The sequence below is a fragment of the Pseudomonas putida genome, assembly GCF_009883635.2.
In the GTDB taxonomy this organism is placed as follows: domain Bacteria; phylum Pseudomonadota; class Gammaproteobacteria; order Pseudomonadales; family Pseudomonadaceae; genus Aquipseudomonas; species Aquipseudomonas putida_W.
Genome location: NZ_CP026115.2, coordinates 4,077,322 through 4,134,992, shown reverse-complemented (window position 1 = coordinate 4,134,992; position 57,671 = coordinate 4,077,322). Strand labels below are relative to the sequence as shown.

General features: G+C 58.1%; 43 protein-coding genes and 3 pseudogenes (2 of these 46 only partly in view). 21 read left to right on the top strand and 25 right to left on the bottom strand.

From position 1 onward, the window contains the following. The 7 genes from C2H86_RS18835 to C2H86_RS18805 form a co-directional block, all read left to right on the top strand. Window positions 1-1,341, top strand: partial view of a DUF4214 domain-containing protein gene (locus C2H86_RS18835; RefSeq protein ID WP_159409319.1) — the 3' portion only. The gene continues 60 nt to the left of window position 1, outside the view; only the last 1,341 of its 1,401 coding nucleotides appear in the window; the start codon falls outside the window, past its left edge; it ends in the stop codon at window positions 1,339-1,341. Window positions 1,342-1,484: 143 nt separating this feature from the next. Further along, on the top strand, window positions 1,485-3,959 hold the full coding sequence (locus tag C2H86_RS18830) for a glycosyltransferase family 2 protein (protein ID WP_159412955.1): 2,475 nt from the start codon (window positions 1,485-1,487) through the stop codon (window positions 3,957-3,959). Then, complete coding sequence (locus C2H86_RS18825) at window positions 3,956-6,409, top strand: glycosyltransferase family 2 protein (RefSeq protein WP_159409318.1); 2,454 nt, start codon at window positions 3,956-3,958, stop codon at window positions 6,407-6,409. Before C2H86_RS18830 ends, C2H86_RS18825 begins: the two co-directional genes overlap by 4 nt. A gap of 54 nt (window positions 6,410-6,463) precedes the next feature. After that, on the top strand, window positions 6,464-8,068 hold the full coding sequence (locus C2H86_RS18820; protein ID WP_159409317.1) for an aldolase catalytic domain-containing protein: 1,605 nt from the start codon (window positions 6,464-6,466) through the stop codon (window positions 8,066-8,068). Beyond that, on the top strand, window positions 8,065-8,760 hold the full coding sequence (locus C2H86_RS18815; RefSeq protein WP_159409316.1) for a cytidylyltransferase domain-containing protein: 696 nt from the start codon (window positions 8,065-8,067) through the stop codon (window positions 8,758-8,760). The genes C2H86_RS18820 and C2H86_RS18815 overlap by 4 nt, the downstream gene beginning before the upstream one ends. Next, window positions 8,757-9,434 (top strand): HAD family hydrolase, encoded by a 678-nt coding sequence (locus C2H86_RS18810; protein ID WP_159409315.1) that lies wholly within the window; start codon window positions 8,757-8,759, stop codon window positions 9,432-9,434. The genes C2H86_RS18815 and C2H86_RS18810 overlap by 4 nt, the downstream gene beginning before the upstream one ends. A gap of 55 nt (window positions 9,435-9,489) precedes the next feature. After that, the gene (locus C2H86_RS18805; protein ID WP_159409314.1) at window positions 9,490-10,584 is read left to right on the top strand and encodes a hypothetical protein; all 1,095 of its coding nucleotides are present in this window, start codon (window positions 9,490-9,492) and stop codon (window positions 10,582-10,584) included. Window positions 10,585-10,754: 170 nt separating this feature from the next. Here C2H86_RS18805 and C2H86_RS18800 read toward each other — a convergent pair whose 3' ends face one another. Beyond that, window positions 10,755-11,765 (bottom strand): hypothetical protein, encoded by a 1,011-nt coding sequence (locus C2H86_RS18800; RefSeq protein ID WP_159409313.1) that lies wholly within the window; start codon window positions 11,763-11,765, stop codon window positions 10,755-10,757. Between the two features lies 1 nt (window position 11,766). Further along, window positions 11,767-15,186, bottom strand: a complete 3,420-nt coding sequence (locus C2H86_RS18795; RefSeq protein ID WP_159409312.1) for a glycosyltransferase — start codon at window positions 15,184-15,186, stop codon at window positions 11,767-11,769. A gap of 433 nt (window positions 15,187-15,619) precedes the next feature. Between C2H86_RS18795 and rfbB the strand changes: the two genes are divergently transcribed. The 10 genes and pseudogenes from rfbB to C2H86_RS18745 all read left to right on the top strand — a co-directional run bounded on the left by rfbB (window position 15,620) and on the right by C2H86_RS18745 (window position 24,270). Continuing rightward, window positions 15,620-16,720, top strand: a complete 1,101-nt coding sequence (gene rfbB / locus C2H86_RS18790; protein WP_159409311.1) for a dTDP-glucose 4,6-dehydratase — start codon at window positions 15,620-15,622, stop codon at window positions 16,718-16,720. Further along, complete coding sequence (gene rfbD, locus C2H86_RS18785; RefSeq protein WP_159409310.1) at window positions 16,717-17,622, top strand: dTDP-4-dehydrorhamnose reductase; 906 nt, start codon at window positions 16,717-16,719, stop codon at window positions 17,620-17,622. The genes rfbB and rfbD overlap by 4 nt, the downstream gene beginning before the upstream one ends. 8 nt (window positions 17,623-17,630) lie before the next feature. Further along, on the top strand, window positions 17,631-18,512 hold the full coding sequence (rfbA, locus tag C2H86_RS18780) for a glucose-1-phosphate thymidylyltransferase RfbA (RefSeq protein WP_159409309.1): 882 nt from the start codon (window positions 17,631-17,633) through the stop codon (window positions 18,510-18,512). Further along, complete coding sequence (gene rfbC / locus C2H86_RS18775; protein ID WP_159409308.1) at window positions 18,512-19,060, top strand: dTDP-4-dehydrorhamnose 3,5-epimerase; 549 nt, start codon at window positions 18,512-18,514, stop codon at window positions 19,058-19,060. Before rfbA ends, rfbC begins: the two co-directional genes overlap by 1 nt. 105 nt (window positions 19,061-19,165) lie before the next feature. Further along, complete coding sequence (locus tag C2H86_RS18770) at window positions 19,166-19,423, top strand: hypothetical protein (protein ID WP_159409307.1); 258 nt, start codon at window positions 19,166-19,168, stop codon at window positions 19,421-19,423. Window positions 19,424-19,789: 366 nt separating this feature from the next. Beyond that, window positions 19,790-20,052, top strand: a pseudogene (locus C2H86_RS18765) (DUF3077 domain-containing protein). 432 nt (window positions 20,053-20,484) lie between these two features. Then, a complete protein-coding gene (locus C2H86_RS18760) occupies window positions 20,485-21,582 on the top strand; it encodes an FkbM family methyltransferase (protein WP_159409306.1) in 1,098 nt (365 codons plus the stop codon). A gap of 33 nt (window positions 21,583-21,615) precedes the next feature. Then, window positions 21,616-21,708, top strand: a pseudogene (locus tag C2H86_RS28755) (IS66 family transposase); the annotation flags it as partial. A gap of 132 nt (window positions 21,709-21,840) precedes the next feature. Beyond that, a complete protein-coding gene (locus tag C2H86_RS18750) occupies window positions 21,841-22,986 on the top strand; it encodes an acyltransferase family protein (protein ID WP_159409305.1) in 1,146 nt (381 codons plus the stop codon). A gap of 177 nt (window positions 22,987-23,163) precedes the next feature. Next, window positions 23,164-24,270, top strand: coding sequence for an acyltransferase family protein (locus C2H86_RS18745; RefSeq protein WP_159409304.1), 1,107 nt, complete (start codon window positions 23,164-23,166; stop codon window positions 24,268-24,270). 55 nt (window positions 24,271-24,325) lie between these two features. On the opposite strand, the gene C2H86_RS18740 is transcribed toward C2H86_RS18745, so the two are convergent. The 16 genes from C2H86_RS18740 to ihfB form a co-directional block, all read right to left on the bottom strand. Continuing rightward, a complete protein-coding gene (locus C2H86_RS18740) occupies window positions 24,326-26,140 on the bottom strand; it encodes a hypothetical protein (protein ID WP_159409303.1) in 1,815 nt (604 codons plus the stop codon). 243 nt (window positions 26,141-26,383) lie between these two features. Beyond that, window positions 26,384-27,688, bottom strand: coding sequence for an NAD(P)/FAD-dependent oxidoreductase (locus tag C2H86_RS18735; RefSeq protein WP_159409302.1), 1,305 nt, complete (start codon window positions 27,686-27,688; stop codon window positions 26,384-26,386). 31 nt (window positions 27,689-27,719) lie between these two features. After that, the gene (locus C2H86_RS18730) at window positions 27,720-28,727 is read right to left on the bottom strand and encodes a lysylphosphatidylglycerol synthase transmembrane domain-containing protein (protein ID WP_159412954.1); all 1,008 of its coding nucleotides are present in this window, start codon (window positions 28,725-28,727) and stop codon (window positions 27,720-27,722) included. An 8-nt stretch (window positions 28,728-28,735) separates the two neighbouring features. Further along, window positions 28,736-29,503 (bottom strand): glucose-1-phosphate cytidylyltransferase, encoded by a 768-nt coding sequence (rfbF, locus tag C2H86_RS18725; RefSeq protein ID WP_159409301.1) that lies wholly within the window; start codon window positions 29,501-29,503, stop codon window positions 28,736-28,738. Between the two features lie 10 nt (window positions 29,504-29,513). Then, window positions 29,514-30,476 (bottom strand): glycosyltransferase family 2 protein, encoded by a 963-nt coding sequence (locus C2H86_RS18720; protein WP_159409300.1) that lies wholly within the window; start codon window positions 30,474-30,476, stop codon window positions 29,514-29,516. Between the two features lie 32 nt (window positions 30,477-30,508). Continuing rightward, window positions 30,509-31,318, bottom strand: a complete 810-nt coding sequence (locus tag C2H86_RS18715; protein WP_159409299.1) for an NAD-dependent epimerase/dehydratase family protein — start codon at window positions 31,316-31,318, stop codon at window positions 30,509-30,511. After that, a complete protein-coding gene (gene rfbG / locus C2H86_RS18710; protein ID WP_159412953.1) occupies window positions 31,315-32,397 on the bottom strand; it encodes a CDP-glucose 4,6-dehydratase in 1,083 nt (360 codons plus the stop codon). The genes C2H86_RS18715 and rfbG overlap by 4 nt, the downstream gene beginning before the upstream one ends. A 163-nt stretch (window positions 32,398-32,560) precedes the next feature. Beyond that, the gene (locus tag C2H86_RS18705; protein ID WP_159409298.1) at window positions 32,561-35,080 is read right to left on the bottom strand and encodes a glycosyltransferase family 4 protein; all 2,520 of its coding nucleotides are present in this window, start codon (window positions 35,078-35,080) and stop codon (window positions 32,561-32,563) included. 5 nt (window positions 35,081-35,085) lie between these two features. Beyond that, window positions 35,086-36,492: a class I SAM-dependent methyltransferase gene (locus C2H86_RS18700; RefSeq protein ID WP_159409297.1), complete on the bottom strand. Its 1,407-nt coding sequence runs from the start codon at window positions 36,490-36,492 to the stop codon at window positions 35,086-35,088. Continuing rightward, window positions 36,492-37,706 carry an ABC transporter ATP-binding protein gene (locus C2H86_RS18695; protein ID WP_159409296.1) on the bottom strand — a complete coding sequence of 405 codons (1,215 nt, stop codon included), beginning with the start codon at window positions 37,704-37,706 and terminating at the stop codon, window positions 36,492-36,494. Before C2H86_RS18695 ends, C2H86_RS18700 begins: the two co-directional genes overlap by 1 nt. Further along, a complete protein-coding gene (locus C2H86_RS18690) occupies window positions 37,703-38,497 on the bottom strand; it encodes an ABC transporter permease (protein ID WP_159409295.1) in 795 nt (264 codons plus the stop codon). Before C2H86_RS18690 ends, C2H86_RS18695 begins: the two co-directional genes overlap by 4 nt. A 2-nt stretch (window positions 38,498-38,499) precedes the next feature. Beyond that, window positions 38,500-39,861 (bottom strand): phosphomannomutase, encoded by a 1,362-nt coding sequence (locus C2H86_RS18685; RefSeq protein ID WP_159409294.1) that lies wholly within the window; start codon window positions 39,859-39,861, stop codon window positions 38,500-38,502. A 130-nt stretch (window positions 39,862-39,991) separates the two neighbouring features. Further along, on the bottom strand, window positions 39,992-41,434 hold the full coding sequence (locus C2H86_RS18680; protein WP_159409293.1) for a mannose-1-phosphate guanylyltransferase/mannose-6-phosphate isomerase: 1,443 nt from the start codon (window positions 41,432-41,434) through the stop codon (window positions 39,992-39,994). 321 nt (window positions 41,435-41,755) lie between these two features. Further along, entirely contained in the window at window positions 41,756-43,201 is a 1,446-nt protein-coding gene (locus C2H86_RS18675; protein WP_159409292.1) for an MBL fold metallo-hydrolase RNA specificity domain-containing protein, read from the bottom strand. A gap of 102 nt (window positions 43,202-43,303) precedes the next feature. Beyond that, a complete protein-coding gene (locus tag C2H86_RS18670; protein WP_159409291.1) occupies window positions 43,304-43,567 on the bottom strand; it encodes a lipopolysaccharide assembly protein LapA domain-containing protein in 264 nt (87 codons plus the stop codon). 21 nt (window positions 43,568-43,588) lie between these two features. Further along, complete coding sequence (gene ihfB / locus C2H86_RS18665; protein WP_012313292.1) at window positions 43,589-43,885, bottom strand: integration host factor subunit beta; 297 nt, start codon at window positions 43,883-43,885, stop codon at window positions 43,589-43,591. 506 nt (window positions 43,886-44,391) lie between these two features. On the opposite strand from ihfB, the pseudogene C2H86_RS28750 reads away from it, so the two are divergent. Further along, window positions 44,392-44,571 (top strand): annotated as a pseudogene (locus tag C2H86_RS28750) (REP-associated tyrosine transposase); the annotation flags it as partial. A gap of 115 nt (window positions 44,572-44,686) precedes the next feature. On the opposite strand, the gene rpsA reads toward C2H86_RS28750, so the two are convergent. The 7 genes from rpsA to mtnA all read right to left on the bottom strand — a co-directional run bounded on the left by rpsA (window position 44,687) and on the right by mtnA (window position 56,019). Next, window positions 44,687-46,363 (bottom strand): 30S ribosomal protein S1, encoded by a 1,677-nt coding sequence (gene rpsA / locus C2H86_RS18660; RefSeq protein ID WP_027918186.1) that lies wholly within the window; start codon window positions 46,361-46,363, stop codon window positions 44,687-44,689. A gap of 124 nt (window positions 46,364-46,487) precedes the next feature. Continuing rightward, the gene (cmk, locus tag C2H86_RS18655) at window positions 46,488-47,174 is read right to left on the bottom strand and encodes a (d)CMP kinase (protein WP_159409290.1); all 687 of its coding nucleotides are present in this window, start codon (window positions 47,172-47,174) and stop codon (window positions 46,488-46,490) included. Next, entirely contained in the window at window positions 47,171-49,378 is a 2,208-nt protein-coding gene (locus C2H86_RS18650; RefSeq protein WP_240349725.1) for a bifunctional prephenate dehydrogenase/3-phosphoshikimate 1-carboxyvinyltransferase, read from the bottom strand. Before C2H86_RS18650 ends, cmk begins: the two co-directional genes overlap by 4 nt. Before the next feature lie 194 nt (window positions 49,379-49,572). Further along, the gene (gene pheA / locus C2H86_RS18645) at window positions 49,573-50,667 is read right to left on the bottom strand and encodes a prephenate dehydratase (protein WP_085675434.1); all 1,095 of its coding nucleotides are present in this window, start codon (window positions 50,665-50,667) and stop codon (window positions 49,573-49,575) included. Next, window positions 50,667-51,752 (bottom strand): 3-phosphoserine/phosphohydroxythreonine transaminase, encoded by a 1,086-nt coding sequence (gene serC / locus C2H86_RS18640; RefSeq protein WP_110639602.1) that lies wholly within the window; start codon window positions 51,750-51,752, stop codon window positions 50,667-50,669. Before serC ends, pheA begins: the two co-directional genes overlap by 1 nt. Window positions 51,753-51,900: 148 nt before the next feature. Continuing rightward, window positions 51,901-54,663, bottom strand: coding sequence for a DNA gyrase subunit A (gyrA, locus tag C2H86_RS18635; protein WP_159409288.1), 2,763 nt, complete (start codon window positions 54,661-54,663; stop codon window positions 51,901-51,903). Window positions 54,664-54,942: 279 nt separating this feature from the next. Beyond that, on the bottom strand, window positions 54,943-56,019 hold the full coding sequence (gene mtnA / locus C2H86_RS18630; RefSeq protein ID WP_159409287.1) for an S-methyl-5-thioribose-1-phosphate isomerase: 1,077 nt from the start codon (window positions 56,017-56,019) through the stop codon (window positions 54,943-54,945). A gap of 112 nt (window positions 56,020-56,131) precedes the next feature. Between mtnA and ubiG the strand changes: the two genes are divergently transcribed. The 3 genes in view from ubiG to C2H86_RS18615 are tightly spaced (at most 30 nt apart) and all read left to right on the top strand, a layout consistent with a single transcriptional unit that may run on beyond the window. Beyond that, window positions 56,132-56,830: a bifunctional 2-polyprenyl-6-hydroxyphenol methylase/3-demethylubiquinol 3-O-methyltransferase UbiG gene (gene ubiG, locus C2H86_RS18625; protein WP_152954193.1), complete on the top strand. Its 699-nt coding sequence runs from the start codon at window positions 56,132-56,134 to the stop codon at window positions 56,828-56,830. A gap of 2 nt (window positions 56,831-56,832) precedes the next feature. Beyond that, window positions 56,833-57,504 carry an N-acetylmuramic acid 6-phosphate phosphatase MupP gene (mupP, locus tag C2H86_RS18620; RefSeq protein ID WP_159409286.1) on the top strand — a complete coding sequence of 224 codons (672 nt, stop codon included), beginning with the start codon at window positions 56,833-56,835 and terminating at the stop codon, window positions 57,502-57,504. A gap of 30 nt (window positions 57,505-57,534) precedes the next feature. Further along, window positions 57,535-57,671: the 5' end (the start) of a YciK family oxidoreductase gene (locus C2H86_RS18615; RefSeq protein WP_110639597.1), read on the top strand. Its footprint extends 604 nt past the window's final position; 137 of the gene's 741 nt are visible here — the first part of the coding sequence; its start codon is at window positions 57,535-57,537; its stop codon lies off the right edge, out of view.

Below are 57,671 nucleotides of genomic sequence, written 5' to 3'. Positions count from 1 at the left end.
GCTGGCACCATCGACGCCATCACCTCGCTGCTGGGCCTGAACGATGAAGGCGCAACCGTCAACGTTGCCACCTTCGACGGCGTGAACCTGGTGCTGCCAGAGTCCGGTACTGCCAACGTGGTAACCGGCGTGGTTGCAGGTGAGAAGAACGACCAGGTTGCTGTCGACCTGTCGAAAGCCGTAGCTGCGGGTGCCAACACCTTCATCCTGGAAAGCGACGCCAACCTGGTTGTCAACGTTCCGACCCCGGCTGCTCAGGTAGCTACCCTGGCTGCTGACGACGCTGCCACCATCGACCAGCTGATCGCCACCGGCGGCGGCGACGACCTGATCACCGTTGCTGGCGACCAGAACGTCTACATCGATGCAGGCGCTGGTAACGACACCATCATCACCGGTAACGGTAACAACACCGTCGTCGCTGGCGAAGGCAACAACTACGTGAAGACCGGTTCGGGCACCGACACCGTGATCCTGAGCGGCAGCAACCACGCTGACGTGGTCGACACCGGTGCAGGCTTCGACGTTGTTCAGCTGGATGGCGCACGTGGCGACTACAACTTCGCAGTTGGCAGCAACTACAGCGTCAACCTGACCGGCAACCAAACCGCGCTGATCAGCAACGCTGAGTTCCTGACCTTCGCAAATGGTGACACTGTTGCCCTGGCACACAGCGAAGCCGAAGCAGTCGCTCTGCGCATGTACGAAGGCATCCTGGGCCGTGACGCCGATGCATTCGGCGCGAAGGGCTTTGTCGAAGCGGTCAACTCGGGCTCTACGCTGACCGACATCGCCGATACGTTCCTGAATTCGGCTGAGTTCAGCGATGCGGTCAAGGCTACCGACATCAATGAACTGTACCAGGCCATGCTGGGTCGCAATGCCGACGACGCAGGCTTGGCAGGCTGGCAAGCAGTGCTGGCCAGCGGTGGCTCTCTGACTGACGTAGCAGCCGCTATCGCGCTGTCTGCCGAAGCGCAGGAGTTTGACCAGTCGAACGCCAACTTCGTTTCGAGCCTGTACAGCAATGTACTGGGTCGCGATGCAGACGACGCCGGCCTGCAAGGCTGGGTAAACCTGCTGGTCAACGGCGCCAGCCGTGCAGACGTTGCCAACGGCATCGTCGGCTCGCTGGAAGCAGGCGACAAGTCTGACAGCGACTTTATCGACACGCTGTACCAGTCGGCCCTGGGCCGTAATGCGGACGAAGCTGGCAAAGCCGGCTGGATGCAAGTGCTGGCCAATGGCGGCACCCACGCTGAGGTCGCCTTGGGCATCGTTGGTTCCGCTGAAGCCGAAGGCCACATCGACAACGTCGTTGTGCTGCACGGCCAGGTGTAACTAGCCCTGCCGTAGCCCGCGTATGCCCGGTCGCAAGGCCGGGTATTCGCCAAAGGGGCGACTTTCGGGTCGCCCCTCTTTTTATTTTTTGTAGCCAAGCCAAGCTTATGTCCAGAATCCTTGACCATGGGCGCGAAACGCTCATGGACATCTTCCACCGCCATCGGCAGGCCAATGCCCATGATCTGGCGGCCGCCGCACTCGAGCGCGCCCTGCAAACCGCCGAGTACCGGTCGGAAGCCCTGGTGTGGAAAGGCATCGCGGCCCTGCCGCAGGCGCCTGAGCTGGCCTTTTTGTTTTTCAGCAATGCCGCCCGGGCCCTGCCCGAACGCGCCGACATCCATGCCCTGGTCGGCCGCAGCCTGCTGGCCCAGGGGCACAGCACCCTGGCCTGTAAATACCTGACCACGGCGTGGCGCAAACAGCCCAACGAAGCGGCCATCCGCATGACCCTGTGGGAGGCCCGTAGCCAGGTGAATACGCCCGCCGAACTGCGCCGGATGATCCTCGCCTACCTGCCAGAAATCGCCTCCGGCAAAGAGCTGGCCCTGGTGCTCAAACTGCTGGCTGCGCAAGCTGACGCCCCCGCTACCGTCGGGGTGATGCGCTACGTCGAGGAACGCCGCGAAATCCATGGCTGGGCCATCGACCTGCGCAACCTGCAAGCGCCAGTGACCCTGCAACTGGAAGCTAACGGCGCCAAAGTCGCAACCACCGCCAGCGCCCCTCACCCGCTGCTGAGCGCCGCCGGCCTGCCTGCCACCCATGGCGGCATCCGTATCAGCGTACCCAACCCGACAGCCGCCGTGCACGTTCGCTTCGCCGATGGCTCGCCACTGCAAGGTAGCCCGGTGTATGCCATGCCTGCCCTGGTGCCGCCGCCTGCCGTGGGCGGAGGCGGCCTGGAACAACCGGTTGATGTGCTGATCCCGGTTTACGACGGCCTTGAAGAAACCCTCGAGTGCATCAACAGCGCCCTTGAAGCCCGCAGGCTCAATCGCACGCCCCACCGCCTGGTAGTGGTCGACGACGCCTCACCGCAGCCCAAGCTGACCAAGGCGCTGAAGGTGCTGGCGGCCAAAGGCAAGATCACCCTGGTGCAGAACGCCGTGAACCTCGGCTTCATCCGCACCATGAACCGCGCCATGGCCATGAGCCCGAACAAGGACGTGGTGTGGCTGAACGCCGACACCCGCGTGCACGGTGCCTGGCTCGACCGCCTGCGACAGGTGGCCTATAGCGCCGACGACATCGCCTCGGTCACGCCCTTCACCAACAACGGCGAGCTGATGAGCTTCCCGCGCAGCCAGGTGTGCCATGACATGCCCAGCGCCAAGGCGCAGGCCGAACTGGATGAACTGGCCCGGCAAGTCGACAGCCCCCCGATGGAAATCGAAACCGGCTGCGGCTTCTGCCTGTACATCAAGCGCGCCGTGCTGGATGAGGTGGGCTACCTGGACGAAGTGCACTTGTCACGCGGCTATGGCGAAGAAACCGACTGGTGCCTGCGCGCCCGCGAGCATGGCTGGCGACACATGGGGGCACCCAATGTGTTCGTCGCGCACCAGGGCGGCATCTCGTTCGGTGCCGAAAAGATCATGCGCGTGGCGCACAACAATGCCATTTTGCGTAAACGCTACCCGGATGCCTCGGCGCGCTACAACGCGTTCACCCTGCGCGACCCGATCAAGCCGGCCCGGCAAGCACTGCAACAGGCGCGCCTCGAGCACTTGGCCGGCAAGTCGGCAAGCGAACAGAACGCTTGCTGGCCAGCTGGGGCCGACAAGGCCCTGTACATCCATGACGGTTCGAACAACGACGCCGACTTCAGCCTGAGCTACCACCGCGAAAGCCATCGCGAGTGGGCAGTGCTGCGTGCGTCCCTGAAGCCACTGACGCTGAACCTGGAGTTCGAGTTGCCGGGCGACCTTACCCCCCTGGTCGAGTGCCTACGCAAACTGCCGCTGCAACACCTGGTGTTTCAGCAGTTGGCGCGCTGCCCGGTGGCTTTGTGCGACCTCCCGTCCCTGCTGGACACCCCGTACCGCATCGTTTGCCACGACGACCGCCTGCTCAGCCAGCAAGGTGACTACGACTGGCAGCGCTTTGCCCGGGAGGCCGCCAGCGTACAGCTGCCTTGGCAGGCACTTCAGGAAAGCTATGCCAGTGCCTTGCCTGGCGCCCCGTTGCTCGCACAAACGAGCTCGATTCGCGGCATTGCACCTGCCGTTACACCAAAGGTACTGCTGATTGGCGACAACCTGCGTGACCCTGACACCGCCCAGCGCTGGCTAAAACTCGCCAGGCACATCAGGCGCGAGCAACTGCCAATTCGGTTGCTGGCTCAGGGCGACAGCCCTTGGCTAAAACAATTGCGAGCCATCGGTACCGTACATGAGCTTCCTGAAGTCCATGACTTCAGCCTGGCCGAATGCGCCCAGGCAGCTGGCTGCGAAGCCGTACTGAGCCTCGCCGAAAACCCCGGCAGCGACTGGCATGCACCGGCCCTCGCGAACGAACTGGCCCAGCCCCTATTCGCTCATCCCAGCCTGCTTGCAAGTGAAGCCAGCGCAACCACCCACACATCTCTGCCTTTTTCACCGAGCCCGGACCGATGACCCAACACCTCCTGGAGCAACCACAGGCGGCTCAGCAGCCCGTCATCCCTCCTGCCTTCAGTGGCGCCATCCTCGGCTTGCAGGGTGACGTGCTACATGGCTGGGCCATGGACAATGCACAGCCGGAACAACGCCTGGTCATCGAGGTGTTCGTCGATGGCGCCAGTGTCGCACTCGCCCGCGCCGACCAGTACGAGCCGCAAGCGCCGGCCGGCGACCAGTTCCATGGGTTTGTCGTGCAGCTGCGTCAGAGCTGGCTTGATGAAGCACGCGTCATCACCGTGCAGATCGCCAACCAGGCGGTGTCTCTCGACGGCCAAGTGCTGCTGCCCACCACACCAAGTCAGGACACAGCCTCCGTTGCCTCACAGGTATGGCACACCGGTGGCCTGCGGGTTGGTGGCTGGTGCTGGGACCCACAGGCACCGCGCCGTCATGTGCAAGTGACCGTGCGTGAAGGTAATCAGGTCATCAGCCAGGCCACGTGCAACGTGCATAACCAGGCCCTCGCGTACAGGGCTACCAGCGACCACGGATTTGCGATCGACCTGCCCTGGGAGCTGGCTGACGGCAAAATGCATGTGCTGGAGGTGGTCAATGACCTGGGGCAGCCACTCGCGGGCAGCCCCATCCGCCTGCGCTGCTGGCCAGAGGGTGTGGAGGGCCTGATCAAGCAGCTTGACTCGAAGCATGATGCCGCAACACTGGAGTTGCTCAGCGCAGTCGCCAGCGAGCAAAGTTTGCGCCTGCCGAAAAGTGCTGGCTGGGAGAGTTATCCTCAGTGGTTTGAGGCATTTCAGCGTCTGGATGAGAAGGACTCCCCTGCCCTGCAAGGCAAACTCGGCCTGCTGCTGATCAGCGAGGGTGAAGAGACCCTGGAGCAAATCAGCCTGACGAGCCTCGGCGGTAATCGTGCAGACGTTCATACATTGGCCATCGCACCGTCGGCAGACCTGACACCAGGAATTGCTCAACTGCTGGCGGCAGGCTGTGATCGCATCTTGCCGATGCACGCCGGTGATCGCCTGGCACCCCACGCCCTGCCTCACCTTAGCGCATTGCTCGATGATGGCAGTGCGTGGGCATTTGCAGATTGCGACCGGGACGGCCCTCAAGGCGAGCGCAGCTTGCCCTGGCTGAAACCAGTGTGGGACATCGACCTGTTCATAGGGGCCGATATCTTCACGCCGGGTGCGATCTTTGGCGCGGGTATTGTAGAAGCGGCCCTTGCACTGCTGAGCGGCCGAGGTGATCAAGCATCCGTTGGCTGGCACGAGCTGATCGCAGGCGTGGCCTTGGCCACTCAGAACAGCGACGCATCTGTAGCCCACTTGCCTCGCGTGTTTTACCACCGAGCCCACCATGCACCGGCCAGCCCGGAGCAGGCAGAGCCGTCGCTGCAACGGCTGCGCGCGGTGGAGTGGTTGTGCGAGGCGCTGGCATCAGGGGCTTCGGTGAGTCGGGTGGCGGGTTACCCGGCACTCCTCAGGGCCCATTGGCCGCTGCCTGAACAATTGCCACGCGTAAGCCTGATCGTGCCGACTCGGGATCAGTACAAGCTATTGCATGCCTGCATCGAAGGGCTACTGAACGACACCGACTATCCCAACTTGGAAATCATCGTTGTCGACAACCAGTCCAGCGATCCCGCGACCCTGGCCTATTTCGAGGACATCAAGGCGCGGGGCGTAACCCTTCTGTCCCACCCCTACCCGTTCAACTATTCGACCATCAACAATCGTGCTGCCAGCATTGCGACGGGCGAACTGATTGGCTTGGTGAACAACGATATCGAGATTATCGAGGGCGGGTGGCTCAAGGAAATGGTTGCTCAGTTGCTCCGGCCAAGGGTTGGCGCAGTGGGGGCGAAGCTGCTGTGGCCAAACCGCATGGTGCAGCATGGTGGCGTGGTTGTGGGGATCAATGGCCTCGCAGCACATACAGGTAACAACCTGGAACAGCATGATGCCGGATATCTGGGAATGAACCAGATCACCCGTAGGCAGAGCGCCGTGACTGCAGCTTGCTTGTTGCTGCGAAAATCGGTGTTTGATGAGGTCGGCGGCTTGGATGAACGGGCGTTTCCGGTGGCTTTCAATGATGTGGACCTGTGTTTGCGAATTCAGCAGCGAGGGATGCACTTGCTTTGGAGCGCTTTTGCGCAGCTGATACATGCTGAGTCAGCCAGCCGAGGGAAAGATCTCACTGCAGAAAAAAAAGCTCGCGCTCAACGCGAGCAAGAGAATTTCATCAAGCGCTGGGGCGCTACCCAGAATGACCTTAACTATCACCCTGCACTTAGCCTTGATTACTTGACTGGACCCTACGGTGGGATCGCATTACCACCGAAGCGGGCCGGCCAGCGGCTTAACAATCTCTCAGTCACGAAGCCAGATATAACGTCTATAGATCAACAATTAGCCGACCTCAGGGAACCTGTCAGTCAATAGCTGACAGCCATGAACCGGTCAGATATTAACCACCTCAAAATGGACGGATCATAAATGAAGCATTTGGATTGCACGCTACGAGACGGTGGCTATTACAACAACTGGAATTTCTCCGAAACGCTGGTAGCGCAGTACATCACTGCCATGCAAGCCGCAGGCATCCACACCATTGAGCTAGGGCTCCGCTCCCTGAAAAATAATAAATTCAGCGGCGCGTGCGCATACACTACTGATAATTTCCTTCGCACCCTGGCTATTCCACCATGCTTTACCGTAGGCGTGATGGTGAATGCTAGCGAACTGGTAGGTGAGCTTCCGCTTCAGCAAGCACTGAACCTTTTATTCCCTGTCAGAGCAGATGATTCGCCAGTTGATCTGGTACGTATTGCTTGCCACGTCCACGAATTTGCCGATGCACTGCCAGCCTCTAACTGGCTGAAAGAACGCGGTTATAAAGTCGGCTTTAACCTGATGCAGGTAGCCAACTGCTCAGAGCGCGAAATCAAGTCACTGGCGAAGCTTGCCACCGACTTCCCACTGGACGTCCTTTACTTTGCGGATAGCATGGGCAGCATGTCGCCTGACGACGTTGCTGAGATTATCAATTGGATCAAGAGTGAGTGGAATGGCCCGCTCGGAATCCATACCCATGATAACTTGGGCCTTGCATTGTCCAATTCGCTACGCGCTATGGATGAAGGCGTCACCTGGCTTGATTCGACAGTGACTGGCATGGGCAGAGGCCCAGGGAATGCTCGTACAGAAGAGCTTGCGATAGAAATTTCTGCCCGAGAGCAAAAAGCATCGAATTTCATCCCATTAATGCAACTGCTTCGCGAACACTTCAAACCCATGCAGGCAGAATATGGCTGGGGCACCAACCCATATTATTATCTCGCTGGTAAGTACGGGATTCACCCTACTTACATCCAGCAAATGCTCAGCGACTCTCGCTTCGGGGAAGAAGATATTCTTGCTGTCATTGAGCATCTTCGTAAAGAGGGTGGAAAAAAATACAGCGAAAACACATTAGACGCTGCCAGGCATTTCTACCAAGGCAACCCGACTGGAAATTGGCTACCTGAAAGCCTTTTCCTGGAGAAGGAAGTACTGCTGCTGGGCACGGGGCCGGGTGTTGCGGCTCACCGGCAAGCGCTAGAGCAGTTCATCAGCGAACATCAGCCATTGGTCGTGGCATTGAACACACAGAGCTCGATTGCTGCTGACCTTATCGATGTGAGGGTTGCCTGCCACCCCGTGCGGTTGCTTGCAGACTGCGAAGCGCATATCAACCTGCCGCAACCCCTGATCACACCGTTTTCAATGCTCCCAGCCGATGTACAGGATGCGCTGAGAAGTAAGAATATTTTTGACTATGGGCTGAATGTACACAGCGAGAAATTCTCTTTCGAGGAAACGCACTGCACCATTCCGACGTCACTAGTGGTTGCTTATGCGCTGGCCGTAGCTGCATCCGGTAAGGCAAAGCGTATTCTGATGGCAGGCTTTGATGGTTACACCGGCGAGGATCCGCGCAACGCCGACACCAACAACTTGCTCAAGAAGTACCAAGAAACCCCAGGCAGCACCCCTCTGATGTGCCTGACCCCAACGCGCTACGACATCAAATGCCAAAGCATCTACGGACCACTGAAATGAACAAGCAAAAGCTAACTTGCTTCCTCCCCTGCAGAAAGGGAAGCGAGCGCATCCCACAAAAAAACATCAAGCCATTTGCAGGCTTTGAATTTGGCTTGATCGAAATTAAACTTAAGCAACTGATCGAGTCGCGCAGCATCGACGAAATCATGCTAAGCACCAATGACGACTGCATTCTTGAATACGCATCTTCTCTGAAATGCGAAAAGATCAAACTTCACAAAAGATCCGACGCACTGTCTTCAAGCAGTACAAGTACAGATGAACTCGTAGCGCATGCGGCATCCCTAATCCACGAAGGGGACATTCTCTGGACGCACGTTACATCGCCTTTCTTAACAGCTGATCATTACAACGACATCATTTCACTTTACTACCATAAGATTAGCGAAGGGCATGACTCGCTAATGACAACAACCCTTCTACACAGCTTCCTCTGGAATCAGGAACAACCACTCAACTATGACAGGAATGTTGAAAAGTGGCCTAGAACCCAGACGCTCGAAGCGATCCACGAGATCAATAGCGGCGCCTTCATTGCCAGCACTAAAATTTACAAAAAGCTAGACGACCGTATCGGCAAGAACCCCTACCTTCACCCACTTGATAAGCTCGTAAGCCATGACATCGACTGGCCTGAGGATTTCACGGTTGCAGAATGCCTGATTGAGAAAGGACTGGTGAGGGTATGACAAGCTTTAAATTCGATCTGTCAAACTACTCAACATTGGTATTCGACTGCGACGGAGTTGTACTCAACTCTAACAAAGTAAAGACCCAAGCCTTTTACCAAGCTGCTTTACCCTATGGAAAGCAAGCCGCAGAGGCGTTAGCAAAATACCATGTTGAAAATGGCGGCATATCGCGCTACAAAAAGTTTTCATACTTCTTAGAACACATAATCCCACAGCAAACCAACGAAGGGCTTATTGACACTCTGCTATCCGTTTACGCCAACCATGTCCAAGAGGGACTACTGAGTTGCGAGATAGCACCAGGAATCTATGACCTGCGCCAAGAAACTGAACACGCCAAGTGGTTAATTGTGTCCGGCGGTGATGAAAATGAACTTCGCTCCATTTTCGAAATCCGCAATATTTCCAGTATGTTTGACGGCGGCATCTTTGGAAGCCCTGACACTAAAGAACATATCCTTTCTCGCGAACAAAGCAATGGCAACATCAGTCCAAGCTCGCTATTCTTAGGTGACAGCAAATATGACCACCAAGCCGCCACCGGCGCCAACATGGACTTTATATTCCTAAATAAGTGGTCAGAAGTTAACAACTGGCAGCAATGGTGCGAAGATAAAAAAATCCGGCACAGCTCTGACCTTTCCTCATTGACCTCCCCATCGTGTAGTTAATAGCACTACCCACACCAACCACTCGTCGATACAAAATCCAAAGAGAGTAAAGCAGATGATTATCGGGCCATCACATGTAGTGCGATGGAAGAGATTAAAAAACTTTTTCGCCATCGACGAAAACTTTTATGGCCTAGGTGGTTTACCGATCTGGCACCACAATATAAAGAAAACGATCAACACCGACCGTCAATTCATCATGGTTGGCGATTTCAGGTTCGGCAACTCATACCATCTAACCAACAATGAAAGCGATGCCTTTACGGTAAACAAAGACCTGATCAACCACGAAACAGATCGACTAATGTTCGAGAAGTCCAGCGAGAGCCTTCACCAGCTGACCACGAATAATATACGATTGGTATTTTGGTGCCTATTCATCAGGGAATACAAAAACATTCAAAGCTTCAAATACGTAACAAAAGGTGATTACAAGCATCCGATCTGGAACCTGAACTCTATCGAAAACACTTACCCAAACTGCATAAAACTCTCCGGCCTGCTTAAGCATAGTTTGGATTTTTTATTTATCGACAGCAGCAATCACCCCTCGATATTTGGATATATTTTCCTCAGCGCTCTGCATAAAGGCCAGAATGCACACCAAGCGCTGCTGGTAGCTCTCCATGCAAAGGCTGAACTCTTTAAAATTTACAATGTATTCAGCAACAAGAAATTTATTATATCTGGCACAAACAGCACTTTCCGCCTTGTAAAAGACTACCTTAGCAAAGGTATATTAGATTCAAGCAAACTGCATAACCTGCACGTACGAGAAGCAGACGAAGCATTGTTCTCTTCGCACAAATTCCACAAAAGTATCATCTATTTCGCAAAAGATGACGACGCGAAACCTGACAGCACTGAGCACTCGTTCTTTGACAAAGCCCCATACGAAAACAAAGTACTTATCATAAAAAGACTTGGAAAAACATATTTCTACTCTGCCAATAAACTGGAAAAACCCAAGCTTGTGTTCGTATTAATTACAAATGAGGACGACGAAGAAATCATTGGAGACATATACAACCTAATCGGACTATCACAAGTCCTTTATTACGCGATGGCCATTTGCTCAAGCTGCGGAACCATTATAAACAACCCCTACCTAACATTCAGAGAGCTAGCCAGGCGCCACGTCGCGGAATAATTCTTCGCCCAACAAGCCCCTCAGAATCAGAAGCGCACTTAAAAACAGCCACGAATGACACAGAATTAAATCACAAGTGCCCCAAGGGTACTTCACCATAGACAAACACATAGAATATGGCCCTAGTGGCATCTAGAGCCATACTTTCAATGCAATGCCTTATCAATCAGTTATGAGCTGAGCAACTTTTCGGCACCATCAAAGAACTTACTATTGAATTTTATCCTTGAATTTTGAAAGCGGCTAAATATAGCGGAAAACACAATTTTTCCGGAATACTTAAGATCAGCATACCTTGACTCCGGAGGAATTTTACCCAAACTTTTCGCTGCACACTTTATAGCCAGCTCCCCCAGATTCAATAGGGCATGGCAATCAGACAACTGACCTAGCACCCAGTCATTGCGGCCATGATAAATATCATTTATCGATTTTCTCGAAAACTCAAAAGCTGCCAGATATTTCCAGCCTGCCGCCTTAGCGTCCCCCCCGCACCGAAGCATAGTTGCCTTTAAAATCAAACAAAGGCAATAGTTCCAGTAGCTTAGCTGATTCAGATGGGGCTCATACGATTGTATGGTGACATCAACAATAGCATTGGCCGACTCTGTTCTATCATTCAATAGAAGAGCTAGGGAAAGCGCAGTCGTGGAGGAGATCCCCCAGCGCACAACATTTGGGAGCGTTCGATCAACTGCACTATCAAAGCCTTTCTTCGCCTCGACCAATACATCCAAAATCCAGCCCCTATACTCCGGAGCCTCCAAGTACTTATATGAAATCAGCGTAATTAAAGAACCATAAAAGTGATTAGCGGAAGGCATTATAGACAATGCGTTATAGGCAACAAAGAACAACTCATTGTTGGTAAGCCCACGCGTTGAAGCATTAACTATCGCACCGGTGACATAAAATTCATCAGAAAGCCGATCGCAGTCTAGTCGATATTTCAAAAAAACATCACTCAAACTAACTTCATCAGATTCCGAGCAAACCACAAGATCTTCATAAATACTAAAATCTTTAATATTTACTTCGACAGACAAACGCTCCCCGCCGTGGTTACTGAGCTGCTTGAACGGCACCTCCACCTGCCCTTGCTTTACAGATTGTACGCTTGTAATTTCACTCTCCGAAAGTGCCACAATAACAGAGGAAAGGCCAACATCAACAATCTTCATATCAACGATCCTTTTCTTCAGCAGCCCTTTCATAAACGCTAACCAGTGAAGCAACTTGATCAGCGGCCGTCTTCCTGATCACTTCACGAGAAAGTTGTTTATGCTCGATTACAGCGCTATCTACTCGCACCAAGACGTTAGCGATATCGCTTTCAGAAGGCTCAATTACGTAACCACTCACACCTGGGACAATATCTTCCCCTATGCCACCCAGATTGCTTGCAACTACCCAACAGCCACACGCGACCGCCTCGCGGGTGACCAGACCAAAACTCTCCGGCCAAGTTGAAGGCGCAAACAAAACATCAATTTTACGGTAAAGATCAACTACATCTTCCTGCCTAACCCGTCCAATAAATTTAACGGGGACGTCCCCCCAGTGCGAGTAATGCTCGTACCCCTCTTCCTTCGAGTGGTCAACTACAAGGAACTCTATATTCTTAGGCTGAGATGCAAGTACAGCTTCCTTCAGCAGGTAGTACCCTTTGTGCTCAGACATCCCTCCAATGTGGCCACAAACCACTTTACTGGAGTACGCAGTGTCTTTACTCTGCCACCGCACGTCATCAGATATCCCATTAGGTATCACTGTAACTTCAGCAATCCCATTCGCCCTATAAATCTCTGCAAATGCATTGGATACGGTCAGGACTTCAGTAGCTCCAAGCAACAACTCCTTGAGATCACGACGACGTTCGATAGAGTCTGCGAGCTTGATATTGGTCGGCAACTCAATCTTTTCATAGAGATCTGGGTGCCCTTGCGGATAGACTTTAGAGTTATGGTCCACCAAAAACTGAAAATCTGAAATCCACCAGGCATCGTGCGCTGTAACAACGTATGGCACGCCTCTGTCTTTTGCAGCAGCTACTATAGAAGCAGTTAAACGCTGGACACAGTGGAAATGTATGAGGTCCGGCTTTTCGCTATCCAAAAACTCGCTGAAGAGGCGATACATTTCAGGATCTTTCGGATGCCAATCCATATGTTCACGCCAAAGCGTGGTCGCGCGATACACACGACAGCCTTCGTGATTATAAACGGCTAGCTTGTGTGGTTCGCGACACTCAACATCAGCAGTAAATACACAAAGGTCAAATTGATCAGCATAATCCTTCACCAACGTTGAGAAATTATCTGCAACAACACGGGTCGCGCCACCAATTGATTGGGGAGGGAAGAACACGTTAACCAATGCAACTTTTTTCTTTACCGCAGCCTTAGAGACTGCATAACTGCCAAGGTTCTTGTTCAGGGATTTACCTAGCGCCTCCAAACCATAGTCGGAGGTTGCGCGGCGTTGAGCAGCATCTCCAACTGCTCGGCGTAAATCGCTATCACCTACCAACTGCTTCAGCGCCGAATACCACTCACTTTCACTGCTTGCCAGATATCCGTCCTCACCATCCTTGACGACATCTCTGTAGTTCTCCGTCGTGCTCAATACGGACGGAATCCCATAGCACGCGGCTTCAAACCATTTAAGCTCACTTTTGCATGAGTTGATACGATCATCATGCAGCACAGCAATATTGATATCGGCCTGCTCCAAAAGCGACCAATAACCTTGCACACTATCAATTGCAGGAAGATGAACGTACCTTCCCTCATAGGCTTGTTGAAACGCCTTCGGCAATCGAAGATAACCAACTACAATCAACCGAACATTAGCAAAATCATTAAATATCCGCTCGATTGCAGGCAGCGCCTGTTCAATGAAGTCAGTATTATGCGCCTGCGTCCCACTTCCATAGAAGATATCTATGTGCTTCTTGGCAGTTTTGTCAAAAGTGCGTATTTTATTGAGGCTATCCAAACCGTTACGGTGAAGCCAGCAACGCTGCTCTTGGACCAAGCTTTGCAACTCGCGTCTCAGGGGTTCTGTCGAGGCAATACCATGCCGGCAGAGTCGAGCAGCGGCGTTGAACAATGCCATCCCTCGAGTCAATTCTCGATAGGTCTCATTGGACACATAGCCGCCATAACTTTCCAAAGCAGGCGGATACTCTGGTACAAAAAGCAGATCATCAATTTCGTAGAGACTGAGCTTCCCGGTCGCGTTAACCTGCGCGATAGCCTTGATCACTTGCACCACGGCAGGCACACGATAAAATATTACTACATCATGCAGCGCCAGTTCATTTTGCTTGAATTGAAGCTCATTCCAGTTTATCGCGGTGGCTGTCTTCCCCTGCAGCTGCAATTGCTCCAGCTTTTGATCTATTCGATAGCGAACGCATTGCGGAACGTGGAAATCACCAACAATAAGAATACGATCGGTATTGATATCCCCTAGCGCCCCCAATTTCGGAATAGAGGACTCGCTATTCGATGCATCAACACCGCTGGCAGTCAGGTAAGCGCGATAGATAAAATTTACAACCTCACACGCTTCTTGAATTAAAAGACCACGATCTTGCATATCCACGCGAACCAGCATGGACGCATGTTGTTCTTGCCACTTCTCCTCGACCAATCGATCTAATTCATCATAGAGCGCTCGATGGTTAGGATTGCGTAGAATGCCTTGCGAGATAATTTCAATCGCTTCATCAGGGCGGTGCAGCCTCTTGAGGCAGAGCGCACAATTAAACTCTGTCCAGATTGATGCACCTGGGATAACCGATGCTGCCTGGAAGTATTGGAGCGCAATACTCACATGCCCTTCATCCAGATAACTGGAGCCCAGTTTATTTAACGCTTCAGCGGAAGGTGCAATGCCGAGCGCGGCTTGAAGGAGGTTACGCCCCTGCTGCTTCTTTTGGGACTCAAGGTAGTATGAACCCAGACCCAGCAGTACAATTTGGGTCTTGTGTGGCGTATCTTCAAGCGGCAAAGGGATGACATTGTTACCTAGCAATGTATCAAAAACCCGCTGAGGGCTTACTTCAAATCCATCACGAGCACTACGTTCAAGAACGGCAGAAATATTGAAGCCTGTTGGAATCAGACGCTCAGGCAGGTTATTCTTGGCTGCCCATTTTGCAATAGAAGGCGTACGCCCTTCAGATTTTCCAAACCGTTGATAATGTAGTTCAGCCTGCGACTGTGTTGTGATGCCATTGGCTTTCAAGTCTGGATACAGTGCAAGATAGAAATCCAGCTCCACTTTTTGGTTCTGTAGTGGGCGGGGCCTCGACCCTGCTGCGGTTTCGACTACTGACTTCTCACTGGCGAGCTCAGCATCGCCTGCTGCATGGGACGCTGACGCATAGCGCCCTTCTCGATAGCCAAATGCATGCCAGTGACGTATAAGATCTTCATCGCTCAACTCAGCCAAGTCAGCATAACTGAGGCGATAATAAGCGGCATCCAAAGCAATCCTATACGATCCGGCCTTTTGCTGAATCGCAATCGCCCCGGGCGCAGCCTCAATACCTGTTTGCCCTTCAAAACTTTGATCTTTTTCCCTGACTGACATCTATAACGTTCCTATTCATTCCCATCACCCATTAAAAGTGGATAATTGGATAATTCCCTTTCTTGCTAATCAAGCTTATCTAGCAAGCACTTTTAATGTCCATCTATACAATCTCAGAATCACTTGCTCCGGATCAGCGTCTTTGCCCCACCACAGCCATTCACGCCCCCTTAGTGCCAAGTGTCTGCTCATCTTCTCCAGGCTCGCATTGCTCGCCATCACCTTGAGCCCTCTGCTGCGGCCCTGCTTAAGAGCAGGACTGCCGACCTGGCAGGTTGTGGCGACAAACACGAGCTCACCATCAAGTGTGTATTTTTACAAATCAGGGTGGTCTAATTCAGACACGCGCTGATTTTCTGGCTAAGGTTGATGCGAAGTTTCTCAGCGTGGTCTGCTTAGGACAACATTTTTCGATCAAATAGAGCAGCTTTCTATGATATTTGTAACAGGCGGTGCCGGCTTCATCGGCTCAAATTTCGTACTGCAGTGGTGCGCGAACAACAGCGAACCCGTCGTCAACCTTGATGCGCTCACCTATGCAGGCAATCTGGGCAACCTGCAGTCGCTGGAGGGCAATACACAGCACCAATTTGTTCGCGGCAACATCTGTGATGCAGCGCTGCTGGCCCAACTATTCGCTGAGCATCGCCCCCGCGCGGTCGTACATTTCGCAGCCGAGTCCCACGTTGACCGCTCAATCACTGGCCCCGAAGCGTTCGTCGAAACCAACGTTGTAGGCACCTTCCGCCTCCTCGAAGCGGCACGCGGGCACTGGAACAGCCTCGAAGGCGACGAGAAAAAAGCCTTCCGTTTCCTGCACGTCTCCACCGACGAGGTGTACGGTACGCTCGGGCCAAACGACCCAGCGTTCACCGAAACCACTCCGTACGCCCCAAACAGCCCTTACTCGGCCAGCAAAGCTGCAAGCGACCACTTGGTGCGTTCGTACTTCCACACCTACGGCATGCCCGTACTGACCACCAACTGCTCGAACAACTACGGCCCCTTCCACTTCCCAGAAAAGCTGATCCCGTTGATGATCGTCAACGCCCTGGCCGGTAAAGCCCTGCCGGTCTACGGCGACGGTCAGCAAATCCGCGATTGGCTGTATGTTCAAGACCACTGCTCGGGCATCCGCCGCGTGCTGGAGGCAGGGACCTTCGGCGAAACGTACAACATCGGCGGCTGGAACGAAAAAGCCAACATCGACATCGTTCGCACCCTTTGCGGCCTGCTCGATGAGCTTGCCCCAGTCACCTCGCGCCAGGTGATCAATCAGCAGACTGGCAAACCGGTCGAGCAATACGCAGAGCTGATCACCTATGTCACCGACCGCCCGGGCCACGACCGTCGCTACGCCATCGATGCTCGCAAGATCGAGCGCGAATTGGGCTGGAAGCCTGCTGAGACCTTCGATACCGGCATACGCAAAACTGTAATGTGGTACCTGGCCAACCAGGAGTGGGTAAAAGGCGTCATGGATGGCAGCTACCGCGACTGGGTTGCTCAGCAGTACGGAGCAAACAAGGCGTGAAAATCCTGCTGCTGGGAAAAAACGGCCAGGTAGGCTGGGAGCTACAGCGCGCTTTGGCCCCGCTGGGTGAAGTCATTGCACTGGATCGCCAAGGTAGCGGCGAACTCTGTGGCGACCTGGCTGAGCTGGAAAGCCTTGCCGCCACCGTACGCCACGTGGCCCCTGACGTGATCGTCAATGCGGCCGCCTACACGGCGGTGGACAAGGCAGAAAGCGAACAGGCGCTGGCAGCACTGATCAATGCCGAGGCTCCTGGCGTGCTGGCTCGCGAAGCTGCGGCATTGGGTGCTTGGCTGATTCATTACTCCACGGACTATGTGTTCGATGGCAGCGGCCAGAGCCGCTGGCAGGAAGATGCCCCCACTGGTCCATTGTCGGTCTATGGCCGCAGCAAGCTCGAAGGTGAACGCGCCATCGAGGCCAGCGGCGCCCGCGCCGTGGTACTGCGCACCAGCTGGGTGTATGCTGCGCGGGGTCACAACTTTGCCAAGACCATGCTGCGCCTGGCTGCTGAGCGTGATGCGCTCAATGTGGTAGCCGACCAGTTTGGTGCCCCTACCGGGGCTGAACTGATTGCAGATGTAACCGCACACATCCTGCGACAGATCACCAATGCTGCAGACGCAAGCCAGTTGGCCGGTACCTATCACCTGGCCGCAGCGGGCGAAACCAGCTGGCACGGCTTTGCTCGGTTCGTGCTGGCTCACGCTGGCAGTAAAGGTGTTGCGCTGAAAGTTTCGGCCGAGCAGGTCGGCGCCATCAGCACCGAGGACTATCCAGTACCCGCACCACGGCCGCGCAACTCGCGCCTGGCGCTGGATAAGCTCGAAAGCACCTTCAAACTCAAGATGCCGCTTTGGAAGCAAGGCGTGCAACGGATGCTGGACGAAATTCAGCAATAGGGACTCTCATGGCTCGTAAAGGAATTATTCTGGCTGGCGGTTCGGGCACTCGCCTGCATCCAGCCACGCTGTCGGTATCGAAACAGCTGCTGCCGGTGTATGACAAACCGATGATCTACTACCCGCTCAGCACCCTGCTGCTAGCTGGTATTCGCGACATCCTGATCATTTCCACACCGCAGGACACACCGCGTTTCGAACAGCTGCTGGGTAACGGCAGCCAGTGGGGCCTCAACCTTTCTTATGCAGTGCAGCCAAGCCCGGACGGGTTGGCGCAGGCATTCACCATCGGTGCCGACTTCATTGGCAACGATACGTCGGCGCTGGTACTGGGCGACAACATTTTCTACGGTCACGATTTCCAGTCGCTGCTGCTCAATGCTGGTAATGTCGAAACAGGCGCTTCGGTGTTTGCCTACCACGTTCACGACCCCGAGCGTTATGGCGTAGCCGAGTTCGATGCATCGGGCCGAGTGCTGTCGTTGGAAGAAAAGCCTAAAGCACCGAAATCTAACTATGCGGTCACCGGCCTCTACTTTTATGACAATCAGGTAGTCGACCTGGCGCGCGGCCTGAAGCCATCCGCCCGCGGCGAACTGGAAATCACCGATCTCAACAACTTGTACCTTCAGCAAGAACAACTGCGAGTGGAGATCATGGGCCGAGGCTATGCATGGCTAGATACCGGTACTCACGACAGCTTGCTGGACGCCAGTCAGTACATTGCGACCATGGAGCGCCGACAAGGCCTCAAGGTCGCATGCCCTGAGGAGATCTGCTTCCGCGCCGGTTGGATTGATGCCGAACAGCTCGAGCGCCTGGCGCAACCGTTGCTCAAGAATGGTTACGGACAGTATTTGAAAAACTTGCTTAAAGAAAAGGCCTTTTGATGCATGCAATTCCTTTGGCAATCCCCGATGTCTTCCTATTCACACCCAAGGTTTTCGGGGATGAGCGCGGCTTTTTTTATGAGAGCTTTAATGCCAACGTTTTCAGCGAAGTCATCGGCCACCTGCCCAACTTCGTTCAGGACAACCACTCGCGATCGGTAAAAGGCGTACTGAGAGGCCTGCACTACCAACTGCCACCCCATGCACAGGGTAAGCTTGTGCGCGTGGTACAGGGCGAGGTGTTTGATGTGGCGGTTGATATCCGACGCTCCTCTCCAACCTTTGGCAAATGGGTCGGCGCAATGTTGTCAGCCGATAACAAGAACCAATTGTGGATTCCACCCGGCTTCGCACATGGCTTCATCACATTGAGTGAAACTGCCGAGTTTCTATACAAGACCACAGATTTTTACTCAACCAAGAGTGAGCGGTGCATTGCGTGGAACGATGCTGAAATTGGTGTCGAGTGGCCGTTGGACTTTACCCCTTCACTATCTGCGAAAGATATGCTGGGAGTGCCCTTCATCAACGCCGAAGTATTTGACTGATCATTTTTCAGAATGGGCGCATTTCTTATCTGCGCCCTTTAGAAAACTCAGTCAGACAATACCCTTCACATCAAACCACCCCCGCGACATTTCAGCGCATAAGATATGCATAAAGAAGAAGCCATGATGCAAGACTCGCACCTGTTGTCAGCCTTACAATCACTGAAAACAATTATTCCGGGAAAGCTTGTAGAAAACGAAAAATACTACACCGAACAAAAACACAAAAATCAACAGCATTTCAGGAGCTTCATTTCCGAAGAGGCATCAGGAAATATTCTTCACCCCTCAGTCTTCCCGGATGCGCTTATGGAGGGGTACCTGCAAAATGCCTTAGGGAAAATATCACATGGTCGCGCATGAACAGTGAGTCCATCAAAGAAATGGAAGAAAGTAAAAGGCATGAGATCTTCTTGAAAAATGTCGAAAACATCAAGCTAAGAATATAGTTCTCGCACCACAATTGAAACCCTATATGCATACAGGGGTGCCCCGCCCCCTTTAGCCAGCCAGAATAGACGTACACCATCCGCCATACAAAATCAATTTAAAGAGTACTGTTTTGACAACTCCCCAGCTCGCAGCTACGACTGCATAATAAGCAATCCTGGGCTGGCCTCTTCGCGGGTAAGCCGCTCCCGCAGGGATCACCGCAAACCTAGGTTTACGCTGCGGGTCAACGCGCAACGAGGCCAGTGAAGGCTGCGTAACTGTCAGGGAGATTGAACAATGACTACAGACACCACTCCAAGCACCGTCGGCAAGACCAAGTTCTTCTAGGGCGAAAACAGACCCAACCGCTGTTCTGCATATAACCCGGCATGCCCTGTCTGCACACTCGGGAGCAGGCATCCGAGCTGATGGGCTATGCGCAGGAACTCACCATCAGTGGCCTGATGGATGACAACCCCAAGTTGGTATGGGCCGCCTACTACCTGGGTGCCTTGGCCAAGGCGCTGATGGATGATGCCGAAGCCGGCATGGCCCATTGAGCGCACGGCTGGTTGAGACCTGTAAACGTTCACTCGGCGCTCAACCAGCTGCCGATCCACCTCGGCGTGGGTCCCACCGCGCAAACTCTGGCCAAACTGAATGACGATCGGTTGAGGGCGCATTACTCCGTTTCAGCTAAAAACAGCCTGGGCACACTTGGGTAGCTGGAGCCGTGGCAAGCCGTTACAGCAGGCGATTGATGCTCCAGTCCCGGCTTATAGCCAATAACTGGCAAATCCCCGTCTCCGTGCCAAACTTGCTGCCGGAACTTCAAGTGGCATCGAGGTGCTGTTCTTTTTAAACCTTGCTCCATTCCTCTCTGCGGGATCGACACCCGTGTGTAGTTGACTTGCACCACTGCGGTAACCACCCCCCAGCAGTCTCGCCTCGCGCGAGTGGATGACTCTGAAATCATCACAGGTAAGTTCGACATGGACACGATATTGCGCGAGGCGCTCACCGATAATCAGGTCTACCTGGGCATCCAGCTGGCCGACCTTCAACTGCTAGACAAGTATGCAGCCCCCGACGCGCGTCCTACCCAAGGCCTTTACACTGACTTTTCGGGGGTCAGAACCCGCTTGTCGTTCTTCGGCATCGACAGCCACCCCGGGGAGCAGCATGTAGGCAGAATCCCCTTCCCAGACGACGCCCTGCATGCCGAGGCAATCGAGTACATCGCAGCACTCGTGGCGCTGGAGCAGGCCAAGGACAGCTTCACGGTCGTCGAACTGGGCGCCGGCTATGGCCCTTGGCTGGTGTTTGCGGCAAAAGCAGCCCAGCAGCGCGGTATCGCCCGTATCAACCTGCTTGCCGTGGAAGCGGACCTGCAACGCCATGAGCTGTTTTTCACCAACCTGCGCGACAATGGCCTGCCGTTGCCTGCAGACCCGGTGCCCGCCGCCACCTCTCACGCAAGCAACGTCCAGGTACGCTGTATTCACGGTGCGATTGCCGATGTCGACGGCAAGCTGTCGTTCGGTTCGCAGAGCTTGCTGGACTGGGGCGCGGCGCCCATTACCGATGGCGGTACCGAGGATTACCGCGGCATCACGGTCAAGGCCGAAGAAATCGACGCCTATTCGATTGAAACGGTACTCGCCGACCTGACCGAAGTGGACTTCATGCACATGGACATCCAGGGTTTCGAGCTCAAAGCCATCCGCGCCGCCCTCGACGCCTTGCAGCGCAAGGTACGTGTCTTGCTGGTGGCAACACACAGCCGGGCGCTGGAGGGCGGCATCATCGACCTGCTGCACGACAATGGCTGGAAGCTGCTTTACGAGAAACCTTGCAAGTTCACCCCCGGCAGCGGCATTGATCTGACGGCCCTGACTTACCTGGATGGGACGCAGGTGTGGGTCAATACGCGCTTCGGCAGCCCGGCTCAGGCGCAGCCTGTCGTCGAGCGACCTACTGTGCACCCTGAGGAATGCGTGCACAAACAGCGTCTCGATGCGGTTTATCGCTCTACCAGTTGGCGAATTACCGGGCCGATGCGCTGGCTGAAAACGCAACTGACGGGTTGAAGCACCTGCGTAAGTGCAACGGTGGGTAGCGCTGACGATGGGACTGCGTCCATCGACAACAACCCAGTTGAAAACCAGATACGGCCATGGGCGCTTGGCTGCTCGAAGTGGTTGTTAGTTGATTCAGGTGCAGACGCCGTCTGCACCTCGGATTGTGCATTGAGGCTCGAGTGCTCGCCGAGGGCATGGCATGGCGGCCGGTTGCTTCTCCTGTGACGGCTGTCTGGCTACAATAGCGCCACTTTCAGGAGAACACACATGCAGCAAGCTTCAGACAGGGCCCTGTTCGCCAACCAACTCAGAGGCTTGGCGATCGTTGCCGTCATCATCGTACATTGGTGCGGCATCTATTGGTTTGCCCGTGACACAGTTGCGTCCTACATCCACGCGCCGGTGGTGGAAGGTCCTTCATCGAGCATGATTTATTTCCTGACCATCCCGACATTCAACTACGGGCCGTTTGGAGTTTCAGTGTTCTTTCTGATCAGCGGCTTTGTCATCCCGTTCTCTCTAAACCGCCTTGCACCCAAGCAGTTCCTCGTGGCGCGCTTCCTGCGAATTTACCCCACCTATATCGTCGGTTCGCTGGTGATGCTGGCACTGGTCTACCTCTCCAGCCGTTACTGGGGCCAGGCGTTTTCCATGCCGATGGACCGTTTGCTGGCCAACCTGATGCTGATTCAGGGTAACGTGGCGCAGCCGACCATCGATCTGGTCAACTGGACGCTGTCCGTCGAGATCAAGTTCTACATTATCGCAGCCCTGATGTACGGCGCGATCAAAACGGGTAATGCCTACCCTATCTTCCTGTTCGCTGCGGCCGTACTGGGTATCAGCGAGACCTCTGCGACCGTTGCCAGCATTACTCATTTGAGTCAGGGCCTGATCGAGTCGCTCAAAACCGAGCTCATGTGTGTAATCTTCATGTTTATCGGCACAGGCTTCTATCATCACTACACCGGTACCTACTCCACCCGTCAGCTGGCTAGCTATACCGCGATCCTGATGATCCTGTTCCTACTCTGCGGGCCGCACACCGGCTGGCGCGAGCAAATTCCTACCGTGCCGCAGAACTATCTCTACGGTTTCATCGTGTTTACCGTCAGCTACCTGCTGCGGGGCTATTTCAGGCCATTCGCACCGTTGGACTTCATTGCGAACATCAGCTACTCAATCTACGTGTTGCACTCAATCATCGGCTACGCCTCTATCCGATTCCTCATGGACCAGGGGCTATCATTCCCGGTGTCCGGGCTGCTGACGTTGATTTTCGTACTGGCGCTGTCGTACGCGCTGCACCGTCTAGTGGAGGTACCGACCATGCACTTGGGCAAGCGGCTGTTCCATAAGAAGCCGGCGCAGGCCACAAGCCAATCCGCTGCGGACGTTGAAATAGCCAAGTAAGTGAGCAGGCCCTCTGGCAGCGCCTCCAGGGCCTGTTACCTCGAATGGCGCGGTGATTGCCAGCCTTTGCCCCCCACAATCGAGCATGCCCCGCAGGCTACACCGCCTGCGCGGCCCGCATTGACAGCTTTGAGCCGGCAATGACAGCATTTCAATTTACCCGCCAGTGAAGCCTTCATGACCGCCCCCGCCGCCCCAGCCGAACGGCTGTACACCCTCGATACCTTACGAGGTATTGCCGCACTCAGTGTCGTGTTTTGGCATTGGCAGCACTTCTTCTATGTGGGCGACAGCCCCGCAGGCTTCGACCCTGCGCGCCAACCGTTCTACACGGCCCTGGCGCCGCTTTACCACCACGGCGGCCTGGCCGTGGAACTGTTCTTCTCGATTTCGGGCTTCGTCTTTTTCTGGCTGTTTTCATCGGGCATCGCCAATGGCAAAGTTTCACTTCGCCAGTTCGCTGTCGACCGTTTCAGCCGGCTATATCCACTTCACCTGGTGACCTTCGGGCTGGTTGGCGTATTGCAGGCAGTGTACCTGGCCAAGCACTCCAGCTACTTCGTCTACCCCTTCAACGATGGCTACCATGCCCTGCTCAACCTGCTGCTCGCGCCAGCCTGGGGCTTTGAAAAAGGCTGGTCATTCAATGCACCGGTCTGGTCGGTGTCGGTGGAAGTGCTGCTGTATGCATCGTTCTTCATCATCTGCCTTGCCGGGCGTTGGCGCTGGTTGCTGGCTGCTGCGGCCTTTGGCCTGGGATTGATGCTCTACCCGAATGGCTACAAGGTTGGCAGTGGCTTGCTGTGCTTCTACCTGGGCGGCATCGCCTACGCCCTGCTGGCAGTGTTGCGGGCCAAATTCGGCAGTGGCATCGCGCTGGGGATAAGCAGCGCAATCGCGCTGGCGGCCTGGTTCTGGCAGCTGCAGGTAGCCGAAGCCATCAACAGCTACTTGGTCATGTGCCTGTGCTTCCCGGCCACGCTGGCGATGCTGGCGGCCGCCGGGCTGCACTGGCCCGGCCTGCTGAGCTCTGCGGGGTGGGTAGGGGATATCAGCTACTCGTCCTACCTGCTGCACTTCCCCTTGCAGGCGGTGTTCGCCATGGCAATGGACGGCCTGGGCTTTGCCCGGGAAACCTTCTACCAGCCCTGGGTAATGCTGCTGTTCTTTGCCCTGCTCGTCCCCCTGAGCCTGGCGAGCCACCACCTACTGGAGCGCCCGGCGCAGCGTTACCTGCGCGCCAAGTTGGCACGGCGTAACTCGCCGGTGCAGGTACAGGTATGAGCGCAAGGCCTTGGGCAAGGTAGGCGAAGGGGCGGTACTCGCCCCTTCGCACGCTTCACGGCAGGATCGTGACTTTCGACAGGCCTACACCCAGCATCCGCGTGTCGCCCGGCTGGCCGAGTTCGGCAGGTGAAACGGGCTTGGCGATGTTGATATCGATACGCAGCACACCGCGAGTGCAACGCGAAACATCCACGTCAAGCGGGATCTCCTGGGCTGTACCTATCACGCCTTGATACAGCACGTCGCCTTTTCGCTGGGCAATCTCGATTGCTTGCTGGCCGAAGCCCTGCAAACCCAGCACAACCTTCAGTGAGGTTTTGTCCTCGTAGAACTGGTGCTCCTTGCACGGCAACGCCAACGAAGCCTTGTTCTTCTTCGACCATACGCCCCACTGCTCAACTGCGTACCAGCCCGAATACAAGGCGAAATTGCCAGTGCCACTCACCCCCACGCTGTAGGCGCCAGGTTTTACCTTGAGCAACATTGAGCCGTATTCGTCATCGGTCAGACGCACGAAGTGCTCTGCGCCAGAGGTGCCTGCCTTGGTCTTGGCAAATGCCTGCAGTTTTTCCGGTTCTACCGTGCAGTGCGCCGGGATGGTGACCATGTCGCCATCGCCGGGGTGCAGCAACAGTTTGCGGCAGTCCGGGCCCAGAACACCGAGCAACTTGTACTGGTAGATGGTTTCACCGTAGCCCGAGAACCGCTCGATGAACACTTCTGCGGGCGGGGTGTAGAGGCCTGGCAATTTGCTCTGAATCAAGTTGGAGAACGGCGTGGGGTTTGAATAGCTTTCTGGCTGCTTGGGGTTGTAGGTGATGATGCTGGCCACTGCCAGTACCACAGCGCCCCCTGCCACTAACCAGCTGAGCTTGCTGCGCAGCGACAGGTTGCGCAGCACATGCAGCACCACCGGGAACCACAGCGGCAGGTACCACAGCGAATAGCGGGCTAGGCCTGGGGTTGCGCCAGAGTTCAGATTGGTGGTGGAGGCATGGGCAAAGAAGTTGACTAGCAGGAACACAAACGAGAACAGCAGGTAGGCAACGTCCAGGCGCTTCTGCCCCGAACGGGCCACCTTCAGGTAAACCAGCGCCAACAACGAGAAGTAAACGCCCAGGGGCCAGTTCGGCAGCAGCCCCAGGTCTGGGTCGAAAATCCAGATGTAGAAGGTTGAAAGGTTAAGCCCGAGGGAAGCCCCGCCCGCGAGCAGTTGCGGTGTCAGTACGCCAAAACGCAGGAAATAGTAAACCGGGTGCGCCAGCACCGCGAACGCGGTAGCCACGGCCATACACACTTCCCACAGCGTGAATGCCTGGGCACGCAACATTACAAAACGGTAGGCGAACGGGAAGAAGGCGATCAGTGCGAAGCTTGGGTTCTGCGTAGACGCCAGGGCAATACACAAAGCTGCTGCCAAGTGCCGCCGAGAAAACATGAACATCACGCCGAGCATGGTGAAGCAATAGGTAAACAGCTCGGTGTGAACCTTGTCGAAGAACCACAGCATTGGCGAGCACAGCGTCATTAGCGTGAAAGCTATGAGCCCTGGCCGACCGTACAGGCGGTAGGCAACCATGGCCGAGAAGCTAACCAGCACATAGTGCAGCACCAGAAATGCAGTGTGCGGCTGCAGCGACAGCCCAAAAAGACCTGCAAGCTTGGCCGGCAGAAATGCCAGGAAACTGTAGAACCAGAAGTGGTTGAAGTCGGCGGTGGCGCCCAATCGCAAATCTGGAAACATGTTGGCCAGGAAGTCAGCTGGCATGAAACCGCTGATCGTATGCGACAGAAACAGTTGCTGGTAGGCATCGAAGGCGGGTGCCGTCATCCATGGCCGCAGGGTCTGCAACCAGGCCAAGAACATCCCGTAATACTCTGAGCCGTCACCCACTCTCTGCGCCTGCAGATGACTGAGTGCGGCAAAAACAATCAAAAACGCTATGGCAATTCCGAAGTAAGGCGTCGAACCTCCCCGCGCCGTACTGGAATCGACATCTTTATGCATCCGCATAACCGCCCCTAAGTTCTATTTATCACAGCCTGCGTACGCAAGCTGCTCGGCGAAGGCGGACACAGCCCCCGTGCCCGCTTTCGATGAAGCCGATGATTACAGAAGCTGCTCGGCTACCTTGCGCCCCTCACGGATCGCATAGTTAGTGCCGCGGTCTTCCGGGTAGATCTGCGCCATGGTCGAGATCAGGGCGTTGTCGAACGGCGTGGACGCATCAGGCACGTAGCTGGAGTAATTGCGCTCGGTTACCGGCTGCGCATACTCCGAACGCCATACCTTGTAATCGACGACCCAGTGCTTTTCGAAGTTCGGGAACATGCGCTTGAGGTGGCCCAGGGCAAAGTCCAGGTACTGCTCATCGTTGTAGGCCCACACCGGGTCTTCGGTGGCCAGGTAGCGGGACAGGTAGGCAATGTGGGTGCCTTTGTAGTTGTCCGGCGTATCGAAGTTGGTGTGCTCGATCACCCCCACGAACGGGAACCCGGGGTCATTGACGTTCAGCCAGTAGGTGTCCGACAGGCTTTGCTTCAGGCGCAGCACCAGGCACATGTTGCCCAGGTACTTCACGCGCCGCAGGCGCTCTTGCCACTGCGGTTCGGCAGCCCCTTCGAACATGTTGGCAATCAACGGGAACGACGGAGTGAACAGGAACTTCTTGCCAGCTACTTCGCCACCAGAGGTTTTCACCGCCAGCATCTTGCGGCCTTCGCCTACGACGCCGTCAACGCGGGTATTGAACTCCACTTCACCGCCATTGGCGCGAATGGCGGTTACCAAAGCGTCGGCAAGGCGGCCAAAGCCACCCTTGAAGTAAGCCAGCTCCTCACCGCCCTTGTCATTGCGGGTGCTGCCGCGCAGTACAAGCTTCTTCCACATCCACACCGCGTTCACGGCTTCTGCGTAGACGGAGAACTTGGAGGTGATCAGCGGCTCCCAGACCACCTTGTACACCGACTTGCCGCACATGCTTTCAAGCCATTCGCGGATGCTCAGGTGCTCGATGGTTTTCCAGTCCTTGATCTTGCGCACCTGGAACACCAGCAGGCCCAGGCGAATGCGGTCGATGAACGACAGGGCCTTGAAACGCAGCAGATCAAGGGGAGTGGACAACTTCCACATACGCCCGTTGAAATACATGCCAGTACGGGTCGGCAGCAGGATGACGTCACCGTCCAACCCCAGCTCCTTGACCAGCTCAGGCACGAACACGTCATTGTTGAACCAGTGGTGGTAGAACTTCTCTACCTTGACGCCGTCGTTGAACTCGAATACGCCCGCCAGCCCGCCAGCGGTGGAATCCGCTTCCAGAACCTTTACGCGTTTTCCCTGTTTCGACAATGCGTAAGCTGCCGTAAGGCCGGTGAAACCACCGCCCACGATAACTACATCGTAATCCGTCATATTTCTGTACCAAAATAGAAGTTGGTCGTAATCACTTTCGAGCCGCCTTGAATAACGCAGGCCTTGACCAGATGGCCAGCGCGCCCGCCAACGTGGTGGGTACCCAAAGCGCTAAATGAACGATCACGGCATAGCTGCCCGCCTGGGCGGAGCTGCCACCGATCAGGGTGACGGCGGTGAACGCCGCCAGGTGGAACGGCCCGACATAACCGGGCGAAGAGGGTGCCAGGGTGGAAAGCGTCGTGATCGCCATGACCAGCAGCGCCATGAACGGGCTGACATCCAGCCCCAGGCCTTTCAGGGCGAAGTAGAACAACCCCGACTCACCGGCCCATACCAGCATCGACAGCAGCAGCATGGCGATCAGGATGCGCGGCCGCGACATGACCTCGAAGCTTTCGAACAGGCTGGCCACCATTGCCAGAATCGGTTGCAGCTTCGACTGCTTGCCGCCCTCCCCCGCGCGCTCAGCCCAGGCGGCAAACAGCCGGGCAAAGGTGCCGGAAAAGAAAAACCCGATTGCCAGGGTCAAACCACCCAAACACGCCAGTACCTGCGCGGACCGGTATACCGGTGCGGGGATTTCGATGACCTGAATAGCCAGTACGCCGACAGCCAGGCAGATCAGCAATGTCACCAGGTCAATCAGGCGCTCGACCACCAAGCTCGTGGTGGCAGCGGTTTTGGTAACGCCCATCGCGCCGGGGAACACCAGCGCACGTACGACGTCACCAAGCCTGAGCGGCAGCACGTTGTTCAAGGCGATAGCGCCCAGAAAAGGCGCCGCGCAATTGCCAAACGAGGCGGTCTTGCTTGACGTCGACAGCATCAGCGACCAGCGCAGGATGCGGATCGCATAGCCGAAAGCCAACGAAAGCACGCCCAGCACCAGGTAGTGCCACTGGAAGCTTTCCAGGGCTTTCAATACTTCGGACACGTCGACAAGCCGCAGCACGGCCAGGATGCACAACACGGATACACTGGCGCCGATGGCGTGCTTGACCCAACGGCGTTCTTTGGTAGGCGTAGCTGTTGTCATAGGTAACGTCAGATCCGCCAAGGCGCCTTGTTGTTGGCCCACAGCGCTTCCAGTTCACGCTTGTCGCGCAGCGTATCGCACGGCTGCCAGAAGCCATGGTGATGGAAGGCCGACAACTGGCCATCGCGGGCCAGGTTCATCAGCGGTTCGCGCTCCCAGGAGGTGGCATCGCCATCGATGTAGTCGATCACCGAAGGCTCGAGCACGAAGAAACCGCCGTTGATCCAGCCAATTTCATCGCTTGGCTTTTCTTCGAAGCTGGACACGTTGTTGCGCTCATCGATGTTCAGCACGCCGAAACGGCCTGGCGGTTGAACAGCCGCTACCGTGGCGAGCTTGCCATGCTGGCGGTGGAATTCCACCTCCGCGCTGATATCGATATTCGACAACCCGTCGCCGTAGGTCAGGCAGAAGGTTTCGCCGTTCAGGTAGGGGGCGACACGCTTCAAACGGCCGCCGGTCATGGTTTCGGCACCGGTATCGACCAGGGTGATGCGCCAGTCTTCAGCCTGGCTGTTGATGACCTGGTGTTCCCCCGTGGAGAGATCGATCACCATGTCCGACATGTGGCGGTAGTAGTTGAAGAAGAATTCTTTGATCACATAGCCCTTGTAGCCCAGGCAAATGACGAAGTCCTTGATACCGTGATTGGCGTAGCTGCGCATGATGTGCCAGAGCAGCGGCTTGCCACCGATTTCAACCATCGGTTTCGGTTTGGTATCGGACTCTTCGGCAATCCGTGTACCCAAGCCACCCGCCAAGATTACAGCTTTCATAAATGCTCCCTTATAGTTTCAGATCTGCAGGATCAAAGTTCAAACTCTTCTGCACTACCGCGACCGGGTCAGCGCGCAGTACCAAATAGATCCTGAGTAGGTATTCACCGATAATTCCCAGCAGGAAGGAATTCAATCCAATACCAAACAGGACCAGTATGTGAATACTGGCGAGGCCCCGCGGAAGTTCAGGGTGAAAAATGCGCAACACCAGGTAGTAAAGCGCACCTAGCACGCTCGCAGCCAAGATCACCAGCCCCACGAACGACGCCGCGCGCAATGGCACGGTGGAGTGGTTCAAGACAGCGGTGAGGCCCAGCCTGACCAGGCGAGACACATTGAACTTGCTTTCCCCGGCGATGCGCGCATCGCGGTCATACGGCACGCCGACCTGGTTGAAGCCAATGCCGGCGATCATCCCGCGCAGATAGGGGTTGGCCGTCTTGGTCTGTAGCAGCACATCGATGACCTTGCGGTCGATCAGGCGGAAATCCCCCACATCCCGTGGAATGGGGTGCTCGCTGACTTTATCGATCGCCCAGTATCCCAAGCGCCGGAAGGTATGCAGCAGCCAGCTTTCCGGGCGTTTGCGGCGCACGCCGTACACCACTTCATGGCCCTGCTGCCAGAGCTCGAAGAATTGTTCGAGCAGTTCAGGCGGGTCCTGCAGGTCGGCGTCAATCTGCATCACCGCATCGCCTTGGGCGTGCATATAGTTGGCCAGAATCGAGCGCTGAAAGCCGTAGTTGCGCGAGAAACGAATGGCCCTGACGCGGCTGTCCTTACTAGCCAGCGCTGCCAGCATGTCCCAGGTCTTATCGTCCGAGTGGTTATCGGAGAACACGAATTCAAGGCGGCAACGATCCTGCATTTTGGTGCCCAGAGCATCCAGCCGCGCATACAGTGCTTCGATATTTCCGGCCTCATTCAGCACGGGAATTGAAATCGAAATTAATGGCAAATCATTTTGCATTGATCAGGCCCCGATAATAGTTGCCAACATGGTTACACGAGAGCCTTCATGTAATCATTGACGCCGGCTAAAGTGTCGCGGAATATACAATCCGCCAGCACCTGCGGCTGGGAGAAAATATGCTCGAAGTTTTCTTGCGGTGGGTCGGCAAGTTCTCCGAGCCCAAGCAGATCGGGTTTATCCGCCGCAGCGAACACCGACTGTGCCAAGGCGGCCAAGGTTACGGGCCGGCCATGACTCAGCGCCAACACGCCATGCACGCGTTTATCCACCAGTTGGTAAATAGCCGCGGCATCGTCATCCACATGATGATACTCGCGTAGCTGTCGACCTGAGGTCATTGCAAACCGAGCGTCGCTTCGCAGTGCCTTGGCAATCAAACCCAGGAACATGAACGGGCTTGGCTCGCCCCCGCCATACAGCGTGTGGATGCGCACGTGGGTCACCGGGGCACCCAGGCGGTGTTGTTCGGCAACGTAGTCGCCAAGCCTGCGCTTGCTGTCGACGTAGGGGTTGGCGGTCAAAATCTCCTCCATCACCGTACCGAAGGTCACCACCTGCACCCCCATAGGCACCAGGGCCTCGATGAGGTTGCGCGGCAAGTCGAGGTTCACCGCTTCAAGCGCTTCACGACCAAGGGCAGGGTCGAGCAAGCCGGAGCACACAAACACCACATCGCCTGGCTGCACGCGTGGCGCAAAATAGGCTTCGATGTGAGCTCGCGCATCTGCAGCGCACCACCCTGCGTAAGCACCTCGTTCAAGCTGAACGACGTCGGCCGGTGCGTAGCGGTTGCAGATAGCCTGCCCTAGTCTTCCACGGCTGCCGATGACATACATCATCCGGCGATACCTGCACGCCACTCATCAATCTGCGCTTGGGTAATTTCACGCACTTTTGCCGGGTTGGCGTAGTAATCACGGTACCAGGAGGCTGTCTTGAGCACGACAGCCTCGGTGTCCCATACCGGTTGCCAGCCCAATTGGTTGTGCGCCAGGGAACTGTCGAGGGCCAAGGCCCCAGCTTCGGGCAAGGGGTTGTTCATGTATTCGAGATCTGGCCGCTGCCACTGAGCGCTCATCATCTCAAGCACGGCGCGCACCGAATGCTGCTTGAGCTCCTGCGGGCCCAGGTTCCAAGCCTTGGCTACGCGCTCCGGTGTGTCGGAGAGCAGGCCCGCAAGAATTACCAGATAACCATGCACCAGCGCCAGAACATGCTGCCATGGGCGGGTCGCGTCCGGGTAACGGAGGGTCAAGCTTTGCTTATCGACAACGGCCCGCACGAAGTCTGGAATCAACCGGTCCTCGGACCAGTCACCGCCACCGATGATGTTGCCGCCACGCGCCGTTGCGATGGCCGGCCCCTGCCCGGAAGCGAATGGATAGGAGGCGGCGTAGCTTTGGATGATCATTTCCGCAGCGGCCTTGGAGGCGCTGTAAGGGTCTTTCCCGCCGAGGGGATCGTTTTCACGATAAGGCCAGGCCCATTCGTTGTTGCGGTAGACCTTGTCGGTAGTAATGCACAGCACGCCACGAACGCTCTTCACCTGACGCGCAGCCTCGAGCACATGTGCAGTGCCCTGGGCGTTCACCAGGAACGTTTCCAGCGGCTCGCGGTAGGAGCGCCGAACCAATGGCTGGGCTGCCAGGTGCAAAATGACATCTGGCTGAAAGCGTTCCACCGCTTCCTTCAACTTGGCAAAGTCGCAGATATCCCCAAGGGTGCTATCGACGCTGTCGGCCAGTTTCAGTTCGTCGAACAGCGCCGGTGTGGTTTCCGGCTGCAGCGAGTAGCCAGCCACCTTGGCGCCCAGTGCCTGAAGCCACAAGCAGGCCCAGCCTCCAGTAAACCCGGTGTGGCCTGTCACAAATACCTTTTTATTTGCGAGCGCTTTTTCAAAATCTAGCGAAGAGGTCATTTTTTCCATGCTCTTTGAATCCTGACAGGCACTCTCGATGCCACCAAAACCGTAAACGGAGGCCCAAAAACTACAGCGGGCAAGCATACCGTGCCCCAGTGGCTCAGGGATACCCGGCACCCTGGATGCCGGGTTACAGCAAGGTCGACTGAGTATCTGTCAATTAGTACCTGAACCGGTTGATTTCACCCATCAGCTGCTCTGCGCTGGCCTGCCATGTCAGCCATGGCATATCAGCAGATTGCGGATGCTGGCCCTGCTCGAACGCCATGAGCCATTCTTTGAGCCTGTCAGCGATTTCCTGGGTCTGTTGCCCCTCGAAGTACCAGGCATGCTCGCCTGCCACCTCACGAAACACCGGCAAGTTCCTGGCGATGATCGGCAGCTTGTGTTGCGCAGCCTCGATCAACGGCAAGCCGAACCCTTCGCCGTAAGACGCTGCGATGAGGCAATCACACGACTTGTAAAGATGCTCAAGGTATTCATCGCTCGCGCCGTTGAGCCACAGCAAGCGCTTGCCTCGCTCCGGGTGGTTGGCCAGCTTGGCCGCCAATTCATCCACCAGCCAGCCGTGCTTGCCAACGATGACCAGGTTGGCTTGCACGCCCTGCGCCCAAAGCAACTCGAAAGCCGCCAAGGTCTGCGCATGGCCTTTGCGCGGTTCGAGCGTTCCCACCATGAGGAAGTTGGTATTCGGCACCAACGCCTCCAAGCGCATCGCCGGGTCCTCGGGAATCCCCTTGGACGGCATCGATTGGTCGATATCCGCACCCAGATGGAAGGCACCGATACGGAAGTTTGGCAGACGCTCTGGATAGTGCTCACCCAGCCATTCGCGAAGTTCATCAGCCACAGCATGGGAGATGCACAACGCACCGTCGTACTGTGCAACGGCCTGGATCCATTTAAGGTAGTGGTCCTGCAGGCTTTCCACAAAGCAGTGAGGCAACTGCAGGATCAGCAGGTCGTAGACGACGAAGAATATGCTCACGCCATGCGCGCGAAGGGTGTCCAGGTAGCTGCGTTTGTGGGGCAGCACATCCATCAACAAGTCCAGGCACAGGTAGGCATCACCCGCCCGGTACGTAATAGCTTCATCCTCATGGCCCTCGAAGGGCTTGCCGAGGAACTTGGCAGTGAAGCGTGAGGCGTACCTGTAGAAAGCTTCGCCCGCCACCGTGTACACAGGCTGAACGTCATAACCGGCAGGCGGGTGGCTCAACCACTCCAGCAAGATGCTGCGCACCACTCGCTGGATGCCACTCTTGCCGTCATGTTTGCTCAGCTCGGAAATATCGACCAGAAGCTGAGGCTTGCTTGACAGCCCTTGTAGCGAGTAGTCAATAGCCTTGGCAAGACGATGGATATCCAGGCTGCTGTCATGCAACAGGTTGCTTTCAGCCAACTGCGCAATCAACGCTTCCATTGGGTCAGCCGTGGCGGCGGGTTTCGTTTTGCCATCCAGCTGCTTCAAGGCTTGCTCAAAAGCTGCGACCGCAGCCTTGCCGGTACGGTCCCACGAGAATGTTTCGGCGCGCTGTAGGCCGTGTGCAACCAGCGCGCTGCGAAATTCGTCGTTGCTCAGCGCCTGCAGCAACTTGCCAGCGATCGCCTGGACGTCCAACGGGTCGAACGTCGCATCGTCCCAACCGATTACCTCAGGCACGCTGGAGGTGTTGGCTCCGATTACCGCTGCGCCACACTTCATGGCCTCAAGCGGCGGCAAACCAAAGCCCTCATGCCAGGAGGCGAAGACATAAACCCGGCAGGCGTTATACAAGGCCACCAACTCTTCGTCGGTGATATAACCTGTGAACACCAGGTCAGTCTCGCTCAACCCTTGGCTCAGTGCAGCAGCACGGTACTGGTCGATGTGGAACTGTGGCATCTTGCCGGCAAACACCAATTGGACATTGGCAACGTCCCGTTTGACTTTGGCGAAGGCTTTGATCAGGCGGACAAGGTTCTTGCGCTCATCTGCCCCGCCCGAATAAAGCACGAACGGCTCTCGTAACTTGAACTTGGCAGCCAGGGCCTTGCACTGCGTCTCGTCCTGAATAACAGGCCGAAAAATAGCGTCCGCTGCTGTGGATACATTGACCACACTCGCTTGCTCGAGCGGCAACAGCGAAAGAGCTTCCTGGCGCGCGAATTCGGAAATCGACAGCAGCAGATCGTAATGCTTGTAGGCCTCGACCTTCTCCAGGTAATGCTTTTTGTAGGCCGGATTATTGTCCAGATATTTTTCGGGGCTGATCAGCGGAATCAGGTCGTAGAGCGTACAACTGACCAGTGCTTGGCTGTCGAGCTGCGGGGGACCGATCACCGCGTCATCGATGAAACCTTCCACTGAACTGGTGATATGCACCACATCAGGCATCAGTTCATCGATGCAGGCCTGGCGAATACGCTCTGCGACCAAACGGCGGCCATGGTTAGCGGGATCGCGGTCAGATACCGGCCCCTGGGCGTACCACACGCGAATCTGGCTTTGCGGCAGCAGATCCATGAACGCCGCACGGATCGGCTCGATACTTTCGTGCAGCATCCCATTGAGCAGCAGATAAACTTCATGGTTTGCACAGTTGCGCACAATGCCCTGTGCCAAGGACAAACTGTAGCGCCCAATACCTCTGAAGCGGCTTTCGGTTTGCGCGCCTTGCATATCAATTACAATACGCATTCGTTTCAGCCCTTCTTCATTGCAGATCGGAGAGCGCTTTCGATAGAACGCCCTCGCGGGGTCAAAGGTGCATGGTCGATGACGCCATGCTGGAGGTCATTTGCTACATCCACAGGTTCTGGCGCAAGCAGTGTACGCACCCTGTCGGCGAGCCCCGGGCAACGTCGCAGCACGGCCATGGCCAAACGACGAACTGCCGGGCGTCGGCCCACCCAGAGGCGGGCATGGGGAGCAACGCGGCGCAGAAACTTAAGCAGTGAGGCCTTGCCATGCTGAATCGGCTCCTGCAACAAGTGAGCAAGCCAACGCAGCGGCGCGGTCAGGCGCCACGAACTGCTCATGCGCATCAACTGCACCTGTTGCTCGGCTGCCGCCGCACGCAAGAATTGGTGATGGCAGTTTTCCAGCGCCAGATTGCGCTCTTTCGCTGCGCTTTCCGCACTGGCCAGCGCATGTGATGCACTGACCTGCGCCTGTTCCAGCCGCTCCTGCAGCGCACCGAACTGCCGATGCAATGCCGCCAACGTGGTTTCATGCATCTCCTGCACCGCCAACAGGTGTTCAAACTGCCCCTGCGACTGCGCCACTGGATGCGCTACACCGCTGTGATCAGTCTGATGAAGATGAACGACCTCGAGTTTTTCTTCCAGTTTGGCCAGGCGCGCTTCCAATGCCTGGTCAAAACGCTCGGCCAACTGGTCGAGCGAAACACCATAGTCAGCCTCAAATACCTTGAATGCATCCATCACTGAAGGCTCCCCATTTTTCTGTGCGACGACAGCATAGTCGGGACTTGCACCGCATAGAACCTGCCGCACACCGATTTTGCCCAACTCGTCACGCAGCTCGGGAGCCTCCTGCAGGCGCACGACCTTGGACCGTGCGAAGCCGGCATGCTCGGTGAGGAACGATAGCAGCTGATTCGGCAATGGCCGCTCATGGGTAGGGTCAAGGTAAAAGTTGTTTGTACCGACCATCACGTTTTCGGCGTTGGGCGTTTCCAGAATCAGCATCCCGGCCGGGCGCAGCACCCTCAGGGCCTCGGCGACCAGTTCTTCGAGCACGGCGAACGGCACATGCTCGGCGATGTGGAAGCCACTGACCACTACCTGGCTGTTGTCCGGTAACTTGCGCAAGGCGCTGAGGGCGTCGTCCTTGTAAGCGGGCAGCTGCAGCGCCCGGCAGGCTTCGAGCATGCCTTCGTCGAGGTCCACGCCGACCGGCGCGAAGCCTTCGCGCAGCAGCAGTTGCACCCACTCACCGCGGCCGCAACCGATATCGAGCACCGGGCAGTCGGGGTAAATCGACTTCAAGGGCTCAAGAAACGGCAGGTAGGCTTCAAGCCGCTGTGTGATCAGATCTCTCGAGCCGCGGTAGCGATCCTCGAAAGCCCTATAGAAACCAGCACTCATTACTTGCACTCCACGGTCGGCGGAATCCATGCAAGGCCGACGAATGTTTTTTCGGACATGTTGACTACGTTGAACAACAACGCCAGGTCGCGCCATTCAAAGTTATCGGCGATGTGGCTGTCGGTCGTGTGCAGGGCGATCGCCACCGAATACGATCCAACGCCCAGGTTGGCCGGGAAACGGAACCGATAATCCAGCACAGTGCCCGCACTCAGGTCGTGGCGCACGCACTCCAGGTGATGGGTGTTGGTACCGAACACGTCCTGGCCGAGGCGGTCCTTGATCACATAACCGACTACCAGCTCGGGCAGGGGCGCGTTGACCTTGACCCGAATACTCAGGCACACGTCCTCGCCCACCGCAATGTACTCGACGGGCAGCCCCTCAGCATTGTAGAGGGCCACGCTGTCGATATTGGCCTTGCCGTTGCCCGAGCGGGTCTGCACAGTGCCATCGGCCAAGGTCTGCACCTCGACGGTGGCGTTTTCCTTCTGGGCGATGATGGCGTTGTAGTAATCCATCACTTCCTCGGGCGGGCCGTCCTTGATCACGGTGCCGCCGTCGAGCAGGATCGCCCGGTTGCACAGGGCCTGGATGGCACCGCGGTCGTGGGAGACGATCAGCAACGTGGTACCAGCCTTCTGGAATTCCTTGATGCGGCCAAAACTCTTGTGCTGGAAGTAGCTGTCGCCGACCGACAAGGCTTCGTCGATGATAAGGATTTCTGGGCGGAAGGCAGTCGCCACGGCAAATGCCACACGCATCTGCATACCGCTGGAATAGGTGCGCACTGCCTGGTCGAAGTACTCGCCGATTTCGGCGAAGTCTTCGATGTCGTCGATCACGCTGTCGATCTGCTCGGTGGTGAAACCCATCAGCCCGGCCGCGTGGTAGGCGTTCTGGCGCCCGCTGAGCTCGGCATTGAAGCCCATGCCCAGTTCGAGAATGGCAGCGATGCGACCATGCACCAGGACCCTGCCCTCAGTCGGCTGCAGGGTGCCGGTAATCATCTTCAGCAGGGTCGATTTGCCGGCGCCGTTCTGGCCGACCAGGCCGATGGCCTCGCCGGCCTCGATGTTGAAGCTGATGTGCTTGAGCACCCAGTGCTCACTGCTGGCCTTGACCGGCAGGTAGAACCAGCGGGCGATGCGTTGCCACTCCGAGCGATAGCTGCGGTAGGCCTTGCCGACATTGTTGACGGACATGAGTGTCATAGGGAGTCCACCATTTCCGCGGAAGCGCGACGGAACAGGAACAAGCCCAGCACCATCAAGCCCAGGGCAATGCCGACCGGCGCAGCGAGTGCGGCCAAGTCAGGCGCAAGTTTGTAGACCAGCACATTATGGTAGGCGGTGACGATGGCAAACATCGGGTTGAGGTCAAGCGTCCCTTTGAGGTAATCCGGGACGATGTTCACCGAATAGACGATCGGTGTGAACCAGAACCAAACCTGCAGGATGATCGGGATCACCTGGCCGATGTCGCGCAGGAACACATTCATCACCCCCAGTACCAGCCCCAGCCCCACGGCGAAGGCCACGACTACCAGAGTCAGTGGCAGCAACCAGAACATCTGCAGGTTGGGCGCATGGCCGAGCACGGCGAAGATGATCATCACGGCGGCAAACAACAGCAAGTTGTTGAGCAGGCACGAGCCCACCACGATCACCGGCAGTGCAATGCGCGGAAAGCGCATTTTCTTCATCAGGTTGCCCTGCTCGATGAACACCGTCAGGCAACGCCCGACGATTTCGGCGAACAGGTTCCAGGCCAGGATGCCAGCGATCAGGTAGAGCGCGTAAGCATACTTGTTGTCGATGCCCGGTAGACGTGCGCCGAGGACATTGGACAGGATCAGGGCGTAGATGGCCACCTGTGACAGTGGATGGATGATCATCCACAGGCCACCCAGCTTGCTGCGCGCAAAGCGCGAGATGAACTCGTTCTTGATGGAGGTGAGAATGAAGCCTCTGTAGTCCCAGATGCCCCGGAGCATGCCGAACATAATTATCCTTGGATCAGACGGGCAATTTCATCGACACGACGCGCCACCAGTGCTTCATCGCCACGACTCTCGACATTCAGGCGCAGCAACGGTTCGGTGTTCGACCCACGCAGGCTGAAGCGCCAGTCGGCGAACTCGACGCTGATGCCGTCGGTGCGATCAACGCTCGGTTCCTGCGGCAGGTAGAAAGCGAGGATCTTCTCGATGGTGCCTTTCACATCGGCCACTTCGTAGTTGATCTCGCCACTGCACGGGAACGCCGCAATACGCTCGTCCACCAGCTGGGCCAGGCTCTTGCCGGTGACACTCATCAATGCCGCAACCAGCAGCCACGGGATGTTGCCGCTGTCGCAATAGGCGAAATCGCGGAAGTAGTGGTGGGCGCTCATTTCCCCGCCGTACACGGCATCTTCGGCGCGCATGCGCTCCTTGATGAAGGCGTGGCCGGTCTTGCTCTGGATGGCCTGGCCACCGGCAGCGCTGACTTGCTCGATGGTGTTCCAGATCAGGCGCGGGTCGTGGATGATCTTGCTGCCCGGGTGCTTGGCCAGCAGCATCTCCGCCAGCAGGCCGACCACATAGTAGCCCTCGATGAAGCGGCCCTGGTTGTCGAAGAAGAAGCAGCGGTCGAAGTCGCCGTCGAAGGCGATGCCCATGTCGGCGCCGGTTTCGAGCACGGCCTGGCGGGTCAGGTCGCGGTTCTCTGGCAACAGCGGGTTGGGAATACCGTTGGGGAAGTTGCCGTCGGGCTCGCCGTTGATGATGGTGATGTCCAATGGCAGGCGTGCCTTGAGCAGCTCCAGCACTGGACCGACCGCGCCGTTGCCGGGGTCGGCCAGCACTTTCAAGGGCTTGATCGCGGCCAGGTCGATGTAGGTCAGCAGGTGGTCAATGTAGGCGGTCTTGTCGAACGCTTCGCGAATGCTGCCTGGGGTAGCGGCCTGGGTGCCGAGGTCGCCAGCTTCGACGCGTTGACGAATATCGTTGAGGCCGGTGTCACCGCTGATCGGGCGCGACTGCTCGCGCACCAGCTTCATACCGTTATAACCCTTGGGGTTGTGGCTGGCGGTGACCATGATGCCGCCGTCGGCGTGGTAGTGGCTGGTGGCGAAGTAGACTTCTTCGGTACCGCACAGGCCGATGTCGATCACATCGGCGCCGCCTTCGGTCAAGCCTTTCATCAGGGCACGGGACAGGCCTGGGCTTTCCAGGCGCATATCGCGGCCAACCACGTAACTGCGGCCGCCAAGTTGGGCCACCAGAGCACGGCCGATGCGGTAAGCGATGTCGTCGTTGAGGTCGGTCGGCACTTGGCCGCGGATGTCATAGGCTTTGAAGCAGCGGGTCTGGATAGGAGCGTACATACATCTCTCTCGGTGCGGTGACGCCTGCGCGTGCACTGACTGGAAGGGGATGGCCGGCGAATGGATTGCCGAATGAGCATCGGCCCGGCACCTCGGCGAGGTACTCACGGGCCGACTGAAAAGGCCTGGATCAGGCGTCGCAACGACCGTAGTTGTCCTCAAAGCGGACGATGTCGTCTTCGCCGAGGTAGTCGCCGCTCTGCACTTCGATCAGGACCAGGTCTATGACACCTGGATTTTGCAATCGATGCTTGTGGCCGGCACGAATGAAGGTGGACTCGTTGGTGTTGAGCATCAGTTCCTGGTCATCGTTGACCACCACGGCCATGCCGCTCACCACGATCCAGTGCTCGCTGCGGTGATGGTGCATCTGCAGCGACAGCGAGGCCTTGGGCTTGACCACGATGCGCTTGATCTTGAAGCGCTCGCCGTCTTCCAGGGTGGTGTAGGTACCCCACGGGCGGTGCACGGTCTGGTGCAGCATGTGGGCGGCGTGGCCGTCGCTCTTCAGGCGCTTGACGATGTGCTTGACGTCTTGAGCGTGGTCCTTGTGGGCGATCAGCAGTGCGTCCGGGGTATCGACCACCAGCAGGTCCTGCACGCCGACCAGGGCCGCCAGGCGATCCTCGGTGCTGACATAGTTGTTGCTGGCGTCGTAGGCCATCACTTCGCCTTCGAAGCGGTTGCCGTGCTCGTCCGGTGCGGTCAGTTCGCTGACTGCATTCCACGAACCGATGTCGCTCCAGCCGATGTCGCATGGGATGGTCGCGACCTTGCGCGAGCGCTCCATCAGCGCGTAGTCGATGGAGATGTCCGGTACCTTGGCGAAGCTGTCGGCGTCGAGGGCCAGGCAGCTGTAGCCCTTGGAGCTGGAGCGGCGCGAGGTTTCGAGGGTTTGCGCGACGGCTTCGAGCACGTCTGGCGCATGGGCCTTGAATTCTTCGATGACCGCGCCGACCTGGAAGCAGAACATGCCGGCGTTCCAGAAGTAGTTACCGGCAGCCACATAGGACTCGGCAGTCTTCTGGTCGGGTTTTTCAACGAAACGCTCAACTTTCAACCCACCCTCGAGCGCAGCACCGGCGGCGGCCTCGATGTAGCCGAAGCCGGTTTCGGGGTACTGCGGCTTGATGCCGAAGGTTACCAGCCAGCCTTTTTCGGCAAGGTGCACGGCTTTGCCCACAGCTTCGGCAAACGCGGCTTCGTTCTGGATCAGGTGGTCCGCAGCCAGTACCAGCATGTAGGCCTGTGGGCCGTGAGTCTGGTGCAGTTGCAGCGCGGCGGCAGCCACTGCGGCGGCAGTGTTGCGGCCAAACGGCTCGAGGATGTAACCCTGGGCATGGCCTTGGGTATTGATGGAGCGGTATTCGTCTTCGGTCTTGAACAGAAGCTCACGGTTGGTGACGGTCAGCACCTCGACCACACCATCCAGGCGGGCGGCGCGCTGGAACGTCTTCTGGATCAGATTCTGCCCGTCAGGCAGGGTCATGAACGGCTTGGGGTGAGCCTCACGGGAAACTGGCCACAAACGGCTGCCAACGCCACCGGATAGAATTACCGGGATCAATTCCATAATCGAGTCCTTAACGGCCACTTGAAGTAATCAACCTCAGGGAACCTGCATGTGTCTTATCTGACCGCCGCCGCGACGACCGCGACAGCGCTTAAATGTACGCGCCCAGCGTATTTATTCCCTGGCCATCCATAGGCTCAAGACGCAAGCTTCGGCCTGTAGAATACCAGAGATTTTTACCTGTAGCTTGCCTCCCCCAGCGCAAGAAATGCGGCCTGCAGCGGGGACTTAGCGGCAAACCGCCACCACCTGTTAACGCCATGAGACAAACTGTGCGCGCATCAGACAGCATCACTCGTCAACGTTCAGTGAAAGCCAGGCTTATTGCGCAATAAAAATGCCCATCGGTCGGCTCAGTTGCGCAAGACGCTGTTCCAACTGCCGCTTCAGAGCCTGTTTAGCGCGCTGCTCGCCATGCACCAAAACAACCTTACTTGGCGCATACGGTATACCTTCGACAAACTTTACCAACCCATCTTGATCCGCATGCCCTGAATAGCCAGCCAACGTAATCACTTTTGCACGGACCTCATACATCCGCCCATCCAGGTCGATCTGTACGAAGCCTTCCGCACCTTCGCTGGCCTGGATCACCGCACCGGGCGTGCCCTTGGCCTGATAGCCGACGAACATCACTTCATGCCGAGGATCGCCAAGCATGGCCTTGAGGTAATTGACGATGCGCCCACCGGAGCACATGCCATTGCCGGCAATTACAATCGCCGGGCGCCCGGTGCTCTTGAGATAATTGACCACCTGCTGGTGCCTGGCATGGGTATCGATACACACCAGCTGGCCAAAGCCGAGCGGCGCCCTGCCCTCGCCCAACCGTTGGCGGGCCTCGGCATTCCAGTAGGCATGGAGCTCGCCGTATATCTGGGTAATCCGCTGCGCCAACGGAGAGTCGAGGATAATCGGCAATCGGGACCAGTCCAACGCCAGCGGGTCAGCCTCGGCTACCCTACCCTGCTCCGGTGCCAATTGCTTACGGTGCAGAATGTCCTCGATCTCATACAGCAGCTCCTGGGTGCGCCCCAGGCTGAACGCAGGAATGAGGATGGTGCCGCTGTCGGCCAAAGCCCTGTCGATCGCAGCCTCCAGCTGCATCTGTCGGTCAGAACGACCGCTGTGCAGCCGGTCACCGTAAGTGCTCTCGAGCACCAGGGTATCAGCGCGCTCCGGCGACTTCACCGCCTGCAGAAGCGGGTTGCATGGGGCACCCAGGTCTCCAGAGAACACCACCCGAGTACTGGGCTCGCGCCCCGGGTAACGTACATCGCACTCGACATAGGCCGAGCCGAGCAGATGGCCTGCACGCTGCAGACGCACGGAGCAGCTGACTTCCCCGCCTTCGATGACAGGGTGCCATTCACCGAAAGGAACCGCCACGATCAACCGCTGCAACAGCGCCAGGTAGCGGTCGACCTGAACGGGGTCAGCGCTGATGCCCAGCTTGTAGGCATCTTCCAGCACCAGCGGCAGTAGCCTGGCGGACGGCTCACTGCACAGGATAGGGCCGCGAAAACCTGCGGCGAGCAAGGCGGGAATGCGACCGACATGATCAAGATGGACATGGGTAACGACCAGCGCCTTGATGCCGGCGATATCGAAGCCTATGGGCGCAAGCTCAGCACCTGGCGCAGCATCAAGACCTTGCTCAAGACCGCAATCGACCAGCAGGCTGGTGCTCGCGTCGAGGTGCAGCTGGTGGCACGAGCCGGTTACGCCGCGGGTGCCGCCCTGATGGGAAACACTGGGGAATGTCATATGGGTGCACGCTCGCCTGGGCCGAAAATGAAGCGGCTATTACTCCACTTCGACCGAGAGCTGCACAGGTGAGACTTTCCTAAGAAGCCGTAGGAATTTTCGTCAATTGCCGCTGAGGACAGCCTGACGCGCGGATGCGCGAATCTTGCGCTTGCTGCGCTGTACGCCGTAGGCGCCGAGCAGCGGGCCAACCGCCAAGCCGACGACCAAAGCAGCCAGCACAGGTACTGCCACCGGCATCGCCGGGGCCGCCCATCCAAACAGCATAAGCGCCACCGGCTGCTGGTTCTCCAGCACGAAGAACAGCACCACAGCCGCCAACAGCAGCACAAACAACGCCGCCAGGGCGCGCTTGAGGTTACGCATCAGATTTCTCCTTTCTATAACTCAAGGATGCTCGTGCTCTTCTTCATTGACCCGGTCACGCAGCTCTTTACCGGGCTTGAAATGCGGCACGAACTTGCCTTCGAGCTCCACCGACTGGCCCGTCTTAGGGTTGCGGCCAACCCGCGGTGCGCGATAGTGCAAGGAAAAACTGCCAAAACCGCGGATCTCGATGCGATCGCCAGTGGCCAGGCATTGGGACATCTGTTCAAGCATGGTCTTGATGGCCAACTCCACGTCCTTGGACGAGAGCAGCCCCTGATGGGTGACAATACGTTCGATCAGCTCCGACTTCGTCATATTTTTCCCTTCGTTATCAAGCAGCTAGATCATTGCTTAATCAGTTTGTAGCACGCTCGGAGGGATTTGAACAGGGCGGTTCTTGACTTAATAAAAAAATTCAAGATTGAAAAGAAAAGAAATATGTCGCAGCGGGGCTGGGAAGCGCATGGCTTGAGGGGTGTGGTGATTATGAGATCGAGCGCCGCCCGCGCGACGCATCGCGAGCTGCGCTCGCTCCTACGTTTATTTCGGGCCATTAATGCCTATGACAGGCGCGCGCGACCGCTTTGTTGGTACGACACGATATCGTGCCATGCACCAAGGCGTTCGCGCGCAAATCCCACAGGAATAATTGGCCCGAAACAAACGTAGGAGCGAGCGCAGCTCGCGATGCGCCGCGCGGGCGGCGCTCAATCTCTTGGGCGCCACACCTCTCCCGCCATTCACATCCTGAAAAACCTGATTTCCGCTGCAACCAGACACCATGACTACGCTGTGCCAGGAAGCACTCAAGGATGAATGCAATGACCAAACCCCACGGCTGCAGGCTTCGCCATGCCCGATGCTCGGTGCCGGGCAGGCTTTATATGTTGACGACTGTTACCCATCAGCGTCGCTCGTTGTTTCTCGACTTCCGCCATGCACGACCAGTCATCCATAACCTTCGCCTCGCAGAACAGCAGCAATACTGCAACTCGCTGGCCCCATCTCGGAAGCGCAGATGCTCTCACGGCGAAAACCCGCACAACAAACACATTTCCAACACCCATAAAAAAAGGGTGGCCCGAAGGCCACCCCTTTTTACCGATCAAACAGAACTCAGTTCTGTTTGGCCATAGCTTCGCGCAGCAGCGCGGCCATGGTGGTGTCGGCAGCCGCTTCCGGAGCGTTTTTCAGGCTCTGGATGGCTTCACGCTCTTCAGCGTCGTCTTTCGACTTGATCGACAGGCTGATGACGCGCGATTTGCGGTCAACGCTGATGATCTTGGCTTCGATCTCTTCGCCTTCCTTCAGGACGTTACGCGCGTCTTCAACGCGGTCACGGCTGATTTCGGAAGCTTTCAGAGTGGCTTCGATGTCGTCGGCCAGGGTGATGATGGCGCCTTTGGCGTCAACTTCTTTCACGATGCCCTTGACGATAGCGCCCTTGTCGTTGACAGCAACGAAGTTGGAGAACGGATCGTCTTCCAGCTGCTTGATGCCCAGGGAGATGCGCTCGCGCTCTGGATCAACCGACAGGATGACGGTTTCCAGCTCGTCGCCCTTCTTGAAACGACGTACGGCTTCTTCGCCGGTTTCGTTCCAGGAGATGTCGGACAGGTGAACCAGGCCGTCGATGCCGCCGTCCAGACCGATGAAGATACCGAAGTCGGTGATCGACTTGATGGTACCGGTGATCTTGTCACCCTTGTTGAACTGGCCGGAGAAGTCTTCCCATGGGTTGGACTTGCACTGCTTGATGCCCAGGGAGATACGACGACGCTCTTCGTCGATGTCCAGAACCATGACTTCCACTTCGTCGCCAACCTGAACGACTTTCGACGGGTGGATGTTCTTGTTGGTCCAGTCCATTTCGGAAACGTGTACCAGACCTTCAACGCCTTCTTCCAGCTCAGCGAAGCAGCCGTAGTCGGTCAGGTTGGTAACGCGAGCCTGTACACGGGTACCTTCTGGGTAACGTGCAGTGATAGCTACCCACGGATCTTCGCCCATCTGCTTCAGACCCAGGGAAACGCGGTTGCGCTCACGGTCGAACTTCAGAACGCGTACGTCGACTTCGTCGCCAACGTTAACGATTTCCGATGGGTGCTTGATGCGCTTCCAAGCCATGTCGGTGATGTGCAGCAGGCCGTCGATACCGCCCAGGTCCACGAATGCGCCGTAGTCGGTGAGGTTCTTGACGATACCTTTGACTTGCTGGCCTTCCTGCAGGGTTTCCAGCAGGGCTTCGCGCTCGGCGGAGTTCTCGGCTTCCAGCACGCTGCGACGGGAAACGACAACGTTGTTGCGCTTCTGGTCCAGCTTGATGACCTTGAATTCCAGCTCTTTGCCTTCCAGGTGGGTGGTGTCGCGCACTGGGCGGACATCAACCAGGGAGCCCGGCAGGAACGCACGGATGCCGTTAACGTCGACAGTGAAGCCGCCCTTAACCTTACCGTTGATAACGCCCTTGACCACTTCTTCGGCGGCGAAAGCTGCTTCCAGAACAATCCAGCACTCGGCGCGCTTGGCTTTTTCACGGGACAGTTTGGTTTCGCCAAAGCCGTCTTCGACCGCGTCCAGCGCAACGTGAACTTCGTCACCGACCTTGATGGTCAGCTCGCCAGCTTCGTTGTAGAACTGCTCGAGCGGGATGACGCCCTCGGACTTCAGGCCAGCGTGTACGGTAACCCAGTCGCCGTCGATGTCGACAACGATACCGGAAATGATGGCACCCGGCTGAAGATTGAGGGTTTTCAGGCTTTCTTCAAAGAGTTCTGCAAAGCTTTCGCTCATTTTAATTCCTGTAGATTCGGGCGAAACAGACGCCCCTCGCCACATTCCAGACAATGTGGGTTTGTTTTAAGTAAAGGAAAGCCGGCAGGACGTTGACTGGTGCCCCTGCCTGCTCTCCTGGCTATCAGACCAAGTCGCGCTGGGCGAGCTCGCTCCTGATACGTTGCAGCACCTGCTCGATGGACAACTCGGTAGAGTCCAGCTGAATGGCATCGGCCGCTGGTTTAAGCGGGGCCACTGCACGCTGGGTGTCACGTTCATCACGCGCACGAATCTCATCTAGCAGACTCGACAGACTAACATCTTCACCCTTGCCCTTCAACTGCAGGTAGCGGCGACGGGCACGCTCCTCGGCGCTGGCGGTGAGGAAGACCTTCAACGGCGCATCCGGGAACACCACGGTGCCCATGTCGCGGCCGTCGGCAATCAGCCCTGGCGCTTCGCGAAAAGCGCGCTGACGCTGCAGCAGCGCTTCACGCACCGCAGGCAGCGAGGCGACCATCGAGGCGCCGGCGCCGACTGTTTCAGTACGGATGACGTTACTGACGTCTTCGCCTTCGAGGACAATTTGCTGAAGCTTACCCGGCTCGGCGGCGATGAACTGCACATCCAGATGGGCGGCCAGGGCCTTGAGCAGCTCTTCGTTGGTCAGGTCGACGCCGTGATTGCTGGCATTGAACGCCAGCAAGCGGTACAGCGCGCCGGAATCCAGCAGCTTCCAGCCCAGCTCGCGAGCGAGGATACCGGCAACCGTGCCCTTGCCCGAGCCGCTTGGACCGTCGATGGTGATGACCGGTGCTTGCGAGTTCACGACTTGCCCTCTTCGGCGACGCGGATACCCACATCGGCGCACAGCTTGAGGAAGTTCGGGAACGAGGTGGCGACGTTGGCGCAGTCATGGATGCGGATCGGCGCACTGGCACGCAGCGAGGCAACGCTGAAGGCCATGGCGATACGGTGGTCACCGTGACCGTGCACTTCGCCACCGCCGAGCAGGCCGCCATCGATGATGATGCCATCCGGGGTCGGCTCGCATTTGATACCCAAGGTGATCAGGCCGTCGGCCATGACCTGGATGCGGTCGGATTCTTTCACCCGCAGCTCTTCGGCGCCACGCAGCACGGTACGCCCTTCGGCGCAGGCAGCGGCAACGAACAGCACCGGGAATTCGTCGATGGCCAGCGGTACCAGCTCTTCAGGGATATCGATACCCTTGAGCTTGGCACCCCGTACGCGCAGGTCGGCTACAGGCTCGCCGCCGACTTCACGCTGGTTCTCCAGGGTGATGTCGCCGCCCATCAGGCGCAGGATGTCGATCACGCCGGTACGGGTCGGGTTGATGCCGACGTGCTCGAGCACCAACTCGGAACCTTCGGCGATCGATGCAGCGACCAGGAAGAACGCTGCCGAGGAGATGTCTGCCGGCACTTCGATACGGGTGGCGGTGAGCTTGCCGCCGGACTGCAGCGAGGCGACCGGGCCGTTGCTTTCGACCGAGTAGCCGAAGCCGCGCAGCATGCGCTCGGTGTGGTCACGGGTCGGTGCCGGCTCGGTGACGGTAGTCTTGCCTTCGGCATACAGGCCCGCCAGCAGCAGGCACGATTTGACCTGGGCACTGGCCATCGGCAGCGTGTAGGTCAGCCCTTTCAGCTTGCTACCGCCACGAATGGTCAGCGGCGGACGGCCGTCCGGGCCAGTCTCGACCACGGCGCCCATTTCACGCAGCGGGTTGGCCACGCGGTTCATCGGGCGCTTGGACAGCGAGGCGTCACCGGTCATGGTGACATCGAACGGCTGGCCGGCCAGCAGGCCGGAAAGCAGGCGCATCGAGGTGCCGGAGTTACCGACATACAGCGGACCCGGTGGCGGCTTGAGGCCATGCAGGCCGACGCCATGAATGGTCACGCGGCCATGGTTCGGGCCTTCGATGACCACACCCATGTCACGGAATGCCTGCAGGGTCGCCAGGGCGTCCTCGCCTTCGAGGAAACCTTCGACTTCGGTCGTGCCTTCGGCCAGCGAGCCGAGCATGATCGAACGGTGGGAAATCGACTTGTCGCCCGGTACGCGGATTCGCCCGGTCAGGCGGCCACCCGGTTGGGCCAGGAAAATCAGATCGTTGGCGTTCATAGCGTCCACATAGGCCCGGCGGGCCAGGATTTTACTGAAATGCTCGCGGGCAACGCGTGCACGGGTGAAAACACCCAGCAACTGATGCCCGTCCCCAGCATCAACCGCGTCGCGCAAGGCGTCGAGGTCGCTGCGAAATGTATCCAGGGTGCGCAGGACAGCCTCGCGATTGGCGAGGAAGATGTCGTGCCACATGGTCGGGTCGCTACCGGCGATTCGCGTGAAATCGCGGAAACCTCCCGCAGCGTACCGGAAGATATCGAGGTTTTCATTGCGCTTGGCAAGCGAATCGACCAAGCCAAAGGCCAGCAGGTGCGGCAGGTGACTCGTGGCGGCCAGCACTTCGTCGTGGCGCTCCACCGGCATGTGCTCGACATCGGCATCCAGCGCGCGCCACAGGCGATCGACCAAGGCCAGGGCGGCCGGGTCGGTTTCTTCCAGTGGCGTGAGGATGACTTTGTGCCGACGGAACAGAGTGGCGTTGGAGGCCTCCACCCCGCTCTGCTCGGAACCGGCGATCGGGTGACCGGGCACGAAGCGCGGCAGGCGTTCACCAAAGACGGCACGCGCCTCACGCACGACATTGCCCTTGGCACTGCCGACGTCGGTGATGATCGCACTGCCGAGATCAAGCTGGGCCAGGCGAGCCAGGACCTTTTCCATGGCCAGGATCGGCACGGCGAGCTGGATGACGTCGGCGCCGATGCAGGCGGCAGCGAGGTCTTCTTCGCAACGGTCGACCACGCCCAGCTCGACAGCCAGCTTGCGCGACGGCGCATCCAGATCGACGCCGACCACTTCGCGGCACAGGCCGCTTTCACGCAAGCCCTTGGCGAAGGAGCCACCGATCAGGCCGAGGCCGACCACGACCAGGCGATTGATGATTGGCGCGGGTTTGGTTTTTGCTGCATTTACCACTGGTGCGAACCCTGTTCAGAAATCTAGGCAGTCTGTGAGACCGACTGGGGCCGCTTCGCGCCCCTTCGCGGGGCAAGCCCGCTCCTACAGGTACAGCACCCTCCTGTAGGAGCGGGCTTGCCCCGCGAAGGGTGGCGCAGCCGCCCCAACGAGCTCAAATCTTAAAGCACCGCCTTTGGATAGGAGCCCAGCACCTTGAGCGCTACAGCTTCCTGGCTGATCTTCTCCAGCACCGCCTTGATCAGCGGGTCGCGGTGGTGGCCGACGAAGTCGATGAAGAACACGTAGGTCCACTTGCCGCTGCGCGACGGACGGGTTTCGATACGGGTCAGGTCGATGCCGTTCTCGTGGAACGGTACCAGCAGCTCGTGCAGCGCACCGGGCTTGTTGCTCATCGAGACGATGATCGAGGTCTTGTCGTCGCCGGTCGGCGGCACTTCCTGCTGACCGATCATCAGGAAGCGCGTGGAGTTGTCCGGGCGATCTTCGATCTTTTCAGCCAGGCGAGTCAGGCCATACAGGTTGGCCGCCATGTCGCCGGCAATCGCCGCCGAGTTCCACTCGCCCTTGACCCGCTTGGCCGCCTCGGCGTTGCTCGAAACGGCAACCCGCTCGACGTTCGGGTAGTGCGCGTCCAGCCACTTGCGGCACTGGGCCAGCGACTGGGCGTGGGAGTAGATGCGGGTGATGCTGTTGGTCTTGGTGTTCTCGCCCACCAGCAGGTGATGGTGAATGCGCAGCTCGACTTCACCGCAGATCACCATGTCGTGCTCGAGGAAGCTGTCCAGGGTGTGGCTGACCGCACCCTCGGTGGAGTTTTCCACCGGCACCACGCCGAAGTTGACGGCACCGGCCGCCACTTCGCGGAACACTTCGTCGATGGCCGCCATCGGGCGGCTGACCACTGCGTGGCCGAAGTGCTTCATGGCCGCAGCCTGGGTGAAGGTGCCTTCAGGGCCGAGGTAGGCGACCTTGAGCGGCTCTTCCAGGGCCAGGCAGGACGACATGATTTCGCGGAACAAGCGCGCCATCTCTTCGTTGCCCAGCGGGCCCTTGTTGCGCTCCATCACGCGCTTGAGCACGGCGGCTTCCCGTTCGGGGCGGTAGAACACCGGCTTTTCGCCTTCGGCCAGAGAGGCAGTCTTGACCCGCGCCACTTCTTCGGCGCAGCGGGCGCGATCGCTGATCAGCTCGAGGATCTTCTCGTCGAGGCTGTCGATGCGAACGCGCAGGGCTTTGAGTTCCTGTTCGGACATCAGCCGTGCTCCTTCTCGAATTCGGCCATGTAGGCCACCAGGCCTTCTACCGCTTCCAGGCCCAGGGCGTTGTAGATCGAGGCGCGCATGCCACCGACCGAACGGTGGCCCTTGAGGTTGAGCAGGCCACGGGCGTCGGCGCCGGCCAGGAAGGCCTTGTCCAGGCGTTCGTCAGCCAGGCGGAACGGCACGTTCATCCACGAACGGGCGTTGTGGGCGATCGGGTTGGTGTAGAACTCGCTGGCGTCGATGAAACCGTATAGACGGTCCTTCTTGGCGCGGTTGCGCTGCTCCATGGCCTCGACGCCACCCTGCTCCTTGAGCCACTCGAACACCAGGCCCGAGAGGTACCAGGAATAGGTGGCCGGGGTGTTGTACATCGAGCCGTTGTCGGCCGCGACCTTGTAGTCGAGCATGGTCGGGCAGCTGCTGCGGGCGCGGCCGATCAGGTCTTCACGGACGATCACCACCACCAGGCCACTCGGGCCGATGTTCTTCTGCGCGCCGGCGTAGATCATGCCGTACTGCGAGACGTCGATCGGGCGCGAGAGGATGTCGGAGGACATATCGACCACCAGCGGGACGTCGCCGGTTTCTGGAACCCAGTCGAACTGCAGGCCACCGATGGTCTCGTTGGACGCATAGTGGACGTAGGCGGCGTTCTTGGTCAGCTTCCACTCGTTCTGGCCAGGGATAGCCAGGTAATCGTAGGGCTTGGCGCTGGCGGCGACGTTGACAGTGCCGAAGCGGCGCGCTTCCTCGATGGCCTTTTTCGACCAGATGCCGGTTTCGACATAGTCGGCAGTGCCGTTTTCCGGCAGCAGGTTCAGCGGAATTTCGGCGAACTGCTGGCTGGCACCGCCCTGCAGGAACAGGACCTTGTAGTTGGAGGGGACGGACAGCAGGTCACGCAGGTCCTGCTCGGCCTTTTCGGCGATAGCCACGTAATCGTCGCTGCGATGGCTCATCTCCATCACCGACAAGCCCTTGCCGTTCCAGTCCAGCATCTCGGCCTGGGCGCGCTGCAACACAGCGTCAGGAAGCGCGGCAGGGCCTGCGCAGAAGTTAAAGGCTCGTTTGCTCACATCCACTCTCGCTCTGCCAAATAGAACAAAAACTTAATTCGCTTGCTACATACCCTGCAGGAACCATGGTGCCTGCATCGCGAGCTACGCTCGCTCCTACACAGTCAAACGGGGCGACCTTGGTCGCCCCGCTCGGGTTTACGCTTGCTTATTCCTGCGGTGCCTCTTCGGCGCCTGCAGCTTCATCATCCGGCGCATCGGCCTCGACGCCCTCCTCGTCCGTCTCGATCACATCATCGAGCTCGTCCTCGGATGGCTCCTGGATACGCTCCAGGCCCACCAGCGTTTCATCGGCAGCCAGCTTGATCAGGGTCACGCCCTGAGTATTCCTGCTCAGGCTGGACACCTCGCCAACCCGGGTACGCACCAGCGTGCCCTGGTCGGAAATCAACATGATCTCCTCGCCATCCTGCACCTGAATGGCGCCGATCAGCAGACCGTTGCGCCCCTTGGTGCCCATGGCGATCACGCCCTGGCCACCACGGCCGCGACGCGGGAACTTGGACAGCGGGGTGCGCTTGCCAAAACCACGCTCGGAAGCGGTGAGGATCTGTGCGCCGGACTCCGGGATCAGCATCGAGATGATCTGCTGACCTTTGCCCAGCTTCATACCGCGCACACCACGAGCGGTACGGCCCATTTCACGGACCACGCTCTCGGCGAAGCGGATCACCTTGCCGGCGTCGGAGAACATCATGACTTCCTTGGCGCCATCAGTGATGGCCGCGGCAATCAAGGTATCGCCTTCCTTCAGCTTCAGGGCGATCAGGCCGTTGGAGCGCGGACGGGCGAACTGCACCAGCGGGGTCTTCTTGACGGTACCCGAGGCGGTGGCCATGAAGATGTACGCGCCAGTCGGCTCTGCCACCCATTCAGGGGTGTCGCCGTCTTCTTCGTCAACTTCCTCGGCCTCCACCAGCTCACCTTCGAGCACGGTGTCGTCAGCCTCTTCCAGCTCTTCGTCGAGGTCGGCGTTCTGCTGCAGCGCTTCGAGGTCGATCTGCAGCATGGCGGTGATGCGCTCACCCTCCTCCAGCGGCAGCAGGTTGACCAGCGGGCGACCACGGGCAGCACGGGACGCTTCAGGGATCTCGTAGGTTTTCTTCCAGTACACCTTGCCCTTGCTGGAGAACAGCAGCAGCGTGGCATGGCTGTTGGCGACCAGCAGGTGCTCGATGTAGTCCTCGTCCTTCACGCCGGTAGCCGACTTGCCCTTGCCGCCACGGCGCTGGGCCTGGTAAGCGGACAATGGCTGGGTCTTGGCATAACCACCGTGGGAAATGGTCACCACGCGCTCTTCTTCCGGGATCATGTCGCCGTAGTTGAGGTCGTGGGTGGCATTGAGGATTTCGGTGCGACGCGCATCGCCGTACTCGGCACGGATCGCTTCGAGCTCTTCGCGGATCACTTCCATCAGGCGCTGGGCGCTGCTGAGGATGCGGATCAGCTCGCCGATCTGCTCCAGGATCTCCTGGTACTCGGCCAGCAGCTTCTCGTGCTCCAGGCCGGTCAGGCGGTGCAGGCGCAGGTCGAGGATGGCCTGGGCCTGCTCCGGCGAAAGGTAATACTTGCCTTCACGCAGGCCGTACTGCTCCGGCAGGTCTTCAGGGCGGCAGGAGTCGGCGCCAGCGCGCTCGACCATGACCTGCACGGCGCTGGATTCCCACGGTGTGGAAACCAGGGCTTCCTTAGCTTCGGACGGCGTCGGCGAGGCCTTGATCAGGGCGATGACCGGGTCGATGTTGGACAGCGCGACCGCCTGGCCTTCAAGGATGTGGCCACGCTCGCGGGCCTTGCGCAGCTCGAACACGGTACGGCGGGTCACCACTTCGCGGCGGTGACGGACGAACGCTTCGAGCAGGTCCTTGAGGTTGAGCAGGCGCGGGCGACCGTCGACCAGGGCAACCACGTTGATACCGAACACGCTCTGCAGCTGGGTCTGCTGGTAGAGGTTGTTGAGCACCACCTCCGGCACCTCGCCGCGGCGCAGCTCGATGACGATGCGCATGCCGTCCTTGTCGGACTCGTCGCGCAGCTCGGTGATGCCTTCGATCTTCTTCTCTTTGACCAGCTCGGCGATCTTCTCGATCAGACGGGCCTTGTTCAGCTGGTACGGCAGCTCGGTGACGACGATCTGCTGGCGGCCACCGACCTTGTCGATGTCTTCGATCTCGGAACGGGCGCGCATGTAGATGCGGCCACGGCCGGTGCGGTAGGCCTCGATGATGCCCTGGCGGCCGTTGATGATACCGGCAGTCGGGAAGTCCGGCCCCGGGATGAACTGCATCAGTTCATCGATGGTGACTTCAGGGTTGTCGATCAGCGCCAGACAACCGTCGATGACTTCACCGAGGTTGTGCGGCGGGATGTTGGTCGCCATGCCCACGGCGATACCGCTGGAACCGTTGACCAGCAGGTTGGGGATACGGGTCGGCATGACCGCCGGGATCTGCTCGGTGCCATCGTAGTTGGGCACCCAGTCGACCGTCTCTTTGTGCAGGTCGGCCAGCAGCTCGTGGGCCAGCTTGGTCATGCGCACTTCGGTGTATCGCATGGCCGCGGCGTTGTCGCCGTCGACCGAACCGAAGTTGCCCTGACCGTCGACCAGCAGGTAGCGCAGCGAGAATGGCTGGGCCATACGCACGATGGTGTCGTAGACCGCAGTGTCGCCGTGCGGGTGGTACTTACCGATCACGTCACCGACCACACGGGCGGATTTCTTGTACGGCTTGTTCCAGTCGTTGCCCAGTTCGCTCATCGCATAGAGAACGCGACGATGCACGGGCTTCAAGCCATCACGCGCATCGGGCAGCGCTCGCCCGACAATCACGCTCATCGCGTAGTCGAGGTAAGACTGTCTCAGTTCGTCTTCGATATTGACCGGGAGGATTTCTTTGGCCAGTTCGCCCATGAGAAGCCTGATTCCTTTTTCTGGTGAAACTTCGCAGCTCCATCAAGGGCCGAACGAAGCTCGCCGCCGCAGCGCATAGGGGTGCGACGACTTACGACAAATCAATGAGTTGTTGCATGGATCTGCGCAATGAAGGCCGCCTTCGTGGGCGGTCTTGGAAACTGCCGGATGTTATCACAAAGGCGGGGCGGTGGGGAGATACGGCACTGGGGTGCTCGCCTTGTGTTTAGTGGCGCCTCGATCTCACCGGCGCTGAAAATCCCCCGCCCTACGCTTTGATCAATGCAACCGCTTGCGACACATCAGCTGGGCCAGCTTGGCGGTATCCGGTCGCTCGACGATGCCGCGCTCGGTGACGATCACGTCGACCAGGTCGGCCGGGGTCACGTCGAACACCGGGTTGAATGCCTCGACCTGCGGCGCCACGCGGGTGCCGGCGTAGTCCAGCAGCTCATCGGCCTCACGCTCTTCCAGCGGAATGTCCTCGCCAGTAGCCAGGTTGAGGTCGATGCTGGTGCTCGACGCCACCACCATGAAGCGCACGCCATGGTGCATGGCACTGACGGCCAGCTGATAGGTGCCGATCTTGCTCGCCACATCACCATTGGCGGCGATGCAGTCGGCGCCGACCACCACCCAGGTGATCCCCTTGGTCTTCATCAGGTGGGCCAGCGCCGAGTCAGCGCACAGGGTCACCGGGATGCCCTCGTTGGCCAGCTCCCAGGCCGTCAGGCGCGAACCCTGCAGCCAAGGGCGGGTCTCACCGGCATACACACGCTCGACCATTCCCTCCAGATAACCGGCGCGAATCACCCCCAGGGCCGTACCGATACCACCGCTGGCCAGGGCGCCGGCGTTGCCGTAGGTCAGCAAGGTCTGCTCGTTGCCCTGATGGCGACGGATCAGCTCGATGCCATGCTGGGCCATGGTCAGGTTGGCTTCGCGGTCACTTTCATGGATGGCAATCGCTTCGGCTTCCAGCACGGCCAGCACGTCTTCTTCGCCTCGCACACGCAACAGGCGCTCGCGCATGCGGTTCAGCGCCCAGAACAGGTTGGCTGCAGTGGGCCGGGCTTCGGCCAGGCTGAGGAAGTCCTCCTCCAGGTCCATTTCCCAGTCGCCGCCCTGGGCCAGGCGCTCTTCCAGGGCCAGCACCAGCCCATAGGCTGCAGCAATGCCAATGGCAGCGGCGCCACGCACGGCCATGTCGCGAATCGCCGCCGCCACCTGCGCGACATTGTCGCAGGTCAGCCAGCGTTCTTCCGACGGCAGCAGGCGCTGATCGAGCAAGTGCAGGACGCCGCCTTGCCAGCGCATCCCGGTCACCTTCTCCGCCGCCAAAAGTCGCTCGCGCATCGCCTCTCCCCGTCGTTCGGATATCAAAAGCCGACGATTATAGCGACCCTCGGCCGCAGACGCTCGGGTATACTGCGCCCCATTTGAAGTGCAAGTTCCAGAGGATTGTTCAATGAGCAACGTCGACCACGCCGAAATCGCCAAGTTCGAAGCCTTGGCCCACCGCTGGTGGGACCGTGAAAGCGAGTTCAAGCCGCTGCACGACATCAACCCGCTGCGCGTCAACTGGATCGATGAGCGCGTCGGCCTGGCGGGCAAGAAGGTGCTTGACGTCGGCTGCGGCGGCGGCATCCTCAGCGAGGCCATGGCCTTGCGCGGCGCCACCGTCACCGGCATCGACATGGGCGAGGCGCCACTGGCCGTTGCCCAGTTGCACCAGCTGGAGTCGGGCGTCGAGGTCGAATACCGGCAGATCACCGCCGAAGCCCTGGCTGAAGAGATGCCCGAGCAGTTCGACGTGGTCACCTGCCTGGAGATGCTCGAGCACGTGCCCGACCCGTCCTCGGTGATCCGCGCCTGCTACCGCATGGTCAAGCCTGGTGGCCAGGTGTTCTTCTCGACCATCAACCGCAACCCCAAGGCCTACCTGCTGGCCATCGTCGGCGCTGAATACATCCTGAAGATGCTGCCGCGCGGCACCCACGACTTCAAGAAGTTCATCCGCCCGTCCGAGCTGGGCGCCTGGAGCCGTGTCGCCGGCCTTGCCGTCAAGGACATCATCGGCTTGACCTACAACCCGCTGACCAAGCACTACAAGCTGAGCAGCGACGTTGACGTCAACTACATGATCCAGACCCTGCGCGAGGAATGAGCATGCGTTTGCGAGCAGTACTCTTCGACATGGACGGCACCCTGCTCGACACGGCGCCGGACTTCATCGCCATCTGCCAGGCCATGCTCGCCGAGCGCGGCCTGCCGGCCATCGATGACCAGCTGATCCGCGACGTGATCTCCGGCGGCGCCCGCGCCATGGTTGCCGCAACCTTCGCCATGGACCCCGAGGCCGAAGGCTTCGAGGCCCTGCGCCTGGAATTCCTCGAGCGCTACCAGCGCGACTGTGCCGTGCACAGCAAGCTGTTCGACGGCATGGGCGAGCTGCTGGCCGACATCGAAAAGGGCAACCTGCTGTGGGGCGTGGTGACCAACAAGCCAGTGCGCTTCGCTGAACCGATCATGCAGCAGCTGGGCCTAGCCAAGCGTTCGGCACTGCTGATCTGCCCGGACCACGTGAAGAACAGCAAGCCCGACCCTGAGCCGCTGATCCTCGCCTGCAAGACCCTGGACCTGGACCCGGCCAGCGTGCTGTTCGTCGGCGACGACCTGCGCGACATCGAGTCTGGCCGCGATGCCGGCACCCGCACGGCCGCGGTGCGCTACGGCTATATTCATCCAGAGGACAACCCGAACAACTGGGGCGCAGATGTGGTGGTGGACCACCCGCTGGAACTGCGCAAGGTGATCGACAGCGCCCTGTGCGGCTGCTGATCTCCCCCAGGCCCTACAAGGACACCTGACATGTTCGACTACACCGCCCGCCCCGGCCTGCTCGCTGGCCGCGTCATCCTGGTCACCGGTGCCGGCCGCGGCATCGGCGCCGCTGCCGCCAAGGCCTATGCCGCCCTGGGCGCCACCGTGCTGCTGCTGGGCAAGAC

Excerpts from the sequence above, each read along its gene's own strand:
- C2H86_RS18830 (WP_159412955.1), top strand. The coding sequence starts at position 1,485 with ATGGACATCTTCCACCGCCATCGGCAGGCCAATGCCCATGATCTGGCG.
- C2H86_RS18825 (WP_159409318.1), top strand. The coding sequence starts at position 3,956 with ATGACCCAACACCTCCTGGAGCAACCACAGGCGGCTCAGCAGCCCGTC.
- C2H86_RS18820 (WP_159409317.1), top strand. The coding sequence starts at position 6,464 with ATGAAGCATTTGGATTGCACGCTACGAGACGGTGGCTATTACAACAAC.
- C2H86_RS18815 (WP_159409316.1), top strand. The coding sequence starts at position 8,065 with ATGAACAAGCAAAAGCTAACTTGCTTCCTCCCCTGCAGAAAGGGAAGC.
- C2H86_RS18810 (WP_159409315.1), top strand. The coding sequence starts at position 8,757 with ATGACAAGCTTTAAATTCGATCTGTCAAACTACTCAACATTGGTATTC.
- C2H86_RS18805 (WP_159409314.1), top strand. The coding sequence starts at position 9,490 with ATGATTATCGGGCCATCACATGTAGTGCGATGGAAGAGATTAAAAAAC.
- C2H86_RS18800 (WP_159409313.1), bottom strand. The coding sequence starts at position 11,765 with ATGAAGATTGTTGATGTTGGCCTTTCCTCTGTTATTGTGGCACTTTCG.
- C2H86_RS18795 (WP_159409312.1), bottom strand. The coding sequence starts at position 15,186 with ATGTCAGTCAGGGAAAAAGATCAAAGTTTTGAAGGGCAAACAGGTATT.
- rfbB (WP_159409311.1), top strand. The coding sequence starts at position 15,620 with ATGATATTTGTAACAGGCGGTGCCGGCTTCATCGGCTCAAATTTCGTA.
- rfbA (WP_159409309.1), top strand. The coding sequence starts at position 17,631 with ATGGCTCGTAAAGGAATTATTCTGGCTGGCGGTTCGGGCACTCGCCTG.
- rfbC (WP_159409308.1), top strand. The coding sequence starts at position 18,512 with ATGCATGCAATTCCTTTGGCAATCCCCGATGTCTTCCTATTCACACCC.
- C2H86_RS18770 (WP_159409307.1), top strand. The coding sequence starts at position 19,166 with ATGCATAAAGAAGAAGCCATGATGCAAGACTCGCACCTGTTGTCAGCC.
- C2H86_RS18760 (WP_159409306.1), top strand. The coding sequence starts at position 20,485 with ATGGACACGATATTGCGCGAGGCGCTCACCGATAATCAGGTCTACCTG.
- C2H86_RS18750 (WP_159409305.1), top strand. The coding sequence starts at position 21,841 with ATGCAGCAAGCTTCAGACAGGGCCCTGTTCGCCAACCAACTCAGAGGC.
- C2H86_RS18745 (WP_159409304.1), top strand. The coding sequence starts at position 23,164 with ATGACCGCCCCCGCCGCCCCAGCCGAACGGCTGTACACCCTCGATACC.
- C2H86_RS18740 (WP_159409303.1), bottom strand. The coding sequence starts at position 26,140 with ATGTTCTTGGCCTGGTTGCAGACCCTGCGGCCATGGATGACGGCACCC.
- C2H86_RS18735 (WP_159409302.1), bottom strand. The coding sequence starts at position 27,688 with ATGACGGATTACGATGTAGTTATCGTGGGCGGTGGTTTCACCGGCCTT.
- C2H86_RS18730 (WP_159412954.1), bottom strand. The coding sequence starts at position 28,727 with ATGACAACAGCTACGCCTACCAAAGAACGCCGTTGGGTCAAGCACGCC.
- rfbF (WP_159409301.1), bottom strand. The coding sequence starts at position 29,503 with ATGAAAGCTGTAATCTTGGCGGGTGGCTTGGGTACACGGATTGCCGAA.
- C2H86_RS18720 (WP_159409300.1), bottom strand. The coding sequence starts at position 30,476 with ATGCAAAATGATTTGCCATTAATTTCGATTTCAATTCCCGTGCTGAAT.
- C2H86_RS18715 (WP_159409299.1), bottom strand. The coding sequence starts at position 31,318 with ATGATGTATGTCATCGGCAGCCGTGGAAGACTAGGGCAGGCTATCTGC.
- rfbG (WP_159412953.1), bottom strand. The coding sequence starts at position 32,397 with ATGACCTCTTCGCTAGATTTTGAAAAAGCGCTCGCAAATAAAAAGGTA.
- C2H86_RS18705 (WP_159409298.1), bottom strand. The coding sequence starts at position 35,080 with ATGCGTATTGTAATTGATATGCAAGGCGCGCAAACCGAAAGCCGCTTC.
- C2H86_RS18700 (WP_159409297.1), bottom strand. The coding sequence starts at position 36,492 with ATGAGTGCTGGTTTCTATAGGGCTTTCGAGGATCGCTACCGCGGCTCG.
- C2H86_RS18695 (WP_159409296.1), bottom strand. The coding sequence starts at position 37,706 with ATGACACTCATGTCCGTCAACAATGTCGGCAAGGCCTACCGCAGCTAT.
- C2H86_RS18690 (WP_159409295.1), bottom strand. The coding sequence starts at position 38,497 with ATGTTCGGCATGCTCCGGGGCATCTGGGACTACAGAGGCTTCATTCTC.
- C2H86_RS18685 (WP_159409294.1), bottom strand. The coding sequence starts at position 39,861 with ATGTACGCTCCTATCCAGACCCGCTGCTTCAAAGCCTATGACATCCGC.
- C2H86_RS18680 (WP_159409293.1), bottom strand. The coding sequence starts at position 41,434 with ATGGAATTGATCCCGGTAATTCTATCCGGTGGCGTTGGCAGCCGTTTG.
- C2H86_RS18675 (WP_159409292.1), bottom strand. The coding sequence starts at position 43,201 with ATGACATTCCCCAGTGTTTCCCATCAGGGCGGCACCCGCGGCGTAACC.
- C2H86_RS18670 (WP_159409291.1), bottom strand. The coding sequence starts at position 43,567 with ATGCGTAACCTCAAGCGCGCCCTGGCGGCGTTGTTTGTGCTGCTGTTG.
- ihfB (WP_012313292.1), bottom strand. The coding sequence starts at position 43,885 with ATGACGAAGTCGGAGCTGATCGAACGTATTGTCACCCATCAGGGGCTG.
- rpsA (WP_027918186.1), bottom strand. The coding sequence starts at position 46,363 with ATGAGCGAAAGCTTTGCAGAACTCTTTGAAGAAAGCCTGAAAACCCTC.
- pheA (WP_085675434.1), bottom strand. The coding sequence starts at position 50,667 with ATGTCCGAACAGGAACTCAAAGCCCTGCGCGTTCGCATCGACAGCCTC.
- gyrA (WP_159409288.1), bottom strand. The coding sequence starts at position 54,663 with ATGGGCGAACTGGCCAAAGAAATCCTCCCGGTCAATATCGAAGACGAA.
- mtnA (WP_159409287.1), bottom strand. The coding sequence starts at position 56,019 with ATGCGCGAGCGACTTTTGGCGGCGGAGAAGGTGACCGGGATGCGCTGG.
- ubiG (WP_152954193.1), top strand. The coding sequence starts at position 56,132 with ATGAGCAACGTCGACCACGCCGAAATCGCCAAGTTCGAAGCCTTGGCC.
- mupP (WP_159409286.1), top strand. The coding sequence starts at position 56,833 with ATGCGTTTGCGAGCAGTACTCTTCGACATGGACGGCACCCTGCTCGAC.